Raw genomic sequence first — 57,671 nt, 5'->3', positions numbered from 1 at the left:
CCACGCCGCGACACTCGCCAATGTTGACGATGGCGATGGGCACGTGGCGCTCGGCGGCGCGTACCAGGAAGCGATAGCCGGAGTAGATGGCGAGCGACGAGCCCACCACCAACAGCGCGTCTCCCTCTTCCAGCAAGGCGAAGGCATCCGCCACCGTGGGCGCGGGCACGTTGTCGCCGAAGAACACCACGTCCGGCTTCAGCGTCCCGCCACAGCGCACGCACGCGGGCACCTGGAAGGACTGGAGCGCCTCCGAGGACAGCTCCGCGTCGCCATCCGGCCGCAGCTCCAGCACCTCGTGGGCGAAGTCCGGGTTGAGCGACAGGAGGCGCGCCTGGAGGTCCACTCGCGCCTCCTGCGCCCCACAGTCCAGACAGCGCACCCGCGCCAGCGCACCGTGCAACTCGATGACACGCGAGCTGCCCGCGGCGTGGTGGAGCCGGTCCACGTTCTGGGTGATGAGCCCTGGCACGTGCCCGTTCCGCTCCAGCGCCGCCAGCGCCTGGTGCGCGGGATTCGGGTGGGCGGAGGCGAAGCGGGGCCAGCCGAGCAGGCTCCGGGCCCAGTAGCGAGCCCGCACCTCGGGACGCTGGAGGAACTCCCGGTGCTGGATGGGATTGCGCGCGCGGGCCCGCGTCCCCGGCCCCCTGTAGTCCGGGATGCCCGACTCGGTGCTGCACCCCGCGCCGGTGAGCACCACGGTGCGCCGTCCTCGCAGCAGTGAGACCAGCGCATCCACGTCCTGGCTGGCTCCGGGAACAAGCGACGTCTGCGACGAAGGGGTCATGGCGGCCTACGTATAATGGCCTCCCCGGTGCCTTGCCCAGACTCCGTGTCGTGCCCGCGCGGGCGTCGACCGCGCCTCCCACCTCGCGGGGCAGGCCGACGGCCGGGCCTCTGCTCGAGGCCCGTGTTAGGCTGACTCGCAGGGGCCAGTCCGAGGAAGTTCATGTCCGCGTGGGTATTTCTCCTCCTCGAGGAGCAGCACCGGTGGCGGCTCATCGTGGGGATTCCACTCGCGATGGCGCTGTTCCTGGGACTGGGACTGCTGTTCTCCTGGCTCGCCGGGCGCGCGCTGTCGTCAGCGCAACTCGGTCAGATCCAGACGGACCACCAGCACCTGCTGCGCGAGGAGCAGACGGCGAGCGAACGGCGCGTGGACCGGTGCTACAGCGCGGTGCTCTGGTTCTCGTCACTGCTGTTCTATGTCGCAGTGCCGATGATGGTGGTGCTGACGCTGGCCGCCTCCGGTGCACTGCTCCTCGCCATGACGCAGATGCCCGTCATCCCCCTGAAGCTCATGCTCATCGTGATGCTCGCCTGCATCGGCGGAATCGTCGGCATCTTCCGGGGCCTGTTCATCCGCGACTCGCAGCTGGACGAGGGCCGCGCACTGAAGCGCGAAGAAGCCCCGCGCCTCTTCGCCGCACTGGAGGAAGTGGCGACCATCGCGAAGTCGCGCGAGGTGGACCGAGTCCTCATCGACGCGGGCACGGGAATCGGGGTGAGCGAGCGAGGCGGACGACTGAGGGTGCTGCTCGGCGGCGGTGAGCGCGTCCTGCGCCTGGGGATGGGCGTCGTGCGACGGCTCACCGTCTCCGAGTTCAAGTCCATCCTCGCGCACGAGTACGGCCACTTCTCCCACGGCGAGACGCGGCTGACGCCCATCATCGGCCGCATCCAGGCCCAGATGGTCCGCACGGTCCACGCCATCCAGGAGGGAGGCTGGGCCATCATCAATCCCGTGTGGTGGTTCCTGCGCGCGTACTTCTTCGTCCACCTGCGCATCACCGCCGGGCACGGACGCCGCCGGGAGTTGCTCGCGGACCGGATGTCCGCGCTCGCCTACGGCGGTGACACCTTCGGCCGTGCGCTGACGAAGGCGATGGAGAGCAGCGACGCGTTCAGCCGGAGCCTGGAAGTCGCCGCGAGGCTGCGAGCGACAGGACGTCCCACGAAGGACCTGTTCCACACCATGGACGTCGTCGCGAGGGACACACCGCCCGCGTTCCAGACCTTCCTCCGCGAGCGACTCTTCTCGCGCGCAGTGGACGCGTACGACTCCCACCCGCCCGCCGCCGAGCGCATCGAGCGCGTCACGGGCCTGTCCGGCCACCGCCCGGTCGAGGACGACTCCGCGCTGACACTGTTCGCCGACGCCGGGACACTCACCGCCGAGCTGGGGGGCGAGCTGCTCTCCACCCTGGAGAACACACTGGCGGGCCAGGGACATGAGGCCGCCGCACCCGTGGACGTGACGGACGCGGAGCGGGACAGGCTCGCCGCCGCGCTCGCCCTGCATCACGCGGCCGTCGTCCTGGGCGAGCACCAACACCCCGCCGCCTATCCCCTGCTCCAGGAATCGGTGGGTCGCATCGAGGAGACCGCCGGAGAGCAGCACCCGTACCTGGTGCCGCTGCTCACGGACCTGTCGAAGCTCCACGTCGAACACGAAGCGCTCGAAGCCGCGAGACAGGCGCTCCAGCGCGCCATCGCCATCGTCCAGTCGCGACCGGACCACGTGCCACACGAGGTGGACGCGCTCAACGTGTTGCTGTCGGAGATTCCCAGCCACGAGTCCCGCACCACCTGAGCCTCCGCGCGGAGCGCGCATCCGTGGTAGACGCCTTGCGCATGCCGAACTGGCAATGGAAGGCGTTCTCGGAGCTGACGCTGGACGAGCTGTATGACGTGCTCGCCCTGCGGCAGGAGGTGTTCGTGGTGGAGCAAAAGTCGCTCTACCTGGACGTGGACGGACTGGACAGGAGCGCGGACCACCTCCTCGCCCATGAGGGCGCTCTCCTGGTCGCCTACCTGCGCATCCTCCCGCCCGACGTGAAGTTCCCGGGGGCCACCAGCATGGGCCGCGTGGTGACGTCGCCCAAGGCACGAGGCCGGGGCCTGGGCCGCGAGCTGACGCAGCGAGGTATCACCCGGCTCGAAGCGCTCTACCCCAACATGGACATCCGCATCTCCGCGCAGGACTACCTGCGGGCCTTCTACGCGAGCCTCGGCTTCGACGCGGAAGGTGACATCTACGACGAGGACGGCATCCCGCACATCGAGATGGTCCGCCGTCCTCGCCGTTGAGCGCCCTGACGCCCGGGATTCCGGAGCGTGCGGCCAGTCCGGAGGTTGGAACGCGCTCAGTCTCACTGCATGAGGAGCGCGAGGCCTCCGTCAAGAAGGCCCTCTGGAGCAGCGGGCCATGGGGTTGGTCCAGGAGCAGGAGGACCCGATGCTGAAGGCGTGGCTGCGCGCTCGACTCGCGGGCCAGGAGGACGGCTCGCTGTGCGGGACGCCCGCTCCGACGCCGTGACTACAGCTTGCGCAGCCGCACGCGCTTCACCTTGTGGTCCGGGCCCTTGAGCAGGATGAGCCGGGCGCGCGAGCGCGTGGGCGCGATGTTCTGCGCCAGATTGGGGCCGTTGATGTCGCCCCACACGGACTCGGCCATGACCACGGCCTCTTCCTTCGTCAGGTCCGAGTACCGGCGGAAGTAGCTGCGCTCGTCGCGAAACGCCGTCTGCTGGAGCCGCAGGAAGCGGTCCACGTACCAGCGACGGATGTCCTGCTCGCTCGCGTCCACGTAGATGGAGAAGTCGAAGAAGTCCGACAGGAACGTGTGCGGCACCCGCTGCCCGGTGGCGCCGGACTGGAGGACGTTGAGCCCTTCCAGGATGAGGATGTCGGGCTGGCGGATGACCTTCGCCTCGTCGGGCACCACGTCATAGACGAGGTGGGAGTAGACGGGCGCCGCCACCTCCGCGCGCCCCGCCTTCAGCTCCGCGAGCAGGCGCACCAGCGCGCGCCGGTCATAGCTCTCCGGGAAGCCCTTGCGCTTCATCAGCCCGCGCTCGGTGAGGATGCGGTTGGGGAAGAGGAAGCCGTCCGTCGTCACCAGCTCCACGCGCGGGTGGTCCGGCCACCGGGCGAGCAGGGCCTGGAGGATGCGGGCCGTGGTGCTCTTGCCCACCGCCACGCTGCCGGCGATGGCGATGATGAACGGCACCTTGCTCGTGGAGCCACCCAGGAACGCCTGCTGCTCCATCCACAGTCGCTGCGCCGCGGCCACCTGGAGGTTCAGCAACCGCGACAGGGGCAGGTAGACATCCGAGACCTCTTCCAGGTCCAGTTGCTCCCCCAGGCCGCGCAGGCCGTCCAGGTCCTCCGTCGTGAGCGTCAACGGCGTGGACTCGCGCAGCGCCCGCCAGGCTTCGCGCTCCAGCTCGACGAACATGGACACCGAGGGCGCGGCGGGTGCGGACATTGAGTGTCTCTCCTCCGGATGCTTGATACCGCGCCTACCACAGCGCCGCGGTCCGCGCGCGGGCTCAGGTGCCCGAAGCCGGGTCCCAGCCGTAGAAACGCTTCAGCTCTTCATACAAATCCGGCGTCTTCTCGCGCATCTTCACGGGGCGCTCGAAGAAGTTCTCGGTGGCCACCGCGAAGAACTCCGCCTCGTTGACGGCCCCGTAGTCATCCAGCACCTGGCGCTCCCGGGGGCGGCCCTCCTGGAGTGCGTGGTAGTGCTCGCTCATCACCGCGGCCCAGGTCCGATAGTGCGAATAGCTGCGCAGCTTCGGTGTCCCGTCGAAGGCGCCATCCGCGCGGTCCAGGACGTGGGCGAACTCGTGCGTGGCCGTGTCGTGGCCGTCGTCCGGATTGCGCAGGCCGCCGAGCACCGCCGCCCAGGAGAGGATGACGGAGCCCCAGTTCTTCGCCTCGCCGAGCACCACGCCAGTGCGGTCCGGCAGGAGGAAGGCATCGGGGTAGACGATGACTTCGCGCAGCCGGTCGTAATAGGACAGGTCCAGGTGCACCACGAGCTGCACGGCGGTGGCGGACACGACGACGCGAATCTCGTCGGTGATTTCCAGCCCGCCCGCGCCGATGAACTCCTTCTCCCAGGCGAAGACCTTCAGCTTGGAGAGGAAGTCCTCGCGCAGCGCGGGCGACAGCGTGGCGAAGAAGGGCACTCGCGCGTCGAGATGACCGAGCCAGTCGGGAGGAAAGGGTCGACGCATGAGACGTCGGCGCCGGAGCTGGCTGAAGAGGCCGGTCATTCGGTCGGCGCCCCGGGGACCCCCAAGGCTTCCTGGAGACAGGCATAGCAAATGTTTCGCGGAAGTTCCTTGTCCACAGTCCATGACCCCACCGGACACCGGGAGCGGTAGGGTGGGCCCCGTGGGTCCAGGCCGGCGGCCCCGAGGCAGTCACGGGACGTGCGACGAGTCATGAGCAGACGTGTGGCGAAGTGGTGGGTGGCCCTGGGAATCGCCCTGATGTCGGGGCAGGCAGGCGCGCAGGGACCGGGGCAGGTGGTGGACGAGGTCGTGGTGCGAGGCCCCGAGAAGACGCTCCCGGAGACGGTGCGCTCGTATTCGCGCATCGACGCTGGCGACGAAATCACCTTCGAGGAGTTGGACAAGGTCGAGCGACGGCTCGTGGCCACCGGCCTGTTCCAGGAGGTGAAGGCGCGAGTCGAGCCCACGGGCCCCAACCGTGTGCGCCTCATCCTGGAGGTGGAGGACAAGGCGTCCTGGGTGGTGGCTCCCACGTTCGCGCTGTCTTCTGACAACGTCGGCGGCGGTCTCTTGTACGCGGAGAACAATCTCTGGGGCCGGGCCAAGAAGTTCGCGACGGCCGCGCAGGTGAGCACCGCGGAGAGCGGCTTCTTCGCCGGATACCTGGACCCGAACCTCTTCGGCCTGCCGCAGCTTCGGTTCAGCCTGGAGGGCCAGCTTCGCAGCGACCGCATGGACGAGTACCAGCCCGGAGCGGGACAGGAGGACCCGAAAGTCGTGCGCCGGACACGAATCAACTCGGCGTCCATCTCCAGCGAGCTGGGGGTGATGCTCTTCGAGCGCGTGCGCGCCGCCGTGAAGTACCGGCTGATGAGCATCGACGCGAAGTCCCCGGACCCGGAGAAGGAGGTCACCACGCCCGCGTTCTCCATCGGGCCGTCGCAGCGTGATGCCTCCCTGCGCCTGATGGTGGGAATCGACACGCGGCAGAACCTCCACGCGGTGATGGAGGGCGTCAACCTGGAGGCGTCCTACGAGGTGTCGAACCCGGGCGTGTGGAGCGAGTTCCGCTACGAGCGCTTCGGGTTGCTGTACCGCCATGGATTGCGCCTCTTCGAGGAGCACAACCTGGTGCTGCGGGGCGAAGCCGCCACGGGCGTGGACCTGCCCTTCCACCAGGAGCTGGTGATGGGAGGCAACGGCCTGCGGGGCTTCGTCCACCGTCAGTTCCGAGGCGACACCCGCCTGTCCTTCATCGCCGAGTACCACTTCCCCCTCTTCACCATCCGCTCCCTGTCCTTCCGGGGCGTGGGCTTCTCCGACACCGGGTTGATGATGTGGCGCGAGCTGCCCGCGGACCGCGAGCTGCGGGACGTGAACGGGCGCGTGGTGCGCGGCTATCTGCCCGACAGCAAGAGCGGGTTGAAGGGCGCCACCCTGGCGCAGGGTGTGGGCGCGGGACTGCGGCTCTATCTGCGCAACCTGGTGCTGCCCCTGGTGGGCGTGGACGCGGCCTACGGCGTCAACTCGGGGGAGTTCCGTTTCTATCTGGTGGCGGGAGTGAGCCCGTCCTGAGGCAGACTGTCAGCCGGGCTGGCGGCATGGCGTCAGGTGCGACGCCTCCGCTGGCCGTGGTGCCCCAGGTCTGGTGTCGTCAGCGAAGTTCCCCTTCTCAGGTGAGTGCTCGCCATGTCCCAGGAACGCTTCACGACGAGCCGCGAGGTGTACCACCGCATCCGGTGGGACCCTCGACTGGAGGCTCGCGAGTTCGTCATCGGCTACGACGCGCACGGCGAGGCCCTGGACGAGATGCCCTTCGAGGCCTTCGTCCCGGATGGAGAGATTCCGTGGCACCGCGTCTGGTACTTCAAGCGCGGACGCGAGGTGATGTGGGACCGCAAGGAACGCATCGACCGGCTCAGTCACTCCGCGTCCCCCACCGAGGAGCCCGCGCCCGCCCCACGTCGGACGAGCGCGGCTCCAGGCTTCACGCCCCTGCCCTCGTATCGGTACGACACACGCGCCGCGGCGTGGACGAAGGCCTCCCCCACCCCGAACGAGGTGCTGGCGACACCGGATGTGCTCACCGTCGCCACGTTCAACGTCCTCTTCGATTTGTATGACGCGGAGAAGCTCGACACCGAGCGCCGGACTCCGGCGACGCTGAAGCTGCTGCGAGAGACGGACGCGGACGTCATCGCCCTCCAGGAAGTCACCGCTCCCTTTCTGCAAGCACTGCTCGCCGAGTCGTGGGTGCGTGAGCACTACTGGCTGTCGGACGGCCCGGTGGCGAGCACCGTGGAGACCTACGGACAGGTGCTCCTGTCGCGCTTGCCCTTCGCGTCGGTGTGGCAACGCGTCTTCTCTCGGGACAAGCGCATCATCGCCGGTGAGCTGAGGCTGTCGGGCAGCTCGCTGTGGGTGGCCACGCCGCACCTGACGAGCAATCGAGAGGCATCCGGTGCCGCCGCGCGCGTCGTGCAGGTGCAGGCGCTGCTCGACTGGGCTCGCTCGTTGGGCGCCACGGACGAGGGCGGTGCACCGGATATCGTACTCGCCGGTGACTTCAACTTCGGCGCGGGTGAGGACGAAGCGCAGTCCTTCACCCAGGCAGGCTTCGTGGATGCGTGGCCGACGTTGCGACCCGCGGAGACGGGGGAGACCTACAACCCCCTGCTCAACACGCTGGCCGCGCTCACCACCACGTCCGGGCGACTTCAACGACTGGACCGCGTGCTGGTGAAGTCCCCTTCGGGTCGGTTCGCGCCCGACGCCATCTCGCTTTTTGGCGAGGCTCCGCTGGACGGGGCGCCCGCGCCCGCTGGGGGCGCCCTCTTCGCGTCGGACCACTACGGCATCCGCTGCGTCCTCCATCGAGCGGTCTCCTCGCGACCTGACGTCGCGCAAGGAGCGGAGCGGCGGGTCCACCACACAGCGGTGGTGCTCATTCCGCCGGAGACCTCCTGGCCTCCCATCCAGGCCCTGCGCAAGAAGCACGACGCGAAGTTCGAGCGGTGGATGCCGCATGTCACCCTGCTCTACCCCTTCCTCCCGGAAGAGGACTTCGACGCCGCCGAGGCCGTGCTCGCGGAGACCCTGCGCGACCTCGAGCCCTTCGAGGTGACGCTCTCCGCGTTCGACCACTTCGAGCACCGCGTCAACTCGACGGCCTGGCTTCGACCGGACGACGAGCCCCGAGGCGCGCTGGCGGCGCTGCATGCGAAGCTCGTGGCGGCCGTGCCCGAGTGCGAGCCTCCGGGCCATGGCTTCACACCGCACCTCTCCGTGGGACAGCTTCCCCGCTCGGACGATGGGGAGCAGGAGCGGACGCTCGCCACGTGGGCGCGAGGCTGGCGTCCCCTGCGCTTCCAGGTGGGCGAGGTCTGCATCATCCGCCGGAAGGGGGACACACCGTTCGAGGTCGTCCGCCGCATCTCCCTGGGCAGGTCCGCGAGGGGACAGGAAGACGCCACGCTGCACGCGGTGCTCGCGTCCGTTGGCGTGGGCGCGTCCGAATCCGCCAGGGCGTCCAGGGCCCGGGCCGTGGAGCGACTGAGCGGGCTCTGCGAGCGCGTGGGGACCACGCTGCATCCCTATGGCTCCTCACTGCTCGGCACGGATGGACCGGACAGCGACGTGGACGCGGTGGCCATTGGACCTGCGTCCCTGTCTCGTGAGGACTTCGCGCACGCGCTGCTTCGCGAGCTGGCGAAGTCGGAGCCACCCGGCGCCGCGCGCTTCGTGGCCGACGCGGCCATTCCCCTGGTGAAGCTGGTTCTGGAAGGCGTGAGCTTCGATGTCTCGTATGCCAGCCGTCCCGAAGGCGTGGCTGCTTGCGAGCCCTCGACGTTGCTGGCGCTGCATGGCGAGGCGCTTGATTCCGCAGGGCTCCGCTCCGTCCTGGGGCTCGCGGACACGCAAGGGGTGCTGGACGCACTCGGCGACGATGAAGGACAGCGCGAGCGCTTCCGGACCCTGCTTCGCCCGGTGAAGGCGTGGGCCAAGGCGCGGGGCGTCTACTCCCATGCGCTCGGATATCTCGGTGGACTGTCGTGGACGGTGCTCGCGGCGTGGGCCTGCACGCGGGTGGCGCCTGGCACTGTCAGGAGTGACGCGGAATTGCTCGCCCACTTCTTCGGGACGTTCGCCTCCTGGCCCTGGCCGCAGCCCGTGGCCCTCACGCCGGAGACCGCGCGCTACCGCCCGGATGGCAAAAGAGACCTGCTGCCCGTCATCGCACCGGCGGCTCCCGCTCGGAATACCGCGCGCAACGTTTCGCGCTCCACGTTCCGCGTCCTGAGGGACGAGTGGGCTCGCGCGGGGAAGCTCGTGGCCGAAGCCCGCGCCTCGGGTTCGCCCCAGGCATGGGAGGCGCTGTTCCAGCCGCTCGACTCCACCCAGGACCTGCCCACCCACCTGCGCCTGTCCGTCGAAGCGACCTCACACGAGGCCCATGAAGCCGCCATGGGCTGGGTCCTCGGCCATCTCACGGCCCTGGTCTACCGGCTGGAAGGTGACCGACGGCTCGCCGTGCGCCCACTTCAGGCCACACCCGGCAAGGGCCCCGTCCTCATCGGCCTGAGCACCCGGGAGGCCCAGGATGCGAGCGCGCTGACCTGGAAGCCGGGCAGCCCGCTCGTCGAGGCGGTGGAGTCCTTCCGCGCTTCCTATCTGGAGTGGCAGCACCGCCCCAAAGGCACCTCGCTCCAGGTGGAATGGCTGCGGGGAAACAACAGGGGCGGCCTGGACCCACAGTCCTGACCTTGTCACGAGTTGGCAAGGTCTGAGCTTTTTCACAAAGACAACGATTAGTCTTCGCGCCTCCTTTTCAAGGAGGCTGTATGGGCAAGCGTTGGAGTGGTGCGACGGCCGCCGTGGTGGCCTCACTGGTCCTGCTGGCGTGCGGCGGAATCATGACGGAGTCCGACGGTTCGCAGGCCATTGGCAGCCTCCAGCAGCCCACGAAAGCGGGGTTCTATTACCCGTGCGGCGATGGCAGTTGCGATGGGAATGAGGCGGTCACCTGCCCCTCGGACTGCTGCGTTTAACCCAGACCAGGAGGGGCACCCGCCGTGTCCCTTCCATGGCAGGTCCTGCCCAACAACTCCTGGAGTGAGTTAGCCTTCACGGCAAGTCATCATCTCCGGGGGTCATGTCTTGGCGGAAACCTATCGAGTCGCGAAGCTTCCCATCCGACTGCGCGGCTTCGTGGAGCCGGATACGAACGCGCAGTTCGAGGGCTACGCCGAGCCGGGAACGTACTTCGTCCTGGAAGAGCGCCCCGGCTACCCGACGCCTGACACCGACTACGCGCGACTGGAAGTGCCCACGCTCGGCGCGCTGGACACCTGGATTTGCGTGCGCTGGCGCACCCAGCGCTACGCGACGCTCGTCAATCAGGAGAAGCCGCCTCCTGCAGTGAGGCTTCGCTTCGACGACGAGCCCATGGCCATCCGCGAGGACAGACTCGTCGCGCTCCTCGGTGGGTTGCGTGGCTTCCGGTATGACCTGGACAAGGCCTACTACCCGTGGCCGCTGCCAGGCATCACGGTCCCCATGACGCCGCCCCAGTTCAACAACTGCTGCACCTTCGTGGAGGCCCTCACGGTGAAGGCCTATGCGGACGCGCACGGCGACAGCTTCACCTGGGACTCCCGCCGCCACCGGCAGATGATGATTGCCTCCACGGAGGACTACTTCTCGCCCGTCACCGCCGCCATCGAGAGCGGCATGGCCATCCCCGCGCCCTCCCCGGACGTGTCTCCACACCCGTGGACGCTCATCCAGGGCTGGCGAAACCAGTGGCGCTCCGGCCACACCTTCCTCGTGGTGGACCACCACCCCGCGACGGACAAGGTGCTGGTGCTGGAGTCCAACTCCGCCTACCAGCTCGACGGCGTCGGCTACCGGGCCATCGGCAACCTGAGGGACAAAGGCATCCAGCCTCCGGCCAACTGGTGGACGCTGCCGGACGTGTGGACGTGGCGACAGCTCTGCTCGACCTACCTGTTCCGGCAACAGGCGTGGCTCAAGGTCAAGGACCGCTCGCTGTCGCGGCTGTCACCCACCGCGCCCTGAGCCGCACCCTCCCGGTTCACCCACGCGTCAGTCGTTGGCCGCGCCCGCCAATATCCATGAACGAATGAGGACGAGCAGCCCCGGCTGCTGGTCGAAATAGGTCGGATTGTTCCGGGGCATGCGGGACCCGCACGTCGTGCCCTCCAGCTTCCGGATGAGCGCCGAGTTGCCCGGGTCGCCTGGAGCGACGCGCCTGGTCGGGCCACAGGCATTGGCGGTCACATTGACCAGGTTGCTGTAGCTGGAGCCCGAGGCGAGGTTGAGGCCTCCGTTCGAGCCATGGCAGCCCGTGCAAGGGACGGAGGTCCAGATGCCCTGCACATTCGCGGAGTACCGGGGCACGGAGACCGGAAGGGTGACGGTGCGCACCACGGGCGTGCTCGCGCCATCCGTGACACTCACGGAGAAGGTGAACGAGGTCTGCGTCGCGACGACTGGCGAATACCACTGCGCGCTGCTCCCGGTGCGAGCACCCACCCAGGTTCCCGAGGAGGCCGGGGCCGTCTGCGTCCATGAGTAGGTCAGCGGGTCCCCATCCGCGTCGCTCGCGGTGATGGAGAACGTCCCCGTCACACCCGCGACCAGCGTCGTGGGCCCGGAGATGGTGGCGGCGACGACGGGCGGGCGGTTGCCCTTCTGGACGGCGATGTCGATGGTGGCCTGTGCGCTGCCGCCCCGCCCATCGGTGACGGTGACGCGCAGCGTGTACGTTCCGCTGGAGGTGACATCCGGAGCCGTCCACACGGGACTGGTGGAAGCGGCGTTGTCGAAGGTCCCTCTGGGTGTGGCGGGGGCCGCCTGCTCCCAGGAGTACGTCAGCGGATCCCCATCCACGTCGGAGCCACTGACGGCCAGGGTGAGGGCCTGCTGTTCGTCGACGGTGGTGGCCGTCGCAGTGGGCGTCGACAGCGTCGGCGGAGTGTTCTGGGGAACGGGCGGGGCGACGTCCACGTCCACCGAGCCCTGCTCGGAGCCACCTCGGCCGTCGCTCACGCTCACCTTCAGGGTGAAGCGCTGGCTCGTGCTCACCACCGGCGCCGTCCAGCTGGGGGCGGGCGCGGAGATGTTGGTGAATGTCCCCGCCGGGGAAGCGGGAACCTGCGTCCATGCATAGGTGAGCACATCCCCATCCGGGTCCGAGGCCTCCAGCGTCAGCGACACGGGACTCCCGGAGCTCACCGCGGTGGGCTGCGCGGTCGGCCCCGTCAGCGTCGGAGGCTTGTTGCTGGGGAGCGGGTCGTCACCGCCACACGCCAGCCCTCCGAACCCGAGGAACAACCAAGCCAGCAGCGACAGTGAGAGCGACAAGCGCATGAAGGGTCCTCGGTGCGAGTGACCGAGAACCTATCAGGTGGAGTCGTCTCAGGCGGCGACGAACCGCCTGCGCCGCAGGTCCAGCATCCACGCCTCCAGCGCATCCACGGCCGCCTGGGGAGGTTCCCCGGGCAACACGGAGGCCTCCAGCGCGGCGTCGAGCACCTCGAAGGAGCGGGCCACCTCCGCGCGCCACTTCGCGCTCAGCGACTCGGGCAGCTCGGTCTTCTCTCCGCGCCGCTTCTGCTCCACCAGCTCGTGGGCCTCCGCGAAGCCATGGGCATCCAGCAGCTCGGTGACGTCCGTCTCCACTTCTCCGGTGCGCAGCGCGTGCGTCCCGGTGAGCGTGGTGCGCAGCACGTAGAGGAGCTTCTTCGCGGAGAGAAAGCCGCTCTTCTCCCACTCGCGGAGCTGGCCCTGGGCGAAGCCCCGGTAGTGCCGGTGCACGCGACGCGACAACACGCCGCGCACCAGTGGCTGAAGGGCCTCCAGCTCCGGGGACACCCGCACCGGGATGGCGCCCACCAGGCGCTCCAGGTAGTTGCCATTGCCCTGCAACAGTCCCTGGAGTACGGGCTGGAGTTCGTTGGACGAGTAGTCCACCTCCACGCCGTCCACCACCTGGAGGCGCTCGGCGTTGAGGTGGCGGGGCTGCAGGCCCAGCAGCAGGGCCGTGGGCGCGATGTGGATGGACTTCAGGTCCAGGTCGCTGTCCGGCGAGGGAAAGCCATAGGCATGCGCGCCCGACAGCGACACCACCAGGTGCTCTCGCTTCGCGGACTCCTCATCGAGCACACGGTCCGCCACCGTCCGCTCCTGCTCCGTCATCGTGCCCTTCATTCCGAATCCCTCCACTCCGTCACCGGGGCCTCGGGCGCGTCGTGCCCCAGCGGTCCGGGGGTCTTCATCACCCAACGCCGCGCCACCTCGTCCCCCACCCGCCGCAACAACCGGTCCGCGCGCGCGTAGTCGGGATGCTCCGGCAGGCGACTCTCCTGACGTGCCGCCTCCAGCTCCGGCGCCATCGCCTCGGCGTCCCTCAGCACATCGTCGAGCGGCACGCTGCCTTCCTTGATGGCCAGCAGCCGCGCCTTCAGCGCCCCCGTCGCCTCGAAGACGGGCTCGCCCTGGCGCAGCCAACCCGTGGCGGTGGCAATCAACCGCAGCAGGTTGTACGCGTTCTTCGGCCGCAGCTCCCGCGCGGACGGAGGACGCTGTCCCCCACCCCGCGCATAGGCCGTCAGCGCCGCGAAGTCGTTCGCCGTGAGCAGCCCCTGGTCCCACAGTGAGCGGTAGAGCTGCTTCACGTACGTCTTCGCCGCCAGCAGCGCGTCCTGCTGCGTGGGCGCCTCGCGCGGCGACACCTCCGACAGGCGCCGCGCCACCTCGTCCAGGTTTGGCGCCGGCTCCTCGCACAGCCACTCCAGCAGCAGGTCCCTGTGCTCGGCCAGCCGCTGGCTGCGCGTGAGCTTGTCCAACTGGCTCATGGCGTAGCGCCCGAAGCTGCCGAAGATGGCCTGCGAGACGAACGCCTCGCGCTCCGCGAGGAACCACTCGCCCAGTTCGTCCATGGCCTTGGCCCCCGGGACGAACAACGTCTCCAGCGTGTTCGGGTCCGCCCGCAGCGCCTGCTCCACCGTCTTGCGCGTCTCCCAGTAGGTGCTGCTGCCATCGGCGCTCACCAGGTCCATGGGCGCCTCCACGAGGCCGAAGGTCCACGAGAGCGGCAGCGCGAAGATGCCGCGCACGTCCACGTCGGACTTCTCATTCGCCAGGCCCCAGGCATGACTGCCCACGCGCGTCTCCAGCACCACGCAGGGAACCAGGGACTGCCAGGCCGCCTCACGGCGCCTCGCGAACTGGACCTGTCCCGGTCGCCGGGGCACCAGCTCCTCGCGCGCGAACCACACCTCGCCCACGCCAACAATCTGGATGTCGAGCCCACCATCCCGGGCCCGCACCACGCGCCCCACCACGCCCTGGGGAATCCGCCGCCCGCCCGAGGCCAGGCGCTCCACGCGCGTCGTCACCTCGGTGCCGTGCGGCAGGGGCACCGACAGCCGGTCCACCTGCTCCAGCCCCCGGATGCGAGAAGTCCCCGAGCGGGGAGGGTCCGTTGGAGAGTTGCTCATGGCGTTCACCTCGAAGGGGAAGGTCGCGGTCGCCAGGGACGGCGCCAGCCCCGAGGGGCTGACCACCCCATGGGACTCAGCTCCGGGACGCGGGTGCTCCGATGCTCTCACGCAGGCGGGACAAGAGCCTCCGGGCCACCTCCAGCTCCGCCCGACAGCGGTCCAGGCGCTCCGCCATGTCCGCGACGTCGCCCGCGTCCGCGCGCAGCTCGATGTCCCGGCACTGCATCTCCAGCGCCGCCGCGCCGAACCACGCGGCGTTGGACTTGAGGGTGTGCGCGGCCCGGCTGAGGTCATCCAGCAACCCATGTCGCAGGGCCGTGTACGCGTCGTCGAGCAGCGCCGGCATGCTGTGCAGCGCGGTGTCGATGAGCTCCGGGAGGATGTTCGCCGCCTGGGTGCCCAGCTCCCGCCACAGTCGCGCCAGCGCGGCGGACTGCAGGCCGGGAATGCGCGCCGCCACCGGGACGATCTCCTCGTCGAGCGGCGCATCCACGAGCGTGCCGCGCTCCGCCCGCGCGCGCGTGCCTCCCTGTGGACGCGGCGTCTGACAGCGCACCAGCGCGGCCGTCAGCGCCTCCACGCGGATGGGCTTGGCGAGGAAGTCATCCATCCCCGCCTCGAAGCACTGCTCCCGGTCCGAGTCCATCGCATTGGCCGTCATCGCGATGACCCACGGCTGCACGTTGGGCGGCAGCTCCTGGCGCAGCCGACGCGTGGCCTCCAGCCCATCCATCTCCGGCATCTGGAGGTCCATCAGCACCACGTCGAAGCGCTGGCGCATGGCCCACTCCACTGCCTCACGGCCGTTGGACGCCGCCTGCACCGGGTAGCCCAGCCGGTCCAGCATCAGGCTGGCCAGTCGCTGATTGGTGGGGTTGTCCTCCACCAGCAGGATGCGCAACGGAACACGGTCCCCTGGACGGTCCCTGGGAACGGGCGCCCCCGAGGGAGCGGACTCCGCGCGGACGCGGGCCACGTCCCGCGAGAAGCAGGACATCAACGTGTCGTGGAGCTGAGAGGCTTTCATCGGGCGGGACAGCACCCCTGAGAAGAGGCCCGGCGGTGGCACCGCGCGACGACCGGGCGAGGTGAGCAGCAACAACGGCAGCGAGCGGAGGTCATCCCGCTCACGGATGCGCGCCGCGAGCGTAGGCCCGTCCAGGCCCGGCATCTGGTGGTCGATGAGCACGACGTCGAAGCCCGCGCCCGGCTGGAGCTTCGCCAGCGCCTCCATCCCCGAGCCCGCCTCCACGGGCTCCGCGCCCCAGGACTGGAGCTGTCGTCCCAACAGCCGCCGGTTGATGGCGTTGTCGTCGACGATGAGCACCCGGCGGCCTTGCAGCAGCGGCTGGTCCGCGCGCAGATACCCCGCCGTCGTCTGAGGCGCGGCCTGCACCGTGAGCGCGAAGTGGAACGTGGCGCCCCGCCCCGGCACGCCCTCGCTCTCCACCCAGATGCGCCCGCCCATCGCCTCCACCAGGCGCTTGGAGATGGCGAGCCCCAGGCCCGTCCCACCGAACTTGCGCGTCACCGCGACGTCGAGCTGGTTGAAGGGCTGGAAGAGCCCCTTCTGCATCTCCGTGGAGATGCCGGGCCCCGTGTCCTGCACGGAGAAGGTGAGCTCCCAGGGCGAGTCGGGCGCCTCGGTGCGACGCGCGCCGTCCACGGAGACGACGGCGCCCCCGGACTCGGTGAACTTGAGCGCGTTGCCCACCAGGTTGAGCAGCACCTGACGCAGCCGCGAGGCATCTCCCATCACCACCTGCGGCACCTTCGGCGAGATGTCCGCGCCCAGGTCCAACCCCTTCTCGCTGGCGCGCACCGCGAGCAGGTCCAGCACCGACTCCACGCACTGCCGCAGGTCGAACGGGCGCAGGTCCGTCTCGAACCGGCCCGCTTCAATCTTGGAGAAGTCCAGCACGTCGTTGAGCAGGGTGAGCAACGCCTCGCTGCTCTGACGGATGGTGGAGATGAACTCCCGCTGCTCCCCTGACAGATGCGTGTCCAGCATCAGCCCCGTCATGCCGATGATGGCGTTCATCGGCGTGCGAATCTCGTGGCTCATCGTCGCCAGGAACAGGCTCTTGGCCTGGTTGGCGGACTCCGCCGCCTGGCGCGCGCGCTGGAGGTCGGTGATGTCGTGGTAGATGGCGATGAAGCCCAACTGCCGGCCTCCCACCGACACCGGCAACGCCAGCAGCTCCACGTCGACGATGGTGTGGTCCTTGCGCAGCCGCCGGGTGACGGAGTGCACGCGGCCCCGCTGCGTCACGTCCCGCTGCGCCTTCTTCGCCTCGGGGAGGACGGTCTCCTCTGTCGCGACGAGGTCGAAGATGTGCTTGCCCAGCGCTTCCTGCGGCGTGTACCCGAAGAGCCGCTCCGCGGCGGGGTTCCACGACAGGACGATGAACTGGCGGGTGATGGTGACGATGGCCACCGGGCTGTTGCGCACCACCGCCTCGAAGAACTCCTTCTGCTGGCGGATGGAGGCCTCCACCTCCAGGCTGCCGCGCATGTCCTGGAGCTGGAGCACCCAGCCCAGCGGCGTGCCCCGCGCATCCACCTGCGTCAGCGTCTGCACGCGCAGGTAGTACGCCGGCCCCGAGCCTCCTGGACGCTGCCCCGCCAGCTCCGTCTCATGCGGCGTGTCGGGCGAGCCTCGCGTGTCCGGGGGACGCCAGCCCGACAACAGCCGCGTCACCGCCATGCCCACCAGCTCCGCGCGGGGTCCGAAGATGCGCTCCGCGGCGCGGTTGACCTCCTGGATGAGCTGCGCGGCGTCGAGCACGAGCACCGCGTCGCGCGCGTGCTCGAAGACGGTGGAATGTGCTCTGGACGCCAGGTCGGACACAGTTCCCCCTTCGCGCCGCGAGTGTAGGTCAGCCCGGCCCCCCGTCACTATTTAGAGGCACTCGAACAGCAGAGGGCTCGTGGGCCGGCCCCTTCCCCCTGCGTGTTCCGGGTCTCCCCTGGGTGAACCCGGCCGGTCACGACGTCGTCACCATCGCGGACCGGCCTTCCCCTGGCCCCCGCGGCCGAATCAGCGGCTGGTCCACCACGCCTTGAACTTGCTCCAGGAGATCTTCCCCGTGCGGTCCGTGTCGACGATGTCGACGGCGATCTCCAGCTCCTCGTCGGTGACGTTCTGACCGAGCGCCTCCAGCAGCCGCGCGAACTCCGCGCGTTCGATGGTGCCGGTACGGTTGCGGTCATAGCGCTGGAAGATGTCGAGCAACTCGTTGCCGGAGCTGGTCAGCTCATCCACCGCCGCGTGCGCGGGCGCCAGGGGCTGGATGCCCGCGGACGAGGTCTCCACCTCCTCGACGAAGGGCGAGCCCGTGGCCGGGCGCTCATCCCAGGCGACGGCGATGACCTCCGCGGACGGCGGCGCCTCGGGCTTCTTCCGGGACACCGCGCGCGGGGGAGAGCGAGGCGTCGTCGCCTTCTTCGTGGGCTTCGTCGCGACGCTCGCACGCGCGGATGTCGTCTTCGCGGCGCTCTTGCGCGTCGCCGCCTTCTTCGTGGCGCTCTTTCGAGCCGCGCTCTTCTTCACGGGGGCCTTGCGAGCCGCGCCCTTCTTCGCGGCACTCTTTCGAGTCGCGCTCTTCTTCGCGGGCGCCTTCCGTGCCGCGCCCTTCTTCGTCGCGGCCTTCTTCGGGGTGGAGGCGCGCCGGGATGACTTCTTCGCAGCACTGGACTTGCGTTTCTTCGTCGCCATGGGTGACTCCTCCTGGGCGGCGCGCATCGTAGCGCTCTCCCGGTGCGGGTCGGCAGTCCCCTGCGTGCAGGTGCTTTCGAGCCCCCGGATTGACGCCTGGGCTGTCGGGTGACGGAAGAGGGCCCGCACCTGGCTCCGTGGAGGTGGCCTGACGAGGGGGCTTGCAGTCGCCTGCCCGCCTGCTGTTCCACCGCGAGGTCGTCCAGCACCCGGCCTCATTTGCGGGCCCCGAGTTCAAGGCCTTGGCCTCTGGGTCAGGGGTAGGATTGACTCACCCGCTCCGCCGTCCCCTTGATACCCTGGAACCCTGGCGGACAAACTGTTAGCAGGCCGAGCGTCGGCTCCCCTGACTGCTACCGGGGATATCGCGGTAGCAAGAGGGCCCCGCCAGATGTTCACATGCCACCGCGCGCTGCGAGCAGGGCCGCACCGCGCTGAATCTCGTGACACCCGCCCGAGCCCCAGAAGGACTTCCGCCTCTGAATGAATGACTCGCTAGAGACCCTCCTCGCCGACGGAATCATCGAGGCCGTCATCGGCCAGTTGAAGACCGGTAAGGAAGCGGAGGTGTGGCTGGTCCAGCACGCCGGGCAGGTGGTCGCAGCCAAGTTGTACAAGCAGCGCCACGAGCGGAACTTCCGCAACAACGTGGGCTATCGGGAAGGGCGCGAGGTGCGCAACTCCCGGACGCGTCGCGCCATGGAGAAGGGCAGCCGCTTCGGGCAAGCCGCCTCCGAGGAGGCATGGAAGAGCGCCGAGGCCGACTCGCTCTACAAGTTGCACGGCCAGGGCGTGCGCGTGCCGACGCCGGTGATGTTCTACGAGGGCATCCTGCTGATGGAGCTGGTGCTCGACGCACAGGGCCAACCCGCGCCCCGGCTGGTGGAGGCGCCCCCGGCGACGCCCGACGAAGCGCAGGCGCTGTACGTGGACCTGCGGGCGCAGGTGGTCAGCATGTTGTGCGCCGACCTCATCCACGGAGACCTGTCTCCCTACAACATCCTGATGGGCTACGCGGGGCCCACCATCATCGACTTTCCGCAGACCATCGCCGCCGCGCGCAACAACCGCGCGGAGTTCTACTTCCGGCGCGACCTGGACAACGTGCGCGAGTTCCTCGCGGGCATCGCGCCCTGGCTGCACGGCGCCTCGGGTGACACGGGGGAGATCTGGGCGGCGTACAACAAGCGGGAGCTGACGCCGGACTTCGTCCCGTCCGGGACCTTCCGCGACTCGAAGCGTCGCGCGGGTGCCGGACGTCCGGACGCGCGCATGGAGGGCGGCAACCGACGTCGCGACTTCCAGCCGGAACCGGTGGAAGTGCTGCCCGAGCCACCCAAGGCTCCCATGACGCCCGAGGAGGCCGAAGAGGCCGAGTTGCGCGAACTGGAGGCCCTGGTGCTTCGCCAGGGAGGTGGCGAGCGGAGCAGGCCTCCAGCGTCGCCACCGCAGCGAGGGGGACGTCGCGGACCGGGTCGTTCTCCGCCGCGCTCCGGCAACAGCCGCCCTGGTGCACCGGCCTCCGCGCCGCGGAGTGGTGGTGGTGCGGGTGCCGCTCGCCCGCCTCAGGGAGGAGCTCAGGCGGGTGGACCTCGCACGGGTCCGGCTGAGCAGCGCAACGGAAGCCCGCGTTCGACCCAGGTCGAGCAACGTGGTGGACCGCGTTCGCCTCAGGTCGAGCAGCGTGGAGGTCCTCGTGCGCCGCAGGTCGAGCAGCGTGGAAGTCCTCGTGCGCCGCAGGTCGAGCAGCGTGGTGGACCTCGCTCGCCCCCGGTCGAGCAGCGTGGTGGACCTCGCTCGCTCCCAGTCGAGCAGCGTGGGGGTCCTCGCTCGCCGCAGGTCGAGCAGCGTGGGGGTCCTCGTTCGCCCCCGGTCGAGCAGCGCGGTGGACCTCGCTCGCCCCCAGTCGAGCAGCGTGGAGGTCCTCGTTCGCCACAGGTCGAGCAGCGTGGTGGACCTCGCTCGCCCCCAGTCGAGCAGCGTGCCTCGGGTGATTCGCCCAATGGGAGCCCCCGGGCCGCGCAGGGCGAGCCTCGTAACGGCGTGACGGGTCGTGCCACGGAAGACTCTCGCGGCGGATACCCACGTGCCGCGGATGATTCGCGCAATGGCAGCCCGCGTGCCCAGGAGGACGAGCAGAGCACCCGTGGCGGTCAGCGCAACGGGGACGCGTCTCGCAACAGCCGTCCTCGCATCTCGGATGATTCGCGTCATGGCGGTCCGCGTGCGACTGGCGGTGAGCAGCGCAACGGTGGTTCGCACCTCGCGGAGGAGTCACGCGGCAACGGCCCGCGCGCTTCGGATGAATCGCGCAACGGCAATCCACGCACCCGGGGTGGCGAGCAGCGCAATGGCAGCCCGCGCTTCTCGGACGATTCACGCAACGGCGCTCCAAGCGGCTATCCCGCCGACGCCGCTCCGTCGACCTCGGGTCCGCAGCACAACAAGACGGCTCGCGGCGCATCGCGTGAACCGTCCGGTGAGGACTCCTCGCGCCCTGTCGCGGGAGAGCAGCGCCGAGGCAATCCGCGCAATGGAGGACCTCGCGGCGCCCAGGGTGACTCACGCAACGGCCCTCGCTCCTCGCAGGGTGACTCGCGCAACGGCGCTCCTCGTCCTCCGTATGAGCAGCCCTCCGCGCCAAACGGGCGTCATGGCAACGAGGTCCGGGCTGGTGGCGAAAGTCCCTTCCCGGGCAACGAGAAGCGCGGTGGCAACCGCAGGGGCTCCCAGCCCCTCGTGGAGACCCGCTCCGAAAACAACGCGCCTGACGCCAGCCCCGGTGGCAACACGCCGCGCGAGCCTCGGCAGAACGGCCCCCGTCAGCAGCGCGCCCCTCAGTCTCGGGGAGGCAGCCCCCGTGGGCCTCGCGGGGGTCCCCAGGTGAGCTACGTCGCCCGCTCCAACAACCCCTCGGACTCGGGCCCGACCGAAACGGGCTCCTGAGCGCCCGTCGGCACCCAGGCCCGGTGAGCAATCCATCTCACCGGGCCCTCGCGGACACCGACGGCGGGCCCCGGCTCACCCCACGCGAACGACGACCTTCCCGAAGTGCGCGCCGCTCTTGAGGTGATGGAACGCCGCCACCGCCTCGTCGAAGGCGAAGACGCGGTCCACCACGGGCCGCACCGTGTGCTGCGAGAAGGCGCGCAGCAGCGCCTCGAAGCCCTGGCGATGCCCCACCAGGATTCCCTGCACCCGCAGGTTCTGCATCAGGATGGACGTCAGCGGCACCGCGCCCGCGACGCCGCTCAGCACGCCGATGACGGACACCGTGCCTCCGGGCCGCACCGCGCGCAGTGACTTCTCGAACGTCCCCGCTCCGCCCACCTCCACCACGTGGTCCACGCCCACGTTCCCCGTGAGCGCCCGCGCCGCCTTGTCCCAGTCCGGTGCCTTCACGTAGTTGATGACGTCGTGCGCACCCATCGCCCGCGCCCGCTCCAGCTTGTCGTCGCGACTGGAGGTGATGATGACGCGCGCGCCCATCAACTTCGCGATCTGCAACGCGAAGATGGAGACCCCACCCGTCCCCTGGAGCAGCACCACGTCCCCTGCCTTAAACGCGCCGTAGGTCACCAGCGCGCTCCAGGCCGTGAGCGCCGCGCACGGCAGCGTGGCCGCCTCCTCATCCGACAGATACGCGGGCGTCGGCACCACGCCGTCCTCGTGCAACACCATCGTGTCGGCCAGCGCTCCATCCAGCGGGCCTCCCAGCGTGTTCTGCTGCGCCGTGCGCGTCGGCTCTCCCGAGGGCCACGCCTGCGAGAAGAGGCCCACGACCCGGTCCCCCGGCTTCACGCGCGTGACACCCTGCCCCACCGCGTCCACCACACCCGCGCCGTCGGAGTTGGGAATCAGCGGCAGCTTCTGCCTCGGGTTGTAGCGCCCCTCCACCATCATCAGGTCGCGGTAGTTGAGGCTCGTCGCCTTCACCCTCACCCGCACCTGGAACGGGCCCGGCGTGGGGTCCGGCCGCTCACCCAGCACCAGCTTGTCCAACCCGAATCCGTCTCGAATCTCGTAGGCCCGCATGGGTCGGGTTCTACCGCGCCCACGCCCCAGGGTGGGAGTCGCGCTCGCACGCGGAGGACGCCTACACTCCCCGCCTCACCGTGCACGCCCTCCTCCTCACCTGCGCACTGCTGGCCTCCGCGCCCGGCCCCCGCTTCCCCCAGGGCACCGCGCGGATGGAGGTCGGCCCCGCACCGCATGGGCTCCCCGACTGGAGCGTCCAGCGCTGCGCGGAGTGCCACGCGCCCCAGGTCGACGCCTGGAAGCGCAGCGGCCACGCCACCGCGCGCACGGACGATGTCTTCCAGGTCGCCATCACCGAGGACCGCCCGGCCTGGTGCGTCCAATGTCACGCCCCCCTCGCACGCAACCTGGAGCGAGGCGCGCTCCCCTCCGACAGTCCGCCCGAGGAACACGGCGTCACCTGCGCGGGCTGCCACGCGCCCCTCGGCGACGCGAAGGCCACTCCCGCGATGCCCTGCGCGGGCTGCCACCAGTTCGGCTTCCCGGTGCTCCAGGGCGACGGCCAGCGCGTCCGGCTTTCCGATACCCAATCGCAACAGGACACCGTGGGCGAATGGAGCCGGTGGCAGAAGCAGACGGGCGACACGCGCCACTGCGCGAGCTGTCACATGCCGCGCGGCGACCATGGACTGGGAGGCACCCGTCGCACCGAGTCTCTCAAGGCCGCGCTCGTCGTGGAGGCCGTGGACGGCGCGCTCCTGCTCTCCACGCGCGACGTGGGCCACGCCTTCCCCTCCGGTGACGTCATGCGCTGGGTCAGCGTGGAGGTCTCCGACCATCCCCTCTTCGAGTCCTCGCGCACCGTGGCCACGCTGGGCCGCCGCCTGGAAACGCGCCCCTGGCCTCCCGAGACACTGCCTCACCTGGGCGCCGTCGAGGACACGCGGCTGCTTCCGGGCTCGCCTCGCCGCGTCCGACTGCCCGCTGGCGCGCGCTATGCCCGCGTCGTCTACCACCTGGTGTCCCGAGAGCAGGAAGACTCGGGGCTCTATCCCCCGGGCCTCTCACGGCTGGTGCTGTGGGCCGCGCCCCTTCCGTCACCCCGCGAATCCCTGGAGCGCAAGCCATGATTCTCCTGTCGCTCATCCTCGCCGCCGCGCCGCCCATCCTCCTGGAGCCCGACGCGGGCACCGCCCACCGCCTGCATCCCCGCCGCGTGACGGCGTCCTCCTTCCTGGAGAACGGCTGGAACAAGCACGCCCAGAACTATCTCCCCCTCTATGTCGCCGACGATGACCCGGCCACCGCCTGGGTGGAGGGCGCCAAGGGAACCGGCGTGGGCGAGGCGATTGAGTGGTGGGGCCCGGAGCTGACGCGCGCGAAGTCCTTCCGCGTCTTCCTGCGCAACGGCTACCAGAAGACGGACAAGCTCTACCGGGCCAACGCCCGGCCCAAGGCCGTGAAGCTGGAGCCGCTCGTCCAGGGAGAGACGGGGCCGCGGACGACGGGCACCGCGGTGGAGGTGGAGCTGAAGGACGTGCTCGGCTGGCAGGAAGTCCCGCTGCCCGTGCCCGGCAAGGTCCAGGGCGTACGGCTCACCCTCGTGTCCACCTATCCCGGCACGTCATACGACGACACCTGCCTGAGCGACCTGCGCGTGTACGTGGAGGGCGAGGACCCCTACAAGGCGGAGCTGGAGACGGCCGCCTTCGAGCAGGTGCGCTCCTACGCGTACGAGCGGAAGATGGCCGCCGCGCGCAACGACACGCAAGCGAAGCTGGAGTGGGCACCTCGCTACAAGACCGAGGACCTCCTCATCCAGAAGAACAACGACAAGCAGCAAACGGCCCTGTACCAGACGGAGCGCACCCCCACGAAGTGGCTGGCCCTGGTGCCGGCGAAGGACTCCTACAAGGCGGAGCTGGCCCGCGCGAAGGCGGTGGCGGAGCTGTTCGACCGAGCCAACCTGAACCGGGACGGCGACAAGTCCGAGGCCCGCGCGAAATGGGCTCGGGTGAGGTCCGCGCTGCTTCGCCCGCAGAAGGCCGCCGCCAGTTCGGCGCTGTCCTCCATGGAGGACCCGGGGCTCATGCGCGTCGCGGGCCTGCTGCACCTGGCGGACGCGTCCTTCTTCGAGGCCGACGCCACCCAGGCCCAGATGCGCGCGAAGATCGCCAGCACCCGCAAGGCGGAGGCCCGCGCGCTCTCCTCCTGCATCAATCAATGCGAGGCGGACCGCAAGGGCAGGACGCTCACCGAGTCCGAGGAGATCTGCGACTGCGCTGACCAGTGCATGGGCTGCATGGATGACCGGGAGACCTCATTGAGCACCCGGAGCCAGCAGCTCAAGCACCAGCTCACCGGCGGCGAGTTCGTCCAGGGAACGCTCGCCCAGCCCACCGCGTTCCTGCGCGGGCTCAGCGAGGAGAACGGCGCCCGCGAGTCGTGGATCAACTTCCGCCAGACGCTCGTCACCTACTCGGGCGAGAAGGCCGACACGGTGCTCGTCTTCGGAAACAAGGACGCGGAGGACGGCGGAGAGCCCGTCTACGTGCACGTGCTCGACTGGAGCGAGGCCGGGGGCAAGGCGAAGTTGACCTCCATCACCACCTTCATCGTCGGGCTCGAGTCGGTGCGCGTGCTGCGCTACCGGCCCGTCACCAGCGCCTGAGCCTCCAGTCGCGCCACGGCCTGGCGGGGGGTGAGGATGACGAAGGGCAGCTCCCGCCGGTCCGCCATCGACAACACGCGTTTGTCCTTGCTCACCAGCCACGCGGCCCCGGCCCGGGCGGCCAGGAGGAGGAACTTCTGGTCGTCCCGGTCCTTGCACCGAGGCAGCTCCAGCGCGGCCCCGGACGCATCCGGCGGGAGCACCTTCACGCTCGCCCGATAGCGTTCGAGGGCCGTGCTCCGGCCCTCCATGTTCCTCCCCGGCAGGAAGTGGCGCGATGCCAGCACGAAGCCCAGCTCCGCCAGCGTCGCATCCTCCGCCCAGGCCACCAGTGTGCCCGCCCCCAGAGCAGTCTGGAGCACACGCAGCGCGGGGTCCTCGAAGACGTACAGGTCCAGGACGACGTTGGTGTCGAGCACCACGGGAAGCGGAGGAGCCAATGGGGACATTCAGGTTCCAGGAGGCCGAGGTATGCTCGTCCGGCACTGAGTGAGGGGTGATGGAACTACAGCTTTTGAAGTGTCCTGGCTGCGGCGCGAAGCTCCCGCCCCCGTCCTCGCCGAATGGCATCCTCACGTGTGACTACTGCGGCGCCATGGTATCCGCGAAGGGCGCGGCCATCTGGCCCAAGCCCGCTCGCCCCGCCGACGACCCGCCGTTCGCTCCGGACCGGCCTCGCGTCACCGTGGCGAACACGCGCTACGTGCTGCTCGGCCGTCTGGGCCGGGGTGACGGCAGTGACGTGTTCCTCGCGCGCCGCGACTCGCGCATCACCGAGCTGGTGGTGCTCAAGGTGGCCCGTGCCCTCGTCGACAAGGACTTGCTCGCCCACGAGTACGAGGTGCTGGAGGACCTGCAGCGCACCAAGGCCCAGGGCGCCGAGTACTTCACCCGCCTGCTCCCCCAGCCCGTGGCGCGGGGCACCGCGAAGGACCCGGAGGGCGTCGCCCGCGCTGCGCTGGTGTACCGCTGGACGAGCGGCTTCCAGCACACCCTCGCCGACGTGCGCGAGGTGTACCCCGACGGTGTCGACCCGCGCGCCGCGGTGTGGATGTGGAAGCGCGCGCTGGAGCTGTTGGGCTTCGTGCATCGCGCGGGCTACGTCCACGGCGCGGTGCTGCCGCCCCACTTGCTCGTCCACCCTCGGGACCACGGGTTGATGCTGATCGGCTGGTCCAGCGCCGGGAAGATTCGAAATCTCATGCCCCTTGTCGCCACCAGCGCGTCGCATCGGGACTTCTATTTCGATGCGATGTGGGACGGAGGAGGCGTGCCCACTCCGGCATCGGACGTGGCGATGTGCGCGCGCTCCATCGCCTGGGTGCTCGGTGGAGACCCGGCGACGGGCTCGGTGCCGTCGCACGTGCCGGCGCCCCTGGCGGAGCTGCTGCGCGCACAGCACACGAGTTCGGGGGGGAGCGGCCTGGAAGTCGATGCGTGGAGCGTGAAGGAGCTGGTGTCCACCGCCGCGCAAGAGGCCTTCGGTCCGCCGAGTTACGTTCCCTTCACCCTGCCTGGGTGGCGTTGAGCGCGGCCTGTCCGCGCGTGGAAGGAGAGTCGAGCCATGGGTTACGGGAGCTACAGCCACGCGGCACACGCGGCCTTCACCCGGGCGCGTGAGGAAGTCCCCCTCCAGCGCGTCTTCAAGCAGGAGCGCTGTCATCCACTGATGGACCCGCACGGCGTGAAGTGGCGGGAGAGTCGCGACAGCGAAGCGCATTCCAAGTCGCTGGGCATCGTCTTCGCCCTCGACGTCACGGGCTCCATGGGCTCCATCCCGGAGCTGCTCGCCCGTCGCCGGCTGCCCGACTTCATGAAGTCGCTGATGGACGTGGGCATCCCCGACCCGCAGGTCCTCTTCATGGCGGTGGGCGACGCGAACAGCGACCACGCTCCGCTCCAGGTGGGCCAGTTCGAGTCCTCCGAGCGGCAGATGGACCAGTGGCTGACTTCCAGCTACCTGGAAGGCGGTGGCGGCACGCCCGGCACCGAGTCCTACGAGCTGGGCATGTACTTCGCCGCGCGCCACACGGACCTGGACTGCTGGCGCAAGCGCAAGCACCGGGGCTACTTCTTCATGACGGGCGACGAGCGCCCCTATGGGTACGTCTCCCGCAAGCAGGTGGCGTCCCTCATCGGCGACACGCTGGACGAGGACCTGCCCGTGCGACAGGTGGTGGAGGAGCTCCAGGTCGGCTTCGAGCCGTTCTTCCTCATCCCCGACATGGCCCGACGCCGCAACTGCGAGCGCGACTGGCGCGAGCTGCTCGGGGACCGCGTCATCTGCATGGAGGACCCCAGCGACACGGTGGATGTCGCGTCCAGCCTCGTGGGCCTGTGCGAGGGCGCCATCTCCGACCTGGATGCGCTGGCCCGCCATCTGGAGAAGGGGGGGCTGGAGCGCGCCCGACGCGGCGCCGTCATCCGCGCACTCACGTCCTTCGCGGCGACGCTGGGGAGAGACGGCACGCCGCAGCCCCGGCTGGAGGATGAGCAGTTGCCGACGAATGACTACAACTCCGGCCATCGGCGCATCCCCGGCCCCCGGCGAAGCCCTCTCGACGAGCGATGAAGGCGCCCCGCGCGGCCCACGTCGTCGTCGACCTCGGCTTCGGCGACGCGGGCAAGGGCACGCTCACGGACTGGCTGGTGCGACGGCACGACGCGCGCCTCGTCGTGCGCTTCAACGGAGGCGCCCAGGCGGGCCACAACGTCGTCACCGATGAGGGCCGACACCACACCTTCTCGCAGCTCGGCGCGGGCACCTTCGTCCCTGGCGTCGCCACGCACCTGGCGCACTCCACCGTCTTCCATCCGCTGGCCCTTCACGTGGAAGCCCAGTACCTCGCTGATAGCGGCGTGCCAGACGGCCTGTCGCGTGTGACGGTGAGCGAGCGGGCCCGGGTCATCACCCCGTTCCACCAAGCGGTTGGCCGGCTGCGCGAGCTGAGCCGGGGCGCGAATCGACATGGCACCTGCGGCGTGGGCGTGGGCGAGACGGTGCGCGATGCGCTCGCGCATCCAGAGGCCACCGTCCTCGCTGGAGACATGTGTCAGCCGGCGGTCCTGTTGAGAAAGGCTCGCGCCGCGCAGGAGCGACTCCGCGCGGAGGTTGCCGACTGGCGGCATTCCGCACTGGGCCATCCCGACGCCATGCAGGAACTGGCGTTGCTGGAGGACTCCGATATCCCGTCGCGCTGGGTGGAGGCCGTGCGCGTCATCCATCCCGAGCAGCGCGTGGTGGGCGACGACTGGCTCGGTGCACGACTGCGTGAGGGCCACACTGTCTTCGAGGGCGCTCAGGGCGTCCTCCTGGATGAGTGGCGCGGCTTCCACCCCCACACCACCTGGAGCACCTGCACCTTCGAGCCGGCCCTGACGCTGCTGCGCGAGCAGGGCTTCGACGGAGATGTGCATCGCCTCGGCGTGCTCCGCGCCTACGCCACGCGCCACGGCGAGGGCCCCTTCCCCACCGAGGAGCCGTCGCTCGCGCCCGCCGTGCCCGAACCTCACAACACCGCCGAAGGCTGGCAGGGCGGCTTCCGTGTGGGCGCGTTCGATGCGGTCCTCGGACGCTATGCGCTCCAGGTCTGCGGCGGCGTGGACTCGCTCGCCGTGACGCATGTGGACAGGCTCACCCCGCACTGGTCCGTGTGCTCCGCGTACCACGCTCCTCCGGGCACCCCAGAGGACGAGGCGCTCGTGCTGCGCGACGAGGCCGGACGCGTCACCGCGCTGCGTCCCGGCGCGGCCCAGGACCTCGCCTGGCAGGCACGCCTCGCCAGGGCGCTCGCCCGCTGTGCTCCCGAGCGGACGACGTTGTCACTCGGAGACACCTCCGACACACGGACACAGCGCTTCGTCACCTGGGTGGAGGCGAACCTGGGGGTGCGCGTCTCGGTGACGTCCCACGGCCCCAGGGCCCGGGACAAGCGCCCCAGGGGCTGACGAGGGCGCGCCGTCCGGGCTAGCTTCGGGGCGCCGCGAGACACCTTCGCGGAGTCTCCACCGAGGGGGTCGAGCAACCATGGGTTACGGGAGTTACAGCCACAAGGCACATGAGGCGATGACGCGGGCTCGCAGCGAGCTTCCGCCTCAGGAAGTCTTCAAGCAGCGCGCCTGCCATCCCCAGATGGACCCCCTGGGGGTGAAGTTCCGCGAGAGCCGCGACAGCGAGGCGCATCCGAACTCGCTCGCCGTCGTCATGGCGCTCGACGTGACGGGCTCCATGGGCAACATCCCCGAAATCCTCGCGCGCCAGACGTTCCCCTCCTTCATGAAGGACCTCATGGAGGCCGGCATCCCCGACCCGCAGGTGCTCTTCATGGCCGTGGGTGACGCGTTCTTCGACCGCGCCCCGCTCCAGGTCGGACAGTTCGAGTCCTCCGAGAACCAACTGGACCAGTGGCTCACCTGGATGTTCCTGGAGCGCGGCGGTGGCTCGAACCCCGGCGAGTCGTACGAGCTGGGCATGTACTTCGCCGCCGAGCACACCTCGATGGACTGCTTCGAGAAGCGCAAGAAGAAGGGCTACTTCTTCATGACGGGCGACGAGCCCGCCCTGGAGAACGTGTCCAGGTCCCAGGTGGTGAACATCATCGGAGACAGCCTCGACAGGGACATGCCCATCCACCAGGCCGTCGAGCGGCTGGAGCGGACGTTCCACCCGTTCTTCCTCATCCCGGACCAGCGGCGTCGCGGCTACTGCGAGGACTTCTGGCGCATCGTCATGGGCGACCGGGTCATCTGCATGGACGACCCGGTGGACACCTGTGACGTGGCCGCCGCGCTGGTGGCGCTCACCGAGCGCGCCGTCCCCCACCTCGACGCCGTCGCCAGGCGGCTGCGCGACTCCGGCAAGTCTCCCGAGCGGGTGAAGGGCATCCTCCGGGCCCTGGAGCCCTGGGCCCAGAAGCTGCGGGCCACCTAGTAGATTGACCGTGTCGGCCTAGGCTCTTTCCCACGGGGCCTCGCGCCGTGATACCCCGAAGCCGTGAGTGAATCCTTCGACCGGCTCGGACTGTCCAAAGCCACCCTCGGCGCCCTGCGCCGGGTGCGCTTCACACAGCCCACTCCCATCCAATCCCAGGCGATTCCCCCGGCCCTCTCGGGCAAGGACATCATCGGCTGCGCGGCCACCGGCACCGGCAAGACGGCCGCCTATGTGCTGCCCCTCGTGGAGCGCTTCCACAGCAAGAAGGGCACGCTCGGCCTGGTGCTCGCGCCCACCCGTGAGCTCATCCAGCAGATCTCCGAGCCCGTGCAGGTCTTCGCCGAGGCCCGTGGCCTGACGCACGCCGTGGTCATCGGCGGCGAGGACATGGGCGCCCAGGTGGAGGCGCTCAAGGCCCAGCCCACCTTCGTGCTCGCCACGCCCGGCCGGCTGGTGGACCTGCTGGAGAACGGGATGGTGGACTTCGGCAAGCTGGAGGCCCTCGTCCTCGACGAGGCGGACCGGATGCTCGACATGGGCTTCCTCCCGCAGCTCGAGCGCATCTTCGAGGCGCTGCCCCGCCGTCGGCAGACGCTGCTGTTCTCCGCGACGCTGGGGCCGGACGTCACTCGCTTCGCTCGCGAGATGCTGTACCGGCCGGTGCGCGTGGAGGTGACTCGCAGCGGCACTCCCGCCGAGCGCGCCGAGCAGCGGCTCTACGTCGTCAAGCCGGAGGAGAAGTCCGCGCTGCTGCTGACGCTGCTGGCGGAGGACGAGGCCACCGCGCTCGTCTTCACCAAGACGAAGGAGCGGGCGGACAAGGTGCTGCGCACCCTCCAGCGCGCGGGCCACAAGAGCGCGGTGCTGCACGCGGACCGGACGCAGAACCAGCGTCGCCAGGCGATGGAGGGCTTCCGCAAGGGGACGTACCGCTGCCTCGTCGCCACCGACATCGCCGCGCGCGGCCTGGACGTGGAGGACGTGGGACAGGTCATCAACTACGACCTGCCCCACTCCCCCGAGGACTACGTACACCGCATCGGCCGCACCGCGCGCGCGCAGGCCAGCGGCGTGGCCTCCACCTTCGCCACGTCCAAGGACAAGGCCGTCGTCGCGCAAATCGAGCGCATCATGCGCGGGCAGATTCCCCGCGTGGAGGTGCCTCGCGACTCCCCTGTGTTCCGGGAGGCGTGGAACCAGTTCGTCGCCTCGCAGAAGGACCCGGGCCCGCCTCAGCAGGACTCGGAGGCGCCGCCCCAGCGCGAGCAGCGACAGCCCGCGGGACGCCACGCGCGGACGCATCGCAAGCAGCGCTGACCGCGGACCAGAGCGCCCGGGACGACTCGCCCGGACGCATCGCAAGCAGCGCTGACCGGGGCCACGAGGTCCCGGGACGACTCGCGCCCTCAGGGTGACGCGGGGCGCTCCCGGGCCAGCTCCGCACGGAAGAAGGCGCTGCCCTTCGCGAGCTGCTCCATGTAGCCGCGCACGTCCTCGCGCGCCTCGTCGGACAGCTTCGCGAAGGGAATCACATGCACGTCCGGCACGTAGCGGAACGTCAGATTGATGCGCCGCGTGCGGAAGTCCGGCAGCTTCGGCGCCAGGTCATGCCCGTCGCGCGTGTCCACGCGCTGCACCCGGTGGAACGTCTCCTCCTTCCACCGCGTCCCGCCGAACAACTCCAGCGAGCCGTCATCCAGCCACTGCTCCAGCACCACCGCGTCGCGCTCGCCGGGCCGTGAGGACGTGACGAACTGGATGAGCGCCCGCTCGCCGAAGGACAGCGAGGCCACCGGCCCCGGCTCGAAGTCCTTGTGCTCACCCACTCGCGCCGTGTCCACCCAGCGGTCCTCTTCCAGCCGGCTGCCGTAGAAGTTCACCAGACAGGTGTTGAGGTGCCAGCCCTTGGGCATGTCCGGGCCCCGGAACATGCGCCGCGCCAGCTCCTCGACTTTGTCCACCTGCCGCTGGAGCACCGCCGGGAAGGGCTCCGCCTTCACGCACCGGTTCAAGAGGCCCTTCGGAGGGCGGTAGTAGTCCAGGCACGCGAACTGCCAGTTGCCCAGCCAGTACACCGGTCGCAACAGGCGCCGCTGCTGCTGCCCCGGCGGAGGTGGGAAGTGCTTGGAGTAGCGCTCCTCCCAGAGCGGGTGGAGGGCCCCGAGCCAGCTCAGGATGTCCGTCCGGTCCACGGCGGACAGGAAGCTCGCGTTGTAGTGGTGACCCGGAGTGCGCTGGCGGGCCTTGTGGGCCAGCGAGGGGCCACGGCGGGGGGGAAGGGCCATGGGCGGCCCCGTGCTACCACACCCGCTCGGGTCCGCAGCGCCTGTTGCGCAATCCGGACAACCCGGGTGTTGGTAGGGAGGCCGGAAATTCAGAAACCACCATGTCCGAAGACCGCCTCCACTCGCTGTACCGCACCTATGGGCCCGCCCTGTATGCCCGCTGCCGGCAGATTCTGGGCGACGACGCCGCGGCGGCGGACGCGGCCCAGGAGACCTTCCTTCGCCTGCATCGCCAGTTGGACCGCGCCCCCGACGCCCACCATGCCCTCGCATGGATATACCGCGTGGCCACCAACTACTGCCTCAACCAGGCCCGCGACAGGCGCCGCCGCGCCGTGCCCGTCGGGGACCTGCCCGACACCCCGGGCGTCGACGCCGAGCGCCTGTTGGAGAGCCGGGACCTCGCTCGCCGCCTCATCTCCACCGCTCCCCCCAAGGTGGCCGAGGTCGCCTGGCTGCACCTCGCCGATGGGATGACCCAGGACGAGGTGGCCCAGGTGCTCGGCATCTCCCGTCGCACCGTCGTCAACCGGCTCGCAGACTTCCACCGGCACGCGCACGCGCTCGCCGGGAGGCCCCCCTCATGATGAACGCCGCCCCCTCCCATGTCTCCAGCCTCAAGCTGGACGCCCTCGCGATGGATGCGCTCTCCCCCCAGGAGCGCGATGCCACCCAGTCCCACCTGGACGCCTGTCTCACCTGTCGCACCCGCGCGGAGGAGCTGGCGTCGCACCGCCGGCACTTCACGGCGTACGTACTTCCCCGCGCCGACCGGCTCCCGACACGCGTCTCCCCTTGGGGACCTCGCTGGCGGTGGTGGGCCCCCGCCCTCGCCCTGTCCTCGGCCGTGGTGCTGCTGCTCGTGCTCGTCGCCGTGCCCAGGCCGCCCGAGGAGCCCCAGTACGCGCTCAAGGGAGGCGCGGCGCTGCAGCTCTTCGCGCACCGGGGCGAGCGCACCTGGAAGGTGGAGGAAGGCGAGGCGCTGGCTCCTGGCGACCAGGTGCGCTTCGTCGTCGAGGGCCTGGGACTGCCCTACGTGCTCGTGGTGTCGGTGGATGGGGCAGGACAGGTAAGCACCTACTTTCCCTTTGGCGGCACCGAGAGCGGCCTCTTGCCCTCGCGCGGGTTGCCGCTGGAGATTCCGGGGAGCGTGGTGCTCGACAACGCACCGGGCCCCGAGCGAGTGTTTGCCCTGTTCTCTCGCAAGCCCTTGTCGTTCGAGTCCGTGGCTCCCGCCCTGCGTGAGCTGTCAGCCGGGGGGGCCGACGTCATCCGGGACCGCGCGCGGTTGCCGGTTCCCGCGGGGGCGCAGGCCTCCTTCCTCTTCGAGAAGACCCAGCCGTGATGACCTCCATCCGCTGCCTCCTCCTCGCCCTCCTTGTCTGCGCCACTTCGTCCGCCGAGGCGGGGACCCGGCGAATCGCGGTGCTGGTGGGTCACAACGTTGGCAGCGGTGAGCGACCTCCTCTGCGGTACGCCGAGGCCGACGCCGTCAAGCTCGCCGGAGTGCTCTCCGAGCTGGGGGACGTGCCCGATTCGGACCTCATCGTCCTGCAGGGCCAGGACCTGACCACGGTGCGCGCCGCGCTGGACGCCGCGGCGAAGAAGGTGGACTCGCTGCGCGTCCTGCCGGACACGCGGGTGGTGTTGCTCTTCTATTTCTCCGGGCACTCGGATGGCGTGGCCCTGGAGCTGGGCACGGAGCGTCTGCTGTACGCGGACCTGAGGCGGTGGCTGGACGCGACGCAGGCGGATGTGCGGCTCGCCATCGTCGACAGTTGCCGCAGCGGCGCGCTGTTGCGCTTCAAGGGAGGACGTCCGGGCCCCTCGTTCGAGCTGCGCTTGACGGACGAAGTGCACAGCACCGGCCATGCGCTGCTCACCTCCAGCGCGGAGGACGAGCTGGCGCTGGAGTCTCGCGAGGTGGGCGGCTCGCTCTTCACGCACCATCTGGTGTCTGGATTGCGCGGGGCGGCGGATGCCTCGGGCGATGGACTGGTGACGCTGGCGGAGGCGTATCAGTACGCGTATGCGCATACCGTCTCCGCCACGGCGGACGTGCTGACGGGCGCGCAGCATCCCGCGTATGACTACCGGCTGACGGGCAAGGGCGAGCTCATCCTCACGCAGCTTCCCAGCCCGGGCACGGCGCTGGAGCTGCCCAACGACTTCGAGCGCGCGTTGCTGCTGCGGCCCGGCCGGGGACAGGTGCTCGCGGAGTTGGGGCCAGGCGCGGTGCCTCGGCTCGCGGTGCCTCCCGGGGACTACGAGCTGCGGGCGTGGCGCGCGGGCAAGCAGCACCAGGGCACCTTGCGGACGGCGGCGGGACAGGTTCGGAAGGTGCGGTGGGAGGACCTGCAGCCAGTGGCACCCGCGTCCAGCGTGGGTGGCACGAAGGGGGGCGAGGAGCCCGCGTCCCGGACCGCCATGTCGGCCTCGCCCGAGGAGTGGAACTGGCCTGAGTCATCGTCGGGAGCGTCGGCGAAACCCACGCAGACTCCGGGGGCGCGGTCGGACAAGAAGGTGCCGCCAGAGGAGCCTCGGCCCTGGGAGACGGCCGCGCTGCGTCGGGCCCTGGAGGAGGAGGCGGCGATGGCCGTGGTGGCGCCCGCTTCGTCTCCGGAGCCAGCCGTGACGCTCGCCGCCGAGCAGCCGGTGCTGGAGAAGGCCCTGCCGCTGCCGCCGCTGCCCATGCCTCGCCCGCTGGCCCCTTCTGGCCTCCGTGAGGTGAGCCTTTCCGTGGGCGTGCGCAACTCGGCGCTCGAGCTGGGTGGAGCCTTGCTGGCGTTCCGGCTGGAGACCGCCAGGGCCGAGGTGAGTGGAATGACGCTCTCTCTCCAGATGGGCCAGGGCCCGCAGGAAGAGAACCGCGAGTTCATCACCGGGTTCGGCGTGGGCTACGCGTGGCGGAAGCGCTCTCGCATCATGGAGTTCGCCGGGGGTGCCGAGGCGAGCTTGCAGCTCATCGTGCAGTCTCAGTCCGGCAAGACGGGGTGGACCGTGGGGCCCGCTGTCGCGCCCATGGCGTCCGTCTCCATGTACCTCATGCCGGAGCTGGCGATGAGCCTCGGAGCGCGACTGCCCCTGGCCGTCTTGCGCGTAAACGACTTCTCCGAGGTGAGGTTCCTGCCGAGTGCGGAGCTGGGCGTGAAGACGCGCTTCTGACGAAGCGCCCGACGCTCAGCGTCCGTGGGAGATGCCCGCGGACGAACCCTCCGAGGCACCGTGCGGTGAGGCCACGGACGCGGGCTTCACCGTGGCCGCGGCGGACGGCGCCGACTCTGACACGGGCATGCTCGCGGACTGCGCCGACGCGGCGACAGGAACCGTGGTGTGCACCACCGGGTCGATCGCAGGCTTGCGAGCTTCAGCCACGGGAGCGGCGGCGGGCTTCACCGTCTCGGCAACAGGCGCAACAGCAGGCGTCACTGCCTCGGCAACAGGCGCAACAGCAGGCGTCACTGCCTCGGCGACAGGCGCAACAGCAGGCGTCACCGCCTCGGCGACAGGCGCGGCAACAGGCATCACCGCCTCGACGACAGGGGCAACAGCCGGCTTCACTGCCTCTGCGACGGGTGCACCGGTGGGCTTCACCGCCTCGGCGACAGGCGCGGCGCCCGCGGGCTTCACGACCTCGACCACCGGCGTGGGCTTCGCGCAGTTCGTCGCCAGCGCCGTCTCCACGGCGGGCGCGGCGCTGGTGGCGGCGGCCACCACGGGAGCCTGCGTCTCGGGCGGCAGTTGCCGGGGCGGCAGCACGAAGGGCGGCGGCACGGGGCAATTCGTGCACGGGCCCCTCAGCGGCACCGACAACCGCTGGCCGGCACGCAGGAAGTTGTTCTTCATGCGGTTCGCCTTGCGAATCATCGACACCGTCGACCCGTACTTCAGCGCGATGCCCCCCAGCGTGTCGCCAGAGCGCACGCGGTGCAGCATCACGTTGTGCTCGGGCTGCAACGACAGCAGCGGCTGCACGCGGCGCCCCAGCTCCTGCGCCCTCGGGTTGTGGAACCGCAGGTGGAAGTGGTCCCGATGCCGACGCGCGTGCCGGATGATGCCCACCGGGCTGAACAACGAGTCCAACCACGCCTTGTCCTCACCCACCGCCAGCGCATGCTCGTACAGGACCTTCTGCACGCGCTTGTCCACGAGGATGAGCTGGATGTCCGTCTTGGTGACGACCGCCCGGATGAACGCCCAGTTGAGCGGCACGTTGATGTACCGCTCGCGCTCGCGCTCCCGGATGGGGTCCACCGTCGGGTAGTAGAAGCCGACGTCCACGTCCCGGCCATTCTGGTGGCTCTTGTGAGGACGCTTGTAGCCACCCTCCTTGTTGCTGATGCCGTTGACGCGGATGGGCGGCGCCTCCGGGTACTTCGAGCGCACCTCGCGAATGGCCGTCACCAGGTAGTCGATGCTCTCCTGCGTGCCCCACGCAATCTCCGGCGAGACGACAATCCAGTCGTCACCCCGGGGGAACTGCACCGAGTTCACCAGCCGCCCGCTGTGCGCGAAGCCCACCGCCATCGAGCCGAGCGACGCGATGTCTTCCTTCCAGCGCCGCGTCAGGTCCTCATCGGAGATCTCCGCCGAATACACCGGCCCGGTGGGCACCTCGCCCCCCACCGTCGGCGTCTCGCCCTCGCCGTCGTCGCCCTCACCCTCGCCGGCTTCCGCCGCCTCGTCCTCCAGGTCCTCCGCCGACAGCGCGCAGCTCTCGTCGGAGGCCTGGGCCACGACGGCCGCGGCCTCCGCGGTCGCTCCCGCCGCCGGAACTCCTGGCACCGCTTCGACGGGTGCCGGAGGCACCTGCTCTCGAGCGGGCGTCAGTCCTTCCGAACGCACGGACGCCAGGGCGGACTCGCCGCCAGAGGGGGGAACCACGCGCGCGGCACAGCCGGCGCAAACCAATAGGAGCCAGAGGGGGTAACGCACCGGGCCGAAGGATGGCCCGAGAATCGTTCGAGCACAAAGCCCCTCCCAGATTTTTTGGCGCCCCCCTGCCCTGGGGGGCGCTCCGGGCGTGGCCGAGGCCACACTTCCCGAGTGACGACTGTCCGCGTCAGGGCGTCGGCGCGGGCACCTTGAGGGCCACGTCGAGCGCCAGCTCAATCATCTCGTCGAACGAGGTCTGCCGGTCCTGGGGCGAGAGGGCCTCGCCCGTCTGGAGGTGGTCCGACACGGTGAGCAGGGCCAGGGCGCGCGCACCGAACTCGGCGGCCACGCCATACAGGCCGGCGACCTCCATCTCGATGGCCAGCACCCCCATGCGCACCAGCGTGGCGGTGAGCTGCTCTTGCGGGTGGTAGAACAAGTCCGAGGTGAAGACAGTGCCCGCGCGCACGGCCTTGTTCCGTCGCTCCGCCGCCTCCATCGCCCACCGGGCGAGCTGGAAGTCCGGCACGGCCGCGAAGTCGTGGTCCATGAGCCGCATCCGGTTCACCTTCGAGTCGGTGCCGGCCCCGGTGGCGACGATGACGTCGCGCAGCTTCACGTCCGGGCGGAGCGCGCCGCAGCTCCCCACGCGGATGAGCACGCGGGCGCCGTACACCTTGACGAGCTCGGTGGCGTAGATGGAGATGGAAGGCACCCCCATGCCGTGTCCCATCACCGAGACGCGGCGGCCCTGATAGGTGCCGGTGAAGCCGAACATGTTGCGCACCGAGGTGACGCCCTGGGCGTCCGTCAGGAAGCGCTCGGAGATATAGCGAGCCCGGAGGGGGTCACCGGGCATCAGCACCACGTCGGCGAAGTCGCCGGGTGCCGCGGAGATATGAGGAGTTGCCATGGGGGCGCACCATAACCGTCCGTGCGCCTGCCCGCGATTACCAACTCGAACTGCCGAAGCCCGAACCGCTCCCCGAAGAACCGCTGCCGTAGGAAGAGCTGGAGAAGCCGGACCCGCTGCTCGAGGAAGAGGAGCTGGAAGAAGAGGAGCTGGAGAAGGAGGCGGCCGCGAGGGCCCGCTCCCTCTCACGGGCCTCGTCGCGACGACGCTCCTCCTCGCGCTCGGCCTCTTCGATGGCGTCGCGAGCCTCGCGAGTCGCCGCGTCCGCGGACCGCAGGGCCTCCGCGTAGAGCCCCTTGTCGAGCGAGCGGCGCGCGGAGTCGAGCTGGGAGCCCCCCGCCCTGCCCATCCACGTCGCGGCGGACTGCACCATGCCGGCGGCGGACCGGATGGCGTCGGAGGCCTCCTCCGCGGCGCGAAGCTCGCCCCGCAAGTCCGCCGTCTTGCGCGCGGCCTCGGAGGCGATGCGGTCCGCCACCCTGTCGAAGGCCACCCAGTCTCCATGGGGCGTCGCGAAGGCCCGCTTCGTCGAGTCGAGCTCGTGTCGCAGGGTGGCCAGGCCGCTGATGGCCGCCGTCGTCGCGCGGCTGTCGCCGATGCCGTCGGTGGCGGCCTGGCGAATCCAACGGTCCGCGGAGGACACGGCGCGGTCGGCCGAGGCCAGGCTCTCCTCCGCCTGGGCATGGTGGGCCCGGTCAGACGCGGCGGCCTGCCGCACCTGCTCCATCGACAGACAGGCGGAGGCGAGCCGCTCGGCGGCGTCGAAGGGGTCCGCGGGCCGTGACTCCGCCGCCGTCACCGCCGCCAGGAGGACCTGTCGGGCGGCGTCACGGGCCCTGTGCGTGGGCTGCATCGTGCGCGCGTCCGACGCGTCGGCGTCACACGCGCGGCTCAGCCCCTCGGCGAGCAGGAGCGTCCTGGCGTTGCCCTCCTCGATGGACTGGAGCCGCCGCGACTTCTCGTCGACCTCGTCGAGCCGGGCGTGGGCCTGGGCGTGCCGCGCCTCCACCTCCGACAGCAGCGCGACGGAGGCCAGCAACCGGGCCTCCGCATGGGCCAGGTCCGCCTCCGTCAGGCGCGTCGCCGCGTCGCCGAGATGCCGTGCGACCTCGGAGGCGTTGTCCCGCACCGTGCCATTGGCCTCCGGATGCACCGGGTCCTCGGGCCGCAGGCGCAGCGCGGAGGGGCGATAGCGAGCTATCAAGGTCTCCAGCAGCACGGTGCCGTCCACCACGCGAGCCTCGAGCCGACGGGCCTCCTCGCGACACGCGTCACGACGCGCGGCGAAGGTCCTCGATGCCTCGCGACTGTCAGCGAGGAGCGCCTCCACCTCGCCCACGCGCGTCAGCGAGGCCGTGAGTCCCGCGAGCGCGGCATCCAGCTTCCCGTCCCCGAGCGCCTCGCGCGCCTCGCGCAGCGAGCCCACACCCGAGGCGTGCCGGTCCGACGGGTCGGCGTCCTTCTCACGCAGCATCGCCGAGGCGGGCTTGTCCATCGACGTCCCCAGCTCTTCGCGGGCCGTGGCCGTCTCCCGCTCCACGCGCGCCAGGGCATCCCGGGCCCGGGCCGCGAGCGCCACCAGTTCGTCCGCTTCGCTCGCTCGCGTGGCCAGGGCCGTGAAGGATTGAGCCAGCGCCTCCACGGCGTCCTTCGCCGGCCGGTCCACCAGCGCCTTGGCCGTCTCCTCCGCCGTGTGTCCCAACGCGGCGACGGCGTCATCCAACCACCGACGCGACAGGCCCGCGTCCACGAGCGCCCGTCCCGCTCGCGAAACCACGGGGAGCACCTCGCGCTCGGCCATGGTCAGCACCGTCATGAGCTCCCGAGCCTCCGCCATCCGCCGTCCGCCCTCCGCGAGCGGCCCCTCCAGCGCGGCGAGCGGGTCCGCCTTCAACAGGGGCCGGGCCTGCTTCACGAGCGCATCCAGGCACGGCACGACCTGACCGGTGACCTCCTTCACGCGCAGCACCGCGTCCCCGGGAGGGACCTCCCGCAGCTCGGCGATGAAGTCCTTCAGCGCGGTCAACGCCTCCACCGAAGTAAATGAAGCCGTCTCCAGGGAGCCCAGCAGCACCAGGGCCCGCTCGGCGTGGGTGTTGAACGCCTCCAGCAAGGCCTCGAAGGAGAGCGAGAAGGGCTGATAGCTCTTCAGGTCGCCGATGAGCCGCTGCGCCTCGGTGCGCGGCCCGCGCAGCACGCCCTCCACGCCCTCGTCGGGGTGGAAGACGATGGGCTCGTCGCGCAGCAGGCGGGTGACCTGCTCGTAGCGAGCCGTCCCCAGGTGGGCCCCCAGCGCGTTCGTCATCCCGGAGCCGGTGAGCAGGTCCTCGGCCCGATGCAGCACGCGCGCGGCGGCGGTGGCGAGGAGGAACAGCTCGTCCACGTCGGAGGCGAGCTGTTGCCCCCGCTCCCGGGTGAGGCCCTCGAAGCGCCTCGCGATGTCGTCGCGGGACTCGCCGGCGCACAGGTGCGTGCGCTCCAGGAGCCCGAAGAGCGCATGCGTCTTCTCGTCGATGGCCGTGCGCCAGCGGCCATGCAGCTCGGTGGCCTTGAGCCGGCTCGCGTTGCGCCGACGACGCGCCAGCAGGCCCGCGATGAGCAGGCCCGCGCCACCCGCCGTCCCGCCGCCAGTGCGCATCCTCCGCGCCAGCTCCGCTTCGTCCGCCGCCACGACAGCGCGCTGGTAGGACTCCTCGCTCGCCCGGAGCAGCACGCCGTAGGTGCCAACCCTCGCCACGAATGCCTCGCGAGCCTTTCCCCACGCCACTCGGGCCTCGTCGAGCGACACCTGGAAGACCTCCACCTCGGGCCTCGCCGCCAGGTCATCCAACAGCTTCGCCAGTGCACTGAGTCGCTGGCCATCCCGCCCCGCCACCTCCAGCGTCTCGGTGACCTTCGCGCGCACCGCCTCGGCCGTGGTGAGCGCGGCACCGTGAGCAGGCGTCATGTCACGCACCGCGCCGCTCGCCGTCTCCGTCGCGACGCGCAGCTCCGAGAGCCCCTCGGAAGCGAACGCGGCCAGTGGATTCGCGGCCAGCGTCACCTGCGCGGCCTCCAGCGCCTTCAGTCGCTCGGACGCGGTCCGGTGCTCCTCCATCGCCGAGCGCAGCCCGTCGAGGCTCGCCCGCACGCCGTCATGCACCGCCGTCGCCTTCGCGAGGTCGGCCTTCTCCGGAGGCGTCAGCAGCGCCAGGGCCTTGGCGATCTGAGGCGCCACGCCCGCGAGGTCCACGGCCGCGCGCGGAAGTCCCGGGGGCAACACCGTCCCGAAGGCCGCGAGCCGCTGCTCGGAGAGACGCGGCAGCTCCGTCTGCATCGCGATGAGCCGGCCGCGCAGGGCCTCGATGAGTCGGGCGCGCTCAGCCTCCTCCTGGTCGACGGCGGCGGCCACCCGCGAATCGACGAGCGTCACGGTGTTCTTCGCCGCGTCGATGATGCGCCCGCCATTGCGCATGGCCTCGATGGCCGCTGCATCCAGGTCACCCTTCCACTGGGCGTCTCCCGCCTTGCGCCGGTCCTGCGCCTCCGAGCCGAAGTACGACAGGTTCCTCTCCGCCAGGGACAGAAGGAACACGGCGCCGTCCGGCTCCCGCGTCCTCGGGTGCTTCAACTCGCCGAAGCCCGTGCGATTGGACAGCCCCTTTCCCAGGGCATGCAACGCGGCGTCGATGCCCGTGAAGCGCGTGCCCTCCGCGTCGACGAAGCGCTCACCTTCCGCGTTCTCCAGGAACACCACCGTCCAGTGAGGCGCGTTCTTCGTGAGCCACACCTCCAGGTCCGCGAGTTGCCCCGAGGAGACGCCGACGTCCCCCTTCACATAGACGTGCTGGGACTCGGACCAGAGGCCGACGACGCTCGTCGCGCTCTGGACGCTTCGAGGCCTGCGCGCCGCCTCGACGGGCGAGGCCACCAGGGCGAGCGCGAGCAGCAGCAGGGGCGCGAGGCAGTGGGACCGGAATGTCATCGATGGGGCCGGGACGGACGAGCGCGCGAGGACATTCACGGAGCGGCGACCCACGCGACATGGAAGTGCGCATCGAGCGTGGCCAGCGCGTAGTCCTTGGGCAGCGGGGCGAACGGCGCGGCCTTCTTCACGGCGGCCAGCGCGGCGTCATCCCAGACCTTGGAGCCCGACTCCTGGGAGACCACCGCGGTGACGAGCTTGCCATCGCGGCCAATCACAGCCTGGACCACCGTCCTGCGGCCCACCGCCGGCAATCCCTTGCGCGCCGGCTGCTTCCACTTGCCGGCGACCTGGGCGTAGGCCTTCTGCTGATAGCTGGCCTGGGTCAGCTCAGGCTGGAAGAAGGCCTGGAGCTGGGGGGTGCCAGCAGCGGCGAGCGCCAACGGTGCGAAGGCCAGCGTGAGCAGGGCCACGAGAGACAGTGGACGGAGGCGGGACATGGCGCCCAATCGTAGTCGCCAGGAACTCCGCCGCGAAGGGGCCTCGCGCCATCAGTACCACTCCATGCTCGACAACGACATCGCAGGCAGCGGCATCCACGAAGGCGTCAGCTCCCGCGTCACCTCACCCGTGCCCGGCAGCATCAACTCCTCTCGCACACAACTGAAGGGATGCGGCTCACCGCGTCGAAAGACGAAGGCCGTATAGGTCCCCTCCGGCTGCGAGCGGAACGTCCAGCCCCTCCCCGCCCCAGCTCACGCGGTTTGAGGGACTGGAGCTGCTCCAGGTCCGCCCGGGTGCTCGGCGCGGGCACCGTCCCTTGCGCGAGGATGACCACGGAGTGCTCGCTCGCGTCCGCGACGCGCAGGTGGAGCGTCGCCCCGTCCTACTGCGGCACGAAGTCCACCGTCACCGTGCCGGAGGCGGGGACCTGGACGCGCCGGGGCAGGAACACCGGAGGTGGGGTGTCGCTGTCCTCGGTGTTGTCTCTCCGGACCGCCACCAGATAGGGACCCGGCGGGACGCCTGGCTGCTCGAATTGTCCGGAGATGACCGACAGCTCCCGCACGTAGCCATTCTCCGAGCCCGAGAGAATCACCGTGGTGTTGTCCGCCGCCGGGTCGCTCACCGTGCCGCGAAGCAGGGCCCCCACCTCGAGCGCCACCTCCACCTCGTCCTGCTTCGCACCGAGCAACAGGCGCTTCTGCGAATACGCCTCATGCGACACGACGAGCGCATACGGCTGCTCCAGCACATGAGGGAGGGTGAAGGTGCCGTCCGGCCGCGTCCTCACCACGCCATCCTCCTCGTGGAGCATCGCCTCGTCCGCCCAGCCGTTCGCATCCGTGGGGACGTCGCCCACATCCACCAGGGCCCCCACCACGGGCCTTCCCGTCGCCGCGTCCGTCACGCGCCCCCGGACCTGGCGCCCCGGACGGAGCACCACCGCGCCCAGGTCCAGGGCTTGTCCCTCCACCGCGTCCACCCTCATGGAGAGGGTCGCGAGGCCGGGCGCGGAGAAGCGGAACTCCTGCGGCCTGGTTCCATGGGGGCCTCGAAAGAATTCACCTCGCGGGCTCGTGGTGGAGACGCCGTTCACCTCGAACCGGGTGACGGGGGTGCCGTCCTCCCGAACCAGGCGCCCCCGGATGCCGACTTCGCGGCGCATCACCAGCCGCAGCTCAGCGCTTCCGGCCTCGACCAGCACGGAGGGCAGGCTCGAGCCCCGGGGCTTCGAGGCCTTCGAAGCGGGGGGCACCTCCAGCACATGGCCATTCAGCCAGGCCACCAGCAAGTAGGACCCCGGCACCAGGTCGCTCAGCTCGAAGCGCCCCTCCTCATCGGAGCTGCCCGTCGCCACACCCGGGTGCATCACGAAGTCCGCGCCTCGCGCTCGCACCGATACGTTCTCCACGGCCGGAGTGACCCGAATCGAGACACCCGCGAGGGGCTTGCCCTCCCCATCCTCGACGACGCCCGCGAGTGAGCGGCCGGCGCGGAACTGGAGCCGCGCATGCACGGGTGCGAGCCCCTTCACCTCCAGCAGCTTGGACAACTGACGCCGCGAGGCCAGCTCCCGAGGCGTGACGACGAGCCGATACCGCCCCTCGGCGACGCCCTGGAGCGTGAAGTGTCCCTTCGCATCCGTACTCCCGGTCTTCTCGTGAGCGTCCCCCGGCTCGCGCAGTCGCGACACCAGCGTCACGTGGGCGGACCGCACCGGGTAGTCTGTCTCGAACAGCACCTCGCCGCTCACCGTGGCGCCCGGCGAGAGCACGACCCGGAGCCCCTTTCGAGGCGACGTCACGGAGAGCCAGGTCGACCGATACAGCGCATGGCTGACGACGATGCCCCGCGCCCCGGCCTCGGCGGCGGAGAGCACGAACGCGCCCTCCTTCCCTGTCGTCGCGGTGCTCTCCACCACCAGGTCATCGCGTCCCTTGAGTGACTCGTCGAACGGGCCACGCTCGTCCAAAGGGGAGACCGCGGAGAGGTGGGCTCCCTCCAGGGGATGACCCTCGGCATCCACCACGGTGCCTTCCACCGTGAAGGCGTCGCGCAACACGAAGACGAGCGGCGCGCCGTCCGCGCCCAGCCGCAGCTGCGCCTCGTGCACCAGGAACCCCGGGGCATCGACCTTGACGGAGTAGAGGGCTCGCGACACCGGTCCCAACAAGAAGACCCCGCGAGCGTCACTCGTCGCGTGATTCTGCCTGGGGATGTAGGGCACGCCCAGCCTCCAGGCCAGGACGCTCGCCCCGACGATGGGCGCCCCCCGGGCGTCTCGCACCACGCCCTCCAGGAGCACATCACTGCCAAGCGCCAGCACGACCTCGGGGTAGTCGCCGCTGGGCCCCAGGCCCACGCTCTCCTCGGCCACCGCTTCGCCGTCGCTGGCGGAGAACGAATAGCGCCCAGGGGGCAGGCCCTCGAAGGTGAAGCGACCCTCGCCATCCGCGACGACCTCGCGACTCCAGTCGGGGCCCTCGCAGCGCACCTTCGCCCCCGGGGCAGGAGCGTCCTCATGGACCACGCGGCCCGAGAGCAGGCGTGCGCGCGACATCGTCACGTCCATGGCGAGCAGGTCCGCGCCGCGCGGCTTCACGTGCACCGGGAGCAGTCCCTCCTTGGAGAAGAGGACGCTGTAATCCTGGTCCGGCAGGTCCCCGAACTCGAAGTGTCCGTCCCGTGCCGTGGTCACCTCGAAGGCGCGGTGGTGTGCCGCCAGGAGGGCGATGACGCGGACTCCCTCCAGTGGCCGCGCATACTCGTCCCGCACCTCGCCCGCGAGCGAAGGCCCCTCGTCCAACCACACCTCGAGGTCCTCGGTTCCAGCGGGGACATCCTCGCGCAGCGCCACGCTCCGCGGCCCCTCCGCCCACACCGCGTACCTTCCAACCTCCAGGCCCGCCAGCGTGAAGCGGCCCTCGGAGTCCGTCACGGTACGTGCCAGGGGAGGCATGGCGCCCTCGCCCGAGTCCAACCAGTCCAACACCTCCCGCACCGGGCACCGCGCGTTCAGCGACGACATGTCATCGTCGCAAGGCAGGGCACTCAATGGCTTGCGAGGCGTATCCTCGGTCGCCACCACCACCGCGCCCACGACCGGGCCCGCGATATCGATGACGACTCCTCGCACGACCTGTCCGCCTCGGGGCGCGGACACGGGCGCGGCGAGCAGCGCGGCCCATGACGAGCGCCGGCCTTCCGCGTCAGGTTCCAAAGCGGAGGTCTTCCCGCGCTCTTGCCCCTCCCCCGACGGTCCACCGAGCACGACCCACGCCAGGACGACTCCCAGGAGCAACAGGCCCCCGCCGACTCCAAGCCTTCGCCACATGCGCGAGACCACCCCCGGACGACTCTGTGTCTTCCGGTCAGCCTAGCCTCATTCACAGACGATGCGCAGCGGCTCGCGGGCCTCGGGCGCCCTTGCCGCGCACGCAAGGCAAGCCACGAGAGCAGCGCGGCGCCGCGCCGCTCAGCTCGACGCAGCGAGGCGCTGCCCTGCGCGACACAGCCCGACCCAACGTGACGCAAGCCCAGCACGACGCAGCTCAGCCCAGCGCGACGCAGCTCAGCGTCGCCGGGCCAGGGTGAACGCGGTGAGCACGAGCGCCCCACCCGCGCCCACCGCGATGGCGAGCGGAACCTTCAGTCGCTCCGACAACGCGGAGAACACGCCCAGCGTCACCTCACGGCTGGCACCCCGCAGCGAAGGGCCTCCCAGTTCGTCCCGCGTGGCACGGAGCTGACGCCGCAGCTCCTCGGAGGCACCTCGCACCGTCGCTGTCGCCGTGCGCTCGGCCATCGTCGCCACGACGAGGCCCACGTCCACTTCGGAGCCTTCGCGGCGAGCCTTCACCTCCAGCTCGAGCTGCTCCACCACGGCGTGGACGAACCGCCGCCCAGCGCTCTCCAGCACCTCGTCGATGCGCTCGGTGCGCGCATCCAGGGCCGTGCCCAATCCCTCCACGAGCCCACGCCCCGCCTGGGACGCCACCTCCGAGGCGATGGGCGCCAGCACGGGCATCTCGTGCGCCAGCTCCAGCACCGCGCCGCGCACCGCCCCCGTGGCCAGCGTCCGAGCCCGCGCGCCAGGCTGCCGAAGCTCCCGCTGACGTTGATCCGCCACCCGCGCCGAGCGGTCCAACCACCCGTTCACCCGCTCCAGCAGCTCATGGGACAGCGCATCCGCGCCCGGCATCGAGCGCCGCAGCTCCGCCACCACGCCCTTCACCGCGCTCTCCGCGAGCGAGCGGGACCACGTGCCGGGAGGTCGCTCGGCGGCCTCCTCGACCTCGCGAGCAAGCAGGGCCACGACATCCTGGACGAGCTCACGCAGCTGCCCGTCGAGCCCCGGCAGCTCCGCCTGGAGTCCCTCCGAGGCACCCTGGATGGCCCCGCTCGTGAGCCCATGCGCCGCGATGCGCTCCAGCGACAGGGTGAGACGCCGCATCAGCTCGACCGGTGACAACCGCCCATCGTGGCGCATCGCTCGCTCCCCCGAGCGGAGGTCCGCTCCGCTCGATGAACGATTGCGATGTCACCCATCGATCAACACCCCAGCCTGGTGGAGCCAGCGCTCGAATGGCTTCGCCAGCCTCATCCCAGACACCCGCCAGCCATCACCGAGCACCGGCCCCGCCGTCGGGAGGGCGGGCAGGCGACGGAGGTGCGAATGCAGTCGGGTTGCATCGACTTCCCCGCTCCGGGACATTGGCCCCGGACTGACGATGCTGGGCTATCAGGCGAATTCACAGTGGCGGGACATGTCTGACTTCGTGGTGCACTTCACGAAGCCCGGACCGCCATTCCATGACGCCTACCAGAACATGATGAACATCCTGGGCACGCGCACGCTCATCCCGGGTGCCCAGGGCTTCGGGCTCGCGCGCAAGGAGCCCCAGGTCGCGGACCGGCACCGCGCGGTCTGCTTCAGCGAGATTCCGCTCGACCAGCTCGGCCGGCTCGTCCAGCGCCGCAGCCTGTATGGCATCGGCTTCAGCAAGAGCTTCATCCTGTCCCAGGGGGGTGGCCCCGTCTGGTACGTCCAGTACGCGTCGCCCGCGCACCTCTCCCTGAAGCACCAGATGGACCAGGCGCTGGCGGCGTCGGACTCGCGGGCCCATCCGCTCTGGGCCATGACGCCCTTCGTGGACATCCAGGGCGACAAGCACAACGCGCCCTACAGCTATCGCTTCGACTGGGAGCGGGAGTGGCGCGTGCCGGGCCTGCTGCGCTTCACCGAATATGACGTCGCGGCCCTCTTCCTCCCGGAGGAACTGCACTCCACGGCTCGCGGTTTCTTCGAGTGGGCCGTGCGGGAAAAGGCGGGCCCTGGCTACTTCTGCCCCTGTCTGGACCCGCTGTGGACCGCGCCACAAATCGCCGCGGCGCTGGAGAAACACGCGGAGGACTCCGCGCGCCTCAGGGCGGGATAGCACCCGGGACGAGGCCGAGACGCTGGACTTCGGAGAGGTCCAGGTGGGCTTCCTCTTGAGCCACGGCCCGGCGCCTACGGCTCGCCTGGAGTCGTATCGTCCTCGTCGAAGAGTCCGGTAGGCAGGCCATCGAGGCTGCTCGCGTTCTTCGCGCGTCGGTACTCCTCCAGCCCCTCCTCGCCCTTGTTCTCGGCCCAGCGCGTGAGCGTGGGTCTGTCGCTGGTGAACTCGTAGAGGGGCACGCTGTAGCCGCAGGACTTCTGCACGAGGTCGATGTCGAGCTTCACCATCTGCCGAGCCCCCAGCGGCTCCACGCCGCCGAACTCGGAGGCCAACAGCCGGGAGTACGCGGCGCTGCCCCGGCGCAGCACCTGACCCCGTCCATAGAGGCGCAGAATCATGGGCGGCCCCTCGAAGGCGCAGAACATGAGGGTGAGGCGTCCATCGGCGCGCAGGTGCGCGGCCGTCTCGTTGCCGCTGCCGGTGAGGTCCAGGTAGACAACCTCGTTGGGGCCAAGCACGCGGAGCGAGTCGAGCCCCTTCGGGGAGAGGTTCACCCGACCGGTGCTGGCGGCGGAGGCCGTGAAGAACATCCGCTGGCGCAGGATGAAGTCGCGGTGGATGGGCTCGAGGTGCGGGAACTGGGTGGCCATCGGTGCGGTCCTCTCCCACGGTTGAACGGACTCGACGAAACGGAAACACCTCCAGGCAGGGATAGCACCCCTCGCGTCCATGAGCCGACACCTACAAGGGGCGGGGCCTGTCAGCGCTTCCCTGGATGCCTATCTCTTCCGCTCCGACATGGGCGGGTGGACGCGGGGGAGCAACACGGTGGCCGGAAGAAGCTTGTCTCGAGGCGTGCTGGCGTGTGTCGTTTGTCTGACGGTGGCCTGTGGGGGTGGCACCTCCACTGGACCCGGGGGTGAGCTTCCGGACGAGGTGCCTGGACCGTCGGGAAACGGACCCGACCTGGACCCCACGACTCCCCAGGAGCGTCCAGACGCGGGCGTGCCCGACGCAGGTGAGCCGACCCCTCCGGACGCGGGTCCTCCGGATGCCGGCTCCGCGCCCACCGTCTGCGCGCCCACCGCGGGCGAGACGCGGTGGCTGACGGAGGGCCAGCTCGTGACGGCCACCGTGACGTGCTCCACCGGGAACACCACCACGGGGCTTCGCTTCAGCGTGGACAACCTTCCGCCCGGCGCGGCCTTCGACGAGGCCACCGCCACCCTGCGCTGGACGCCCGGCAGGGACCAGGCCGCCGTGTGGAACCTCGTCCTTCGCGAGCACACCAGCAACGAGACGGGCATCCTCAAGGTGGGTGTCGCGGAGAACGACGGCGCCCCGGGCAACGTCAAAATCGTCGACCCGAAGACGTACACCGAAGAGTACGGGCTGCCCGTCTTCCACCTCATCTACACGCCGCCCCTCACGTCCGGCAGCGACAAGCCCGCGCAGCTCATCTACCGGGGCCGCACCTACAACATCGAAGCCAAGTACCGGGGCGCCACGTCCGGGGCCTTCCCCAAGCGCAGCTTCACGCTGGAATTCCCCGACGAGGACCTCTTCAACGAGCCCGTCTTCGGCGACGGCTTCCTCAAGAAGAAGCGCGTGGCGCTCGTCACCACGTTCAATGACAACTCCTACGTGCGCACGCGGCTCGCGTTCGACCTCTGGAGCAAGATGTCACCCGAGCACATCCGCGTGCGGACCTTCAGCGCGGTGCTCTATGCCAACAACCGCTACCTCGGCCTCTATACGGCGGCGGACCTGCCCCACAAGCGGATGATGGCGGAGAACGGCATGGACAAGGACTCGGACCTGTTCAAGGCCGTGGAGAACGACGCCAACTTCTCCCGCATCCGCAAGAACGGCGAGCCCAAGGCGTCGCTGCGCGAGGGCTTCGAGAAGAAGGTCGGCGAGCCGGAGATGGGCCAGCCCCACGCATGGGACACGCTGGAGGCCTTCATCACCTTCGTGGCGGACTCCGACGACGCCACGTTCCGCACCGGCTTCCCGCGGCGCACCCGCCAGCGGGACTACGAGGACTGGTGGATCTTCAACTCGCTCATCCTCGGGACGGACTCCCACTCGAAGAACGCCTATCACGCGTATGACCCGAAGACGCAGGGCCCGTGGCGCTTCATCCCGTGGGATTTGGACGCGAGCTTCGGCCAGAACTTCGACACCACGCGCACCTCGCCGACGACGCGCTCCAACTTCACCGGGAACAACCGCATCTTCGCGCGGCTGCTCGCGGACCCCACCTTCGCGGGGCCCATGCGCCAGCGCTACCAGGCGCTGCTGCGCGACGAGCTGAAGCTGGAGGCCGTGCTCGCCCTCATCGACACCTACGAGAAGGAGACGTCCGCCGTCGCCAAGAGGGACTGGGCCCGCTGGCAGCTCGAGTACCGCGCCATGGGCGCGCCCGGCACCGTGGGCGAAGGCAACTTCCCCGCCTGGTACCAGCGCACCGACTTCCTCACCTACGAGGAGGAGCTCGCGTACGTGCGCCAGTGGGTCCGCACCCGCTGGCCCGTGCTCCAGTCCCAGCTTCCGTGACGAGGAAGGCGGGCCCGAAGCGTCAGCGCAGGTCGACGACGAGCCCGCCAAACGTCATCGACGCCGTCTGCCCCCCCGTCGCCCGAGTGCGTCAGGGGACGTCCTCCAGCGTCGCGTCCGGCGGCGCACAGGCCACGCCACAGGAAGCAGGAGTCTCCGAGCACGACGACAACAGCAGGCCCACGAGCGGGGCAAGAAAGAACCGGCGGGCGGAGCGACTCCACCCACCGGCATTGAGATTCTGGAGCATCGAGCACCTCATGGCCGTCATACGTCACCGGCCCGGGCGCCCGGTCGCTCCACCCGACTAGAACTGCGCCCAGCCCGGAACGCGCGGGTAGGGAATGGCGTCGCGGATGTTCTGCAGGCCGCACATGTAGACGATGAGCCGCTCGAAGCCGAGCCCGAAGCCCGCGTGCGGCACCGTGCCGTAGCGGCGCAGGTCCCGGTACCAGCCGTAGTGGGCCGGATCCAAGCCGAAGCGCTTCATGCGCGCGTCCAGCACGTCCAGCCGCTCCTCGCGCTGGCTGCCGCCGATGATTTCGCCGATGCCGGGGGCCAGCACGTCCATGGCCGCCACCGTCTTCCCGTCCTCGTTGATGCGCATGTAGAAGGCCTTGATCTCCTCCGGGTAGTTCATCACCACCACGGGCCTCCCCACGTGCTCCTCGGACAGGTAGCGCTCGTGCTCTGTCTGGAGGTCCTTGCCCCACTCCGGCGCGTACTCGAACTTCTTCTTCGCCTTCTTGAGGATTTCAATCGCCTCCGTGTACGTCAGGCGCTCGAAGCTGGAGTGGATGAACTTCTCCAGCCGCTCCGTGACGCCCTTCTGCACGCGCTCCTCGAAGAACTTGAAGTCGGGGCCGCAGTCCTCCAGCACCGCCTTGAAGACGAACTTGAGGAAGCGCTCGGCCAGGTCCGCGTCCGCGTTCAGGTCCGCGAAGGCGATCTCCGGCTCAATCATCCAGAACTCGGCCAGGTGGCGCGTGGTGTTGGAGTTCTCCGCGCGGAACGTGGGGCCGAAGGTGTACACCTTCGACATGGCCATGGCGTAGGCCTCCACGTTGAGCTGGCCGGAGACGGTGAGGTACGCCTCCTTGCCGAAGAAGTCCTTGTGCCAGTCAATCTTGCCTTCCGGCGTGCGGGGCGGATTGACGGTGTCCAGCGTGGACACGCGGAACATCTGCCCGGCGCCCTCCGCGTCGCTCGCGGTGATGATGGGCGTGTTGACCCAGAAGAACCCCTCCTGGTCGAAGAAGCGGTGGACGGCCTGCGCCGCCCGGTGACGCACGCGCGTAATCGAGCTGAACGTGTTGGTGCGAACGCGCAGGTGCGCCACGTCGCGCAGGAACTCCAGCGTGTGTTGCTTGGGCTGAATCGGGTACGTGTCCGGGTCGTCCACGAAGCCCAGCACCTGGACCTCTTCGGCCTGGACCTCGAAGGCCTGCCCCTTGCCCTGGGACTTCACCAGCGTGCCGCGGCACACGACGGAGCAGCCCGCGGTGAGGTGGAGGATTTCCTTCTCGTAGTTGGGCAGCGAATTGGGGGCGACCACCTGGAGGGGGTCGAACACCGAGCCATCGCTGACATTGACGAAGCTGATGCCCGCCTTCGAGTCGCGCCGGGTGCGCACCCAGCCACGGACCTCCACCTTCGTCCCTGCCTCCACCGCGCCGGCGAGGACCTGCTTCACACTGACGACCTGCATTGACGCTCTCCCTTGAGCGGATTCGGGGGGCGAGTTAGCCGCGCGCCGGCCCGAAGGACAAGCCCGGCGTGGCTTTCCGGCCCCCAGGAGGCCCGTTTCCGGGCCCGTCCGGAGGCCTGGAACCCAGCCAGGCAGTGTCAGACCCCACGGGTATTCTTCTCTCATGGTCGCCCGGAAAGGGGACCACGAATCCCACGAAACCCGCACGTCATTCGCGAGCCGCCCCGGCCCGCCTGGCCGTGCCCTACCTGGAGAGTCACATGGCCACCCGCAAGTCCGCTTCCCGCAAGTCCGCCGCCCGCAACCGCTCCTCGGAGTCCACCAAGGCCGCCTTCGAGGACCTGGCGCGCAAGGCTCGCAACAAGCCTGTCGTCCCCGCCAAGGAGCAGGAGGCCCGGGACACCCACGCCAAGAACGTGTTGACGGACGTCGCCACCCTGTCCGCTGAGTCCGCGGTGAAGAAAGTCACCGAGGCGGGCCTCACCATCAACAAGACGCTCGCGGGCATCAACGAGCAGGTCATCTCGCTGGTGGAGGAGATGAAGCAGTTGGACGAGGCCATCCAGCTCAAGACGGATGAGCTGTCGGAGCTGCACGGCAAGGACGTGGCGGCCAGCGCCGTGGACGTGCTCGTGGCCGAGTATGACAAGCGCAAGGCGGAGCTCCATGCGGAGACGGAGCAGATGAACAAGGACATCGCCGACGCGCGCGCGAAGTTCGCCCAGCAGCACGCCGTCGAGCACGAGCTCGCCAAGGTGGCGCGCCAGCGGGCCGAGGAGCAGTACGCCTACGACGTCCAGAACCAGCGCAAGAAGGAGCAGGACGCGTTCGTGGAGAGCCTGCGCGTGCAGTCCGCGGCCGAGAGAGATCGCAAGGAGAAGGTAGAGAAGGACTGGGCCGCGCGTGAGGACGCACTGAAGCTGCGCGAGAAGGAGTTGGAGGACCTGCGCAAGCAGGTGTCGGAGTTCCCCGCCGTGCTGAAGAAGGAAGCGGACACGGCGGCGGCCATTGTCGGCAACCGCGTGAAGTCGGAGTGGGATTTGAAGCTCACGCTCGCCACGAAGGACGCGGAGACGGCGCAGCGCGTGGCCAGCATGGAGATTGCCTCGCTCAAGGACACGAGCACCAAGCAGGCCCAGGCCATCCAGGCGCTCCAGTCGGAGCTGGCGGATGCCAAGCGCCAGGTGCAGACCATCGCGGAGAAGGCGCTCGAGTCCGCCTCCGGCGCCCGCGCCCTGGCCGAAGTGCAGGGCGTCATCGCCAGCCGCGAGTACAACAAGACGAAGTAGTCCGTCTGGAGAGAATCCCGGGGACGCTCGCATGCTGGCGGGCGCCCCCGGGCGAAGCTTTTCTCCCGGGTGCGTTCAGCCTCGTGCGAAGGCTGAAACACCTCCTCGGTGCATTCAGCTTTCATGGGAAAGGCTGAAACACCGTGAAGAATCTGAAGACCGAAGGACTCAGGCCGTCTCGGGGTGAATCACGGACTTGCGTCGTTCGTGGACGGAACACGAGCGAGGTAGCGTGGCTCACCATGTCCACTCCTGGCTCTGTTCGTTCTCGCGCGACGGGTTTGTTCGCGCTTCCCGCCCTGCTGTGTGTGTTGCTGGGGTCCTCCGCCTCCGCGCAGGCGACCCGCACCTGGGTCTCTGGCGTGGGAGATGACGTGAACCCGTGCTCCCGCACCGCGCCGTGCAAGACGTACGCGGGGGCCATCTCCAAGACGGCCGCGGGCGGGGAGATCGACGCCATGGATCCGGGTGGCTACGGCGCGGTGACCATCACCAAGTCCATCACGATTGATGGCGGGCCCTACGCCGGAGGCATCCTCTTTTCGGGGACGAATGGCGTGGTCGTGAACGCGGCGGGCGCCACCGTCATCCTGAGGAACGTCGCCCTGAACGGCGGCACCACGGGGCTGGACGCCATCCGAATCCTCGCGGCGGGCAAGGTGCTGCTGGAGAACTGCACGATTCAGGGATTCATCAACTCGGGCATCAACGTGCTGCCCTCCGCGGGGGCCGTGCAGCTCGTCGTGCGCAACACCACGGTCAACGGCGCGACCATGAAGGCGCCAACGAACGCCGGCGACACCTCGGGCGGCATCCAGGTGGCGAGCGGCGGGGCTGTGATTGGAAACAGCCAGATTGCGTCCGGCCTCATCGGCCTCCACGCGCTGAACGGCGCGCGCGTCACGGTGAATGACACGACGGTGGTGGGCCACTCCGAGCAGGGCATCCTGGCGGTGAGTGGGGCGCAGGTCACCCTGGAGCGGGCCGTGGTGGCGCAGAACGGTGTCGGCATCAAGGCGGAGGCTCCGGCGCAGGTGCGCATCTCCGACACGACGGTGGGCCACAACACCGGCCTGGGGCTGGACGGCCCAGTCGGCTCGTTCGGGAACAATCGCGTCGCCGCGGGCAACGGCACGGATGGCTCCCCCTCCACCACGCTGCCGCAGAATTGAGCCGCGCGATGGGGGTCCACTTGCGCTGCATCCTCGTGGCCGCGCTCTGCGCGTCCACTCCCGCGCTGGCCCAGGCCACCCGCACCTGGGTGTCGGGCGTGGGCGACGACGCGAATCCGTGTTCCCGCACCGCGCCGTGCAAGACCTTCGCGGGGGCCATCTCCAAGACGGCCGCGGGCGGAGAAATCGATGCGATGGATCCAGGCTCCTTCGGCGCGTTGGTCATCACCAAGGCCATCACGATTGATGGCGGACTGGATGGAGGCAAGGTGCTCGCCTCCGGCACCCAGGGCATCACCATCAACGCGGGCGCCCAGGACGTGGTGGTGTTGCGCCGGCTCTCCGTGAACGGGAGCGGGCCCACGCTTGGAACGACAGGCATCGTGTTCAACAGCGGCAAGGCGCTGCATGTCGAGCGCTCACAAGTCCGTGGCTTCCAGCAGGACGGCATCCGCTTCGCGCCCGCCGCGGGTGGCCAGCTCTTCCTCGACGATGTCGTGGTCTCCGGCAACGGAAACGCGGGCGTCCGGGTGGGCGGCACCGCTGGAGCCGTGACGGCCTTCATCTCGCGCGGCACGCTCTCCGGCAACCGTCAGGGGCTCTGGCTCGGTGCGGGTAGCACGGCGACGGTGTCTCAGCTGACGGCGTCCGACAACACCGAGGCCGGCATCTGGGCGCAGACGGAAGATGGCGGCAAGGCCTCGCTCAACGTGGAGCGGGCCCGGCTCACACACAATGGCGTGGGCCTGCATGCGGCCTCGGTGGGGAGCGGGAGTCAGACGTTGCTGCGGCTGTCGCGGACCGCCGTGGACGCCAACGTGCTCGCCAGCACGCGGCTCATCGGCACGGGCACCGTCCTGTCCTTCGGCGACAACCGGATGGCGGGGGTCTCCGCGTCGACGTGTCCCGCCGGAGCCGTCTCGCTGGAGGCCGCGGCGCTGCCGGGACTTCCCCGGGGCGGAGTCTTCGCGCCCATGCAGCTCGGTGTCCTGGGAGCGATGGGCAGCGTCACCTCGACGGTGTCGGGCACGTTGCCTCGGGGCTTCCGGTTGGAGGGCGGCGTCTTCTCGGGCACTCCCGAGGAGGGCGGCGACTATCCCTTCAGTGTGACGGTGACGGATGGAAACGGCTGCACGGCCTCGCGTGACTTCACGCTCTCCGTCGCTTGCCCGCCCATGTCGCTGAGCCCCACCGGCCTGGCGGCGGGCACCACCGGACAGGTCTTCGCGGAGACGGCGTTCGTGCATGAGGGCGGCGAGGGCACCACGACGTTCGTCATCGACGGGGCCCTGCCCCGAGGGCTCCAGCTTCGCGACGGAGTCCTCACGGGCATGCCCACGCAGCCGGGCAGCTTCCCCTTCACGCTGACGGCGACGGATGGAGGGCGTTGCTCGGCGAGTCGGAGCTACACCGTGGCCGTCGCTCGCTCCTCCGACTTCCAGGAGGCCACGCTCCAGCTCCAGGCCTCGGCCAATCCCACGTACGCGGGCGACGCCGTGTCCGTCACCGCGCGCGTGGTGGGCGGCCAGGGCGAGCCCACGGGGACGGTGACGTTCTTCAACGGCACCGAGGTGCTCAAGGTCGTCACCCTGCAGGGACGCGAGGCGACGCATGCGCTCGCGACGCTCGCTCCGGGGAAGTACACCTTGAGCGCGGCGTACAGCGGCGACACGCGCTTCGGTGGAGTCGACGCGGCGCCCCTGTCGCTGGAGGTGCTGCCCGCCAAGGCACCTGCTGACGAGAGCGACGACGGCTGCGGCTGTCGGCAGTCCGGCGCACCGGGCGGAGCCCTGCTGATGTTGCTGTTGCTCGTGCTGAACCGTCGGCGCCGGGACGCTCCGACGCCGGGCTGAGGACGACACGCTCCTCCTGTGACGACGCTGGCTGAAGTGCCGCCAGCGTCGTCACGGGTGGGGTTGACTCCCAGCGCTACCAGACCTGCACGGGCGCCGCTCGGACGTCGGAGAGGCCCGTGCCCAACTGCCCCTGACCGCTGTTGCCCCAGGCCCAGACACTCCGGTCCGAGAGCACCGCGAAGGAATGCTCGCCTCCGGCTCCCACGGACACCGCGCCCGTCAGCCCCGCCACCTGCGCCGGCAACAACCGCCAGTTGGACTTCACGCCACTGCCAAGCTGTCCATGCTGGTTGCGGCCCCAGGACCAGACCTTGCCGCCCGTCGTCACGGCGAGGCTGTGATGCTCCCCAGCGTCCATGGTGACAACCCCTGTCACCGCGTTCACCTGCACGGGCAACAGCTTGCGCACCTGGGTGCCATCCCCCAGCTCGCCATACGTATTGGAACCCCAGCTCCAGAGCGTGCCATCTCCCTTCAACGCCAGCGCATGCGTGCGCCCGGCGGAGATGGCAGTCACGCCCGTGAGCCCCAGCGTCTGCACCGCCACCGACTGTCGCGCCGTCGTCCCATCTCCCAACTGTCCCAGGGAGTTGTTCCCCCAGCCCCACACGGTACCATCGTGCTTGAGCGCCAGCGAGAAGCCCTCGCCCGCCGAAATCGCCGACACGCCCGTCAGCCCCTGGACGCGGACCGGCACGATTCGAGACACCGTCGTCGCATCCCCCAGTTGACCCTGGAGGTTGGAGCCCCAGGACTGGACCGTCCCGTCTCCCAGCAGGGCCAGCGAGTGCCGGCTTCCCACCGCGATGGACATCACTCCCGCTGGCGACGGAATCAACATGGGCAGCGCCCGGGACACCGTCGTCCCGTCCCCCAGCTCGCCCTCCTGATTCGAGCCCCACGCGTAGATGCGCCCGTCCGTCTTGAGCGCCAGCGCGTGCCCCTGACCACCGGCAATCGCTCGACACTCGGTGAGCCCCACCGAGGCCACGGGCGTCGCGCGACTCAACACGCTCCCGTCACCCAGTTGCCCGGAGCCGTTCGCCCCGGCGCCCTGGACCGTCCCATCCAGCGCGATGCCGAGTGAGAACTGATACGCCGTGGACAGGCCTCGTGAGGCCGCGAGCCCCGAGCGCACCGGCAGCACCTGCCAGTCCACCACCCCATCTCCCACCTGGCCCTCCGCATTGGAGCCCCAGGCCCAGACCGTCGCGGTGTCCCGCACGGCCAAGGCATGCTGGGCACCCGCCGACACCGCCCTGGCGCCGGTGAGCGCGGGCACCTGAACGGGAGTCGTCCGCGCCTCCGAGG

Annotated in this window: 43 protein-coding genes and 1 pseudogene (1 of these 44 running past the window's edge); 23 read left to right on the top strand and 21 right to left on the bottom strand. The window is 69.8% G+C overall.

Features of this window, described 5'->3' with window-relative positions:
• A protein-coding gene (locus tag HUW62_RS04415) for an NAD-dependent protein deacetylase (protein WP_163870280.1) crosses the window boundary here: on the bottom strand, positions 1 to 787 show its 5' portion. 77 nt of this gene lie to the left of the window's left edge; the window shows 787 of its 864 coding nt (coding positions 1-787); it begins with the start codon at positions 785 to 787; its stop codon lies beyond the left edge, outside the window.
• Between the two features lie 162 nt (positions 788 to 949).
• Here HUW62_RS04415 and HUW62_RS04410 point away from each other — a divergent pair, with 162 nt between their 5' ends.
• Positions 950 to 2,593 (top strand): M48 family metalloprotease, encoded by a 1,644-nt coding sequence (locus tag HUW62_RS04410; protein WP_176433642.1) that lies wholly within the window; start codon positions 950 to 952, stop codon positions 2,591 to 2,593.
• A 41-nt stretch (positions 2,594 to 2,634) separates the two neighbouring features.
• Entirely contained in the window at positions 2,635 to 3,090 is a 456-nt protein-coding gene (locus tag HUW62_RS04405) for a GNAT family N-acetyltransferase (RefSeq protein WP_163870278.1), read from the top strand.
• Positions 3,091 to 3,319: 229 nt separating this feature from the next.
• Here the strand turns inward: HUW62_RS04405 and coaA are convergent, their stop codons facing one another.
• Both coaA and HUW62_RS04395 read right to left on the bottom strand, forming a co-directional pair.
• Positions 3,320 to 4,270 (bottom strand): type I pantothenate kinase, encoded by a 951-nt coding sequence (gene coaA, locus HUW62_RS04400; RefSeq protein WP_176433641.1) that lies wholly within the window; start codon positions 4,268 to 4,270, stop codon positions 3,320 to 3,322.
• 64 nt (positions 4,271 to 4,334) lie between these two features.
• Complete coding sequence (locus HUW62_RS04395) at positions 4,335 to 5,066, bottom strand: M90 family metallopeptidase (RefSeq protein WP_163870276.1); 732 nt, start codon at positions 5,064 to 5,066, stop codon at positions 4,335 to 4,337.
• Positions 5,067 to 5,237: 171 nt separating this feature from the next.
• Here HUW62_RS04395 and HUW62_RS04390 point away from each other — a divergent pair, with 171 nt between their 5' ends.
• The 4 genes from HUW62_RS04390 (at position 5,238) to HUW62_RS04375 (ending at position 11,105) form a co-directional block, all read left to right on the top strand.
• Positions 5,238 to 6,602 carry a BamA/TamA family outer membrane protein gene (locus tag HUW62_RS04390; RefSeq protein WP_176433640.1) on the top strand — a complete coding sequence of 455 codons (1,365 nt, stop codon included), beginning with the start codon at positions 5,238 to 5,240 and terminating at the stop codon, positions 6,600 to 6,602.
• A gap of 114 nt (positions 6,603 to 6,716) precedes the next feature.
• Positions 6,717 to 9,788 (top strand): poly(A) polymerase, encoded by a 3,072-nt coding sequence (locus HUW62_RS04385; RefSeq protein WP_176433639.1) that lies wholly within the window; start codon positions 6,717 to 6,719, stop codon positions 9,786 to 9,788.
• Positions 9,789 to 9,868: 80 nt separating this feature from the next.
• Positions 9,869 to 10,075: a hypothetical protein gene (locus HUW62_RS04380; protein WP_163870273.1), complete on the top strand. Its 207-nt coding sequence runs from the start codon at positions 9,869 to 9,871 to the stop codon at positions 10,073 to 10,075.
• Positions 10,076 to 10,184: 109 nt separating this feature from the next.
• Positions 10,185 to 11,105, top strand: a complete 921-nt coding sequence (locus HUW62_RS04375) for a hypothetical protein (RefSeq protein WP_176433638.1) — start codon at positions 10,185 to 10,187, stop codon at positions 11,103 to 11,105.
• A gap of 27 nt (positions 11,106 to 11,132) precedes the next feature.
• Here the strand turns inward: HUW62_RS04375 and HUW62_RS04370 are convergent, their stop codons facing one another.
• The 5 genes from HUW62_RS04370 to HUW62_RS49610 all read right to left on the bottom strand — a co-directional run bounded on the left by HUW62_RS04370 (position 11,133) and on the right by HUW62_RS49610 (position 18,272).
• The gene (locus HUW62_RS04370; protein WP_176433637.1) at positions 11,133 to 12,419 is read right to left on the bottom strand and encodes a putative Ig domain-containing protein; all 1,287 of its coding nucleotides are present in this window, start codon (positions 12,417 to 12,419) and stop codon (positions 11,133 to 11,135) included.
• Positions 12,420 to 12,467: 48 nt separating this feature from the next.
• On the bottom strand, positions 12,468 to 13,259 hold the full coding sequence (locus HUW62_RS04365) for a nucleotidyltransferase domain-containing protein (RefSeq protein WP_176433636.1): 792 nt from the start codon (positions 13,257 to 13,259) through the stop codon (positions 12,468 to 12,470).
• The gene (locus tag HUW62_RS04360; RefSeq protein ID WP_176433635.1) at positions 13,256 to 14,551 is read right to left on the bottom strand and encodes a nucleotidyltransferase domain-containing protein; all 1,296 of its coding nucleotides are present in this window, start codon (positions 14,549 to 14,551) and stop codon (positions 13,256 to 13,258) included. Before HUW62_RS04360 ends, HUW62_RS04365 begins: the two co-directional genes overlap by 4 nt.
• A 76-nt stretch (positions 14,552 to 14,627) precedes the next feature.
• Positions 14,628 to 17,405, bottom strand: a complete 2,778-nt coding sequence (locus HUW62_RS04355; protein WP_163870268.1) for a response regulator — start codon at positions 17,403 to 17,405, stop codon at positions 14,628 to 14,630.
• Positions 17,406 to 17,594: 189 nt separating this feature from the next.
• Positions 17,595 to 18,272, bottom strand: a complete 678-nt coding sequence (locus HUW62_RS49610; protein WP_163870267.1) for an EF-hand domain-containing protein — start codon at positions 18,270 to 18,272, stop codon at positions 17,595 to 17,597.
• Between the two features lie 483 nt (positions 18,273 to 18,755).
• On the opposite strand from HUW62_RS49610, the gene HUW62_RS04345 reads away from it, so the two are divergent.
• Positions 18,756 to 21,218: an RIO1 family regulatory kinase/ATPase gene (locus HUW62_RS04345; protein ID WP_176433634.1), complete on the top strand. Its 2,463-nt coding sequence runs from the start codon at positions 18,756 to 18,758 to the stop codon at positions 21,216 to 21,218.
• Positions 21,219 to 21,293: 75 nt separating this feature from the next.
• Here HUW62_RS04345 and HUW62_RS04340 read toward each other — a convergent pair whose 3' ends face one another.
• A complete protein-coding gene (locus HUW62_RS04340) occupies positions 21,294 to 22,307 on the bottom strand; it encodes an NAD(P)-dependent alcohol dehydrogenase (RefSeq protein ID WP_163870265.1) in 1,014 nt (337 codons plus the stop codon).
• A gap of 80 nt (positions 22,308 to 22,387) precedes the next feature.
• On the opposite strand from HUW62_RS04340, the gene HUW62_RS04335 reads away from it, so the two are divergent.
• Positions 22,388 to 23,380: a multiheme c-type cytochrome gene (locus HUW62_RS04335; protein WP_176433633.1), complete on the top strand. Its 993-nt coding sequence runs from the start codon at positions 22,388 to 22,390 to the stop codon at positions 23,378 to 23,380.
• Complete coding sequence (locus HUW62_RS04330; RefSeq protein WP_176433632.1) at positions 23,377 to 24,921, top strand: hypothetical protein; 1,545 nt, start codon at positions 23,377 to 23,379, stop codon at positions 24,919 to 24,921. Before HUW62_RS04335 ends, HUW62_RS04330 begins: the two co-directional genes overlap by 4 nt.
• On the opposite strand, the gene HUW62_RS04325 is transcribed toward HUW62_RS04330, so the two are convergent.
• A complete protein-coding gene (locus HUW62_RS04325; RefSeq protein WP_163870262.1) occupies positions 24,897 to 25,370 on the bottom strand; it encodes a putative toxin-antitoxin system toxin component, PIN family in 474 nt (157 codons plus the stop codon). The two genes, HUW62_RS04330 and HUW62_RS04325, sit on opposite strands and share 25 nt — an antisense overlap.
• A 50-nt stretch (positions 25,371 to 25,420) precedes the next feature.
• Here HUW62_RS04325 and HUW62_RS04320 point away from each other — a divergent pair, with 50 nt between their 5' ends.
• From HUW62_RS04320 to HUW62_RS04300, 5 genes are all read left to right on the top strand, one after another.
• Complete coding sequence (locus HUW62_RS04320) at positions 25,421 to 26,449, top strand: hypothetical protein (RefSeq protein ID WP_176433631.1); 1,029 nt, start codon at positions 25,421 to 25,423, stop codon at positions 26,447 to 26,449.
• Positions 26,450 to 26,485: 36 nt separating this feature from the next.
• Positions 26,486 to 27,493 carry a VWA domain-containing protein gene (locus HUW62_RS48470; protein ID WP_255203220.1) on the top strand — a complete coding sequence of 336 codons (1,008 nt, stop codon included), beginning with the start codon at positions 26,486 to 26,488 and terminating at the stop codon, positions 27,491 to 27,493.
• Positions 27,490 to 28,869 (top strand): adenylosuccinate synthetase, encoded by a 1,380-nt coding sequence (locus tag HUW62_RS04310; RefSeq protein WP_176433630.1) that lies wholly within the window; start codon positions 27,490 to 27,492, stop codon positions 28,867 to 28,869. The genes HUW62_RS48470 and HUW62_RS04310 overlap by 4 nt, the downstream gene beginning before the upstream one ends.
• 79 nt (positions 28,870 to 28,948) lie before the next feature.
• The gene (locus tag HUW62_RS04305) at positions 28,949 to 29,851 is read left to right on the top strand and encodes a VWA domain-containing protein (protein WP_176433629.1); all 903 of its coding nucleotides are present in this window, start codon (positions 28,949 to 28,951) and stop codon (positions 29,849 to 29,851) included.
• A gap of 63 nt (positions 29,852 to 29,914) precedes the next feature.
• Positions 29,915 to 31,171 carry a DEAD/DEAH box helicase gene (locus HUW62_RS04300; protein WP_163870258.1) on the top strand — a complete coding sequence of 419 codons (1,257 nt, stop codon included), beginning with the start codon at positions 29,915 to 29,917 and terminating at the stop codon, positions 31,169 to 31,171.
• Positions 31,172 to 31,260: 89 nt separating this feature from the next.
• Here HUW62_RS04300 and HUW62_RS04295 read toward each other — a convergent pair whose 3' ends face one another.
• On the bottom strand, positions 31,261 to 32,139 hold the full coding sequence (locus HUW62_RS04295; protein ID WP_163870257.1) for an alpha-ketoglutarate-dependent dioxygenase AlkB: 879 nt from the start codon (positions 32,137 to 32,139) through the stop codon (positions 31,261 to 31,263).
• A 101-nt stretch (positions 32,140 to 32,240) separates the two neighbouring features.
• Between HUW62_RS04295 and HUW62_RS04290 the strand changes: the two genes are divergently transcribed.
• Genes HUW62_RS04290 through HUW62_RS04280 form a run of 3 tightly spaced genes read left to right on the top strand, consistent with a single transcriptional unit; the run spans position 32,241 to position 35,304 of the window.
• Complete coding sequence (locus tag HUW62_RS04290; RefSeq protein WP_163870256.1) at positions 32,241 to 32,726, top strand: RNA polymerase sigma factor; 486 nt, start codon at positions 32,241 to 32,243, stop codon at positions 32,724 to 32,726.
• The gene (locus HUW62_RS04285; protein ID WP_176433628.1) at positions 32,723 to 33,484 is read left to right on the top strand and encodes a DUF4384 domain-containing protein; all 762 of its coding nucleotides are present in this window, start codon (positions 32,723 to 32,725) and stop codon (positions 33,482 to 33,484) included. Before HUW62_RS04290 ends, HUW62_RS04285 begins: the two co-directional genes overlap by 4 nt.
• Positions 33,484 to 35,304 (top strand): caspase domain-containing protein, encoded by a 1,821-nt coding sequence (locus tag HUW62_RS04280; protein WP_255203222.1) that lies wholly within the window; start codon positions 33,484 to 33,486, stop codon positions 35,302 to 35,304. The genes HUW62_RS04285 and HUW62_RS04280 overlap by 1 nt, the downstream gene beginning before the upstream one ends.
• Before the next feature lie 15 nt (positions 35,305 to 35,319).
• Here the strand turns inward: HUW62_RS04280 and HUW62_RS04275 are convergent, their stop codons facing one another.
• From HUW62_RS04275 to HUW62_RS04260, 4 genes are all read right to left on the bottom strand, one after another.
• Complete coding sequence (locus HUW62_RS04275; protein WP_368670336.1) at positions 35,320 to 36,984, bottom strand: penicillin-insensitive murein endopeptidase; 1,665 nt, start codon at positions 36,982 to 36,984, stop codon at positions 35,320 to 35,322.
• A gap of 217 nt (positions 36,985 to 37,201) precedes the next feature.
• The gene (gene deoD, locus HUW62_RS04270; protein WP_163870253.1) at positions 37,202 to 37,927 is read right to left on the bottom strand and encodes a purine-nucleoside phosphorylase; all 726 of its coding nucleotides are present in this window, start codon (positions 37,925 to 37,927) and stop codon (positions 37,202 to 37,204) included.
• Positions 37,928 to 37,964: 37 nt separating this feature from the next.
• A complete protein-coding gene (locus HUW62_RS04265) occupies positions 37,965 to 41,891 on the bottom strand; it encodes a hypothetical protein (protein ID WP_176433625.1) in 3,927 nt (1,308 codons plus the stop codon).
• A gap of 35 nt (positions 41,892 to 41,926) precedes the next feature.
• Positions 41,927 to 42,331 carry a TonB family protein gene (locus tag HUW62_RS04260; protein ID WP_163870251.1) on the bottom strand — a complete coding sequence of 135 codons (405 nt, stop codon included), beginning with the start codon at positions 42,329 to 42,331 and terminating at the stop codon, positions 41,927 to 41,929.
• Here HUW62_RS04260 and HUW62_RS04255 point away from each other — a divergent pair.
• Positions 42,330 to 42,539, top strand: a complete 210-nt coding sequence (locus HUW62_RS04255) for a hypothetical protein (protein ID WP_176433624.1) — start codon at positions 42,330 to 42,332, stop codon at positions 42,537 to 42,539. The genes HUW62_RS04260 and HUW62_RS04255 overlap by 2 nt on opposite strands.
• 178 nt (positions 42,540 to 42,717) lie before the next feature.
• Here HUW62_RS04255 and HUW62_RS04250 read toward each other — a convergent pair whose 3' ends face one another.
• Together HUW62_RS04250 and HUW62_RS04245 are read right to left on the bottom strand one after the other, a co-directional pair.
• Positions 42,718 to 45,555, bottom strand: a complete 2,838-nt coding sequence (locus HUW62_RS04250) for a carboxypeptidase-like regulatory domain-containing protein (protein WP_176433623.1) — start codon at positions 45,553 to 45,555, stop codon at positions 42,718 to 42,720.
• Positions 45,556 to 45,906: 351 nt separating this feature from the next.
• Entirely contained in the window at positions 45,907 to 46,824 is a 918-nt protein-coding gene (locus tag HUW62_RS04245) for a hypothetical protein (protein WP_163870248.1), read from the bottom strand.
• A gap of 277 nt (positions 46,825 to 47,101) precedes the next feature.
• On the opposite strand from HUW62_RS04245, the gene HUW62_RS04240 reads away from it, so the two are divergent.
• The gene (locus HUW62_RS04240; protein ID WP_255203219.1) at positions 47,102 to 47,773 is read left to right on the top strand and encodes an abortive infection system antitoxin AbiGi family protein; all 672 of its coding nucleotides are present in this window, start codon (positions 47,102 to 47,104) and stop codon (positions 47,771 to 47,773) included.
• Positions 47,774 to 47,847: 74 nt separating this feature from the next.
• Here the strand turns inward: HUW62_RS04240 and HUW62_RS04235 are convergent, their stop codons facing one another.
• Positions 47,848 to 48,426 (bottom strand): pyridoxamine 5'-phosphate oxidase family protein, encoded by a 579-nt coding sequence (locus HUW62_RS04235; RefSeq protein WP_176433621.1) that lies wholly within the window; start codon positions 48,424 to 48,426, stop codon positions 47,848 to 47,850.
• A 148-nt stretch (positions 48,427 to 48,574) separates the two neighbouring features.
• On the opposite strand from HUW62_RS04235, the gene HUW62_RS04230 reads away from it, so the two are divergent.
• Entirely contained in the window at positions 48,575 to 50,335 is a 1,761-nt protein-coding gene (locus tag HUW62_RS04230; protein ID WP_176433650.1) for a CotH kinase family protein, read from the top strand.
• Between the two features lie 91 nt (positions 50,336 to 50,426).
• Here the strand turns inward: HUW62_RS04230 and HUW62_RS04225 are convergent, their stop codons facing one another.
• Both HUW62_RS04225 and asnS read right to left on the bottom strand, forming a co-directional pair.
• Positions 50,427 to 50,585 (bottom strand): hypothetical protein, encoded by a 159-nt coding sequence (locus HUW62_RS04225; protein WP_176433620.1) that lies wholly within the window; start codon positions 50,583 to 50,585, stop codon positions 50,427 to 50,429.
• A gap of 57 nt (positions 50,586 to 50,642) precedes the next feature.
• Entirely contained in the window at positions 50,643 to 52,043 is a 1,401-nt protein-coding gene (asnS, locus tag HUW62_RS04220) for an asparagine--tRNA ligase (protein ID WP_163870244.1), read from the bottom strand.
• A gap of 260 nt (positions 52,044 to 52,303) precedes the next feature.
• On the opposite strand from asnS, the gene HUW62_RS04215 reads away from it, so the two are divergent.
• The 3 genes from HUW62_RS04215 (at position 52,304) to HUW62_RS04205 (ending at position 56,357) form a co-directional block, all read left to right on the top strand.
• Positions 52,304 to 53,332 (top strand): kinetoplast-associated protein, encoded by a 1,029-nt coding sequence (locus tag HUW62_RS04215; protein WP_163870243.1) that lies wholly within the window; start codon positions 52,304 to 52,306, stop codon positions 53,330 to 53,332.
• 242 nt (positions 53,333 to 53,574) lie between these two features.
• Positions 53,575 to 54,504 (top strand): right-handed parallel beta-helix repeat-containing protein, encoded by a 930-nt coding sequence (locus HUW62_RS04210; protein WP_176433619.1) that lies wholly within the window; start codon positions 53,575 to 53,577, stop codon positions 54,502 to 54,504.
• An 8-nt stretch (positions 54,505 to 54,512) separates the two neighbouring features.
• Positions 54,513 to 56,357: a putative Ig domain-containing protein gene (locus HUW62_RS04205; RefSeq protein ID WP_176433618.1), complete on the top strand. Its 1,845-nt coding sequence runs from the start codon at positions 54,513 to 54,515 to the stop codon at positions 56,355 to 56,357.
• Between the two features lie 76 nt (positions 56,358 to 56,433).
• Here HUW62_RS04205 and HUW62_RS04200 read toward each other — a convergent pair.
• Positions 56,434 to 57,671: pseudogene (locus HUW62_RS04200) on the bottom strand (RCC1 repeat-containing protein); the annotation flags it as partial.

Origin of the sequence: Myxococcus sp. AM011, assembly GCF_013372595.1 — a bacterium.
Lineage (GTDB): Bacteria > Myxococcota > Myxococcia > Myxococcales > Myxococcaceae > Myxococcus > Myxococcus eversor.
The sequence above is the reverse complement of the archived record's forward strand: the minus strand, read 5'-3'. Positions and strand labels throughout refer to the sequence as shown.

Coding starts and splice junctions, on each gene's coding strand:
- HUW62_RS04410 (WP_176433642.1), top strand. CDS start 950: ATGTCCGCGTGGGTATTTCTCCTCCTCGAGGAGCAGCACCGGTGGCGG.
- HUW62_RS04405 (WP_163870278.1), top strand. CDS start 2,635: ATGCCGAACTGGCAATGGAAGGCGTTCTCGGAGCTGACGCTGGACGAG.
- coaA (WP_176433641.1), bottom strand. CDS start 4,270: ATGTCCGCACCCGCCGCGCCCTCGGTGTCCATGTTCGTCGAGCTGGAG.
- HUW62_RS04395 (WP_163870276.1), bottom strand. CDS start 5,066: ATGACCGGCCTCTTCAGCCAGCTCCGGCGCCGACGTCTCATGCGTCGA.
- HUW62_RS04390 (WP_176433640.1), top strand. CDS start 5,238: ATGAGCAGACGTGTGGCGAAGTGGTGGGTGGCCCTGGGAATCGCCCTG.
- HUW62_RS04385 (WP_176433639.1), top strand. CDS start 6,717: ATGTCCCAGGAACGCTTCACGACGAGCCGCGAGGTGTACCACCGCATC.
- HUW62_RS04380 (WP_163870273.1), top strand. CDS start 9,869: ATGGGCAAGCGTTGGAGTGGTGCGACGGCCGCCGTGGTGGCCTCACTG.
- HUW62_RS04370 (WP_176433637.1), bottom strand. CDS start 12,419: ATGCGCTTGTCGCTCTCACTGTCGCTGCTGGCTTGGTTGTTCCTCGGG.
- HUW62_RS04365 (WP_176433636.1), bottom strand. CDS start 13,259: ATGAAGGGCACGATGACGGAGCAGGAGCGGACGGTGGCGGACCGTGTG.
- HUW62_RS04360 (WP_176433635.1), bottom strand. CDS start 14,551: ATGAGCAACTCTCCAACGGACCCTCCCCGCTCGGGGACTTCTCGCATC.
- HUW62_RS49610 (WP_163870267.1), bottom strand. CDS start 18,272: ATGGCGACGAAGAAACGCAAGTCCAGTGCTGCGAAGAAGTCATCCCGG.
- HUW62_RS04345 (WP_176433634.1), top strand. CDS start 18,756: ATGAATGACTCGCTAGAGACCCTCCTCGCCGACGGAATCATCGAGGCC.
- HUW62_RS04340 (WP_163870265.1), bottom strand. CDS start 22,307: ATGCGGGCCTACGAGATTCGAGACGGATTCGGGTTGGACAAGCTGGTG.
- HUW62_RS04330 (WP_176433632.1), top strand. CDS start 23,377: ATGATTCTCCTGTCGCTCATCCTCGCCGCCGCGCCGCCCATCCTCCTG.
- HUW62_RS04325 (WP_163870262.1), bottom strand. CDS start 25,370: ATGTCCCCATTGGCTCCTCCGCTTCCCGTGGTGCTCGACACCAACGTC.
- HUW62_RS04320 (WP_176433631.1), top strand. CDS start 25,421: ATGGAACTACAGCTTTTGAAGTGTCCTGGCTGCGGCGCGAAGCTCCCG.
- HUW62_RS48470 (WP_255203220.1), top strand. CDS start 26,486: ATGGGTTACGGGAGCTACAGCCACGCGGCACACGCGGCCTTCACCCGG.
- HUW62_RS04310 (WP_176433630.1), top strand. CDS start 27,490: ATGAAGGCGCCCCGCGCGGCCCACGTCGTCGTCGACCTCGGCTTCGGC.
- HUW62_RS04305 (WP_176433629.1), top strand. CDS start 28,949: ATGGGTTACGGGAGTTACAGCCACAAGGCACATGAGGCGATGACGCGG.
- HUW62_RS04295 (WP_163870257.1), bottom strand. CDS start 32,139: ATGGCCCTTCCCCCCCGCCGTGGCCCCTCGCTGGCCCACAAGGCCCGC.
- HUW62_RS04290 (WP_163870256.1), top strand. CDS start 32,241: ATGTCCGAAGACCGCCTCCACTCGCTGTACCGCACCTATGGGCCCGCC.
- HUW62_RS04285 (WP_176433628.1), top strand. CDS start 32,723: ATGATGAACGCCGCCCCCTCCCATGTCTCCAGCCTCAAGCTGGACGCC.
- HUW62_RS04280 (WP_255203222.1), top strand. CDS start 33,484: ATGACCTCCATCCGCTGCCTCCTCCTCGCCCTCCTTGTCTGCGCCACT.
- deoD (WP_163870253.1), bottom strand. CDS start 37,927: ATGGCAACTCCTCATATCTCCGCGGCACCCGGCGACTTCGCCGACGTG.
- HUW62_RS04265 (WP_176433625.1), bottom strand. CDS start 41,891: ATGACATTCCGGTCCCACTGCCTCGCGCCCCTGCTGCTGCTCGCGCTC.
- HUW62_RS04255 (WP_176433624.1), top strand. CDS start 42,330: ATGGCGCCCAATCGTAGTCGCCAGGAACTCCGCCGCGAAGGGGCCTCG.
- HUW62_RS04260 (WP_163870251.1), bottom strand. CDS start 42,331: ATGTCCCGCCTCCGTCCACTGTCTCTCGTGGCCCTGCTCACGCTGGCC.
- HUW62_RS04245 (WP_163870248.1), bottom strand. CDS start 46,824: ATGCGCCACGATGGGCGGTTGTCACCGGTCGAGCTGATGCGGCGTCTC.
- HUW62_RS04240 (WP_255203219.1), top strand. CDS start 47,102: ATGTCTGACTTCGTGGTGCACTTCACGAAGCCCGGACCGCCATTCCAT.
- HUW62_RS04235 (WP_176433621.1), bottom strand. CDS start 48,426: ATGGCCACCCAGTTCCCGCACCTCGAGCCCATCCACCGCGACTTCATC.
- HUW62_RS04230 (WP_176433650.1), top strand. CDS start 48,575: ATGGGCGGGTGGACGCGGGGGAGCAACACGGTGGCCGGAAGAAGCTTG.
- HUW62_RS04225 (WP_176433620.1), bottom strand. CDS start 50,585: ATGCTCCAGAATCTCAATGCCGGTGGGTGGAGTCGCTCCGCCCGCCGG.
- asnS (WP_163870244.1), bottom strand. CDS start 52,043: ATGCAGGTCGTCAGTGTGAAGCAGGTCCTCGCCGGCGCGGTGGAGGCA.
- HUW62_RS04215 (WP_163870243.1), top strand. CDS start 52,304: ATGGCCACCCGCAAGTCCGCTTCCCGCAAGTCCGCCGCCCGCAACCGC.
- HUW62_RS04210 (WP_176433619.1), top strand. CDS start 53,575: ATGTCCACTCCTGGCTCTGTTCGTTCTCGCGCGACGGGTTTGTTCGCG.
- HUW62_RS04205 (WP_176433618.1), top strand. CDS start 54,513: ATGGGGGTCCACTTGCGCTGCATCCTCGTGGCCGCGCTCTGCGCGTCC.